Annotated in this window: 47 protein-coding genes (2 of these 47 running past the window's edge); 20 read left to right on the plus strand and 27 right to left on the minus strand. The window is 68.5% G+C overall.

From position 1 onward, the window contains the following. Together G1H10_RS12000 and G1H10_RS12005 are read left to right on the plus strand one after the other, a co-directional pair. Positions 1-446, plus strand: partial view of a YesL family protein gene (locus tag G1H10_RS12000; RefSeq protein WP_163737480.1) — the 3' portion only. The gene continues 268 nt to the left of window position 1, outside the view; the window shows 446 of its 714 coding nt (coding positions 269-714); the start codon falls outside the window, past its left edge; it ends in the stop codon at positions 444-446. A gap of 57 nt (positions 447-503) precedes the next feature. Beyond that, positions 504-2,651: a glycoside hydrolase family 31 protein gene (locus G1H10_RS12005; RefSeq protein WP_163737483.1), complete on the plus strand. Its 2,148-nt coding sequence runs from the start codon at positions 504-506 to the stop codon at positions 2,649-2,651. Between the two features lie 210 nt (positions 2,652-2,861). On the opposite strand, the gene G1H10_RS12010 is transcribed toward G1H10_RS12005, so the two are convergent. After that, on the minus strand, positions 2,862-6,092 hold the full coding sequence (locus G1H10_RS12010) for a glycosyl hydrolase family 95 catalytic domain-containing protein (protein ID WP_163737486.1): 3,231 nt from the start codon (positions 6,090-6,092) through the stop codon (positions 2,862-2,864). A gap of 305 nt (positions 6,093-6,397) precedes the next feature. Here G1H10_RS12010 and G1H10_RS12015 point away from each other — a divergent pair, with 305 nt between their 5' ends. The 3 genes from G1H10_RS12015 (at position 6,398) to G1H10_RS12025 (ending at position 10,072) form a co-directional block, all read left to right on the plus strand. After that, the gene (locus tag G1H10_RS12015; RefSeq protein WP_312856571.1) at positions 6,398-7,918 is read left to right on the plus strand and encodes a sugar ABC transporter ATP-binding protein; all 1,521 of its coding nucleotides are present in this window, start codon (positions 6,398-6,400) and stop codon (positions 7,916-7,918) included. Continuing rightward, a complete protein-coding gene (locus tag G1H10_RS12020) occupies positions 7,915-8,961 on the plus strand; it encodes an ABC transporter permease (RefSeq protein ID WP_163737489.1) in 1,047 nt (348 codons plus the stop codon). The genes G1H10_RS12015 and G1H10_RS12020 overlap by 4 nt, the downstream gene beginning before the upstream one ends. 124 nt (positions 8,962-9,085) lie before the next feature. Further along, a complete protein-coding gene (locus tag G1H10_RS12025; RefSeq protein WP_163737914.1) occupies positions 9,086-10,072 on the plus strand; it encodes an ABC transporter substrate-binding protein in 987 nt (328 codons plus the stop codon). Between the two features lie 95 nt (positions 10,073-10,167). On the opposite strand, the gene G1H10_RS12030 is transcribed toward G1H10_RS12025, so the two are convergent. From G1H10_RS12030 to G1H10_RS12040, 3 genes are all read right to left on the minus strand, one after another. Beyond that, positions 10,168-10,917, minus strand: coding sequence for a TIGR03936 family radical SAM-associated protein (locus G1H10_RS12030; RefSeq protein WP_216853184.1), 750 nt, complete (start codon positions 10,915-10,917; stop codon positions 10,168-10,170). 130 nt (positions 10,918-11,047) lie between these two features. Continuing rightward, positions 11,048-12,565, minus strand: coding sequence for an MFS transporter (locus G1H10_RS12035; protein WP_163737492.1), 1,518 nt, complete (start codon positions 12,563-12,565; stop codon positions 11,048-11,050). 123 nt (positions 12,566-12,688) lie between these two features. Continuing rightward, positions 12,689-13,324, minus strand: coding sequence for a TetR/AcrR family transcriptional regulator (locus G1H10_RS12040; RefSeq protein ID WP_163737920.1), 636 nt, complete (start codon positions 13,322-13,324; stop codon positions 12,689-12,691). A gap of 341 nt (positions 13,325-13,665) precedes the next feature. Between G1H10_RS12040 and G1H10_RS12045 the strand changes: the two genes are divergently transcribed. Further along, positions 13,666-15,315: an FAD-dependent oxidoreductase gene (locus tag G1H10_RS12045; RefSeq protein WP_216853186.1), complete on the plus strand. Its 1,650-nt coding sequence runs from the start codon at positions 13,666-13,668 to the stop codon at positions 15,313-15,315. Positions 15,316-15,331: 16 nt separating this feature from the next. Further along, the gene (locus tag G1H10_RS12050; protein WP_163737497.1) at positions 15,332-16,003 is read left to right on the plus strand and encodes a Rid family hydrolase; all 672 of its coding nucleotides are present in this window, start codon (positions 15,332-15,334) and stop codon (positions 16,001-16,003) included. Between the two features lie 88 nt (positions 16,004-16,091). On the opposite strand, the gene G1H10_RS12055 is transcribed toward G1H10_RS12050, so the two are convergent. Next, positions 16,092-17,528 (minus strand): amidase, encoded by a 1,437-nt coding sequence (locus G1H10_RS12055; protein ID WP_163737500.1) that lies wholly within the window; start codon positions 17,526-17,528, stop codon positions 16,092-16,094. Positions 17,529-17,861: 333 nt separating this feature from the next. Between G1H10_RS12055 and G1H10_RS12060 the strand changes: the two genes are divergently transcribed. Then, positions 17,862-18,983: a 3-deoxy-7-phosphoheptulonate synthase gene (locus tag G1H10_RS12060; RefSeq protein WP_163737503.1), complete on the plus strand. Its 1,122-nt coding sequence runs from the start codon at positions 17,862-17,864 to the stop codon at positions 18,981-18,983. A gap of 55 nt (positions 18,984-19,038) precedes the next feature. Here G1H10_RS12060 and ggt read toward each other — a convergent pair whose 3' ends face one another. After that, complete coding sequence (ggt, locus tag G1H10_RS12065; protein ID WP_163737506.1) at positions 19,039-20,886, minus strand: gamma-glutamyltransferase; 1,848 nt, start codon at positions 20,884-20,886, stop codon at positions 19,039-19,041. An 82-nt stretch (positions 20,887-20,968) separates the two neighbouring features. Next, positions 20,969-21,592: a TetR/AcrR family transcriptional regulator gene (locus G1H10_RS12070; RefSeq protein ID WP_163737508.1), complete on the minus strand. Its 624-nt coding sequence runs from the start codon at positions 21,590-21,592 to the stop codon at positions 20,969-20,971. 97 nt (positions 21,593-21,689) lie between these two features. Here G1H10_RS12070 and G1H10_RS12075 point away from each other — a divergent pair, with 97 nt between their 5' ends. From G1H10_RS12075 to G1H10_RS12090, 4 genes are read left to right on the plus strand one after another with little or no spacing between them, the layout of a single operon-like run. Further along, positions 21,690-23,099, plus strand: a complete 1,410-nt coding sequence (locus G1H10_RS12075; RefSeq protein WP_163737511.1) for an MFS transporter — start codon at positions 21,690-21,692, stop codon at positions 23,097-23,099. A gap of 11 nt (positions 23,100-23,110) precedes the next feature. Then, a complete protein-coding gene (locus tag G1H10_RS12080; protein WP_163737514.1) occupies positions 23,111-23,779 on the plus strand; it encodes a hypothetical protein in 669 nt (222 codons plus the stop codon). Next, entirely contained in the window at positions 23,776-24,387 is a 612-nt protein-coding gene (locus G1H10_RS12085; protein ID WP_163737517.1) for a hypothetical protein, read from the plus strand. Before G1H10_RS12080 ends, G1H10_RS12085 begins: the two co-directional genes overlap by 4 nt. Before the next feature lie 7 nt (positions 24,388-24,394). Continuing rightward, positions 24,395-25,015 carry a hypothetical protein gene (locus G1H10_RS12090; protein ID WP_163737520.1) on the plus strand — a complete coding sequence of 207 codons (621 nt, stop codon included), beginning with the start codon at positions 24,395-24,397 and terminating at the stop codon, positions 25,013-25,015. On the opposite strand, the gene G1H10_RS12095 is transcribed toward G1H10_RS12090, so the two are convergent. Beyond that, a complete protein-coding gene (locus tag G1H10_RS12095; protein ID WP_163737523.1) occupies positions 24,988-26,307 on the minus strand; it encodes a hypothetical protein in 1,320 nt (439 codons plus the stop codon). The two genes, G1H10_RS12090 and G1H10_RS12095, sit on opposite strands and share 28 nt — an antisense overlap. 75 nt (positions 26,308-26,382) lie before the next feature. Here G1H10_RS12095 and G1H10_RS12100 point away from each other — a divergent pair, with 75 nt between their 5' ends. The 3 genes from G1H10_RS12100 to G1H10_RS12110 are packed head-to-tail and all read left to right on the plus strand — an operon-like array spanning position 26,383 to position 28,023. Next, on the plus strand, positions 26,383-27,309 hold the full coding sequence (locus tag G1H10_RS12100; RefSeq protein WP_163737526.1) for a zinc metalloprotease: 927 nt from the start codon (positions 26,383-26,385) through the stop codon (positions 27,307-27,309). A gap of 10 nt (positions 27,310-27,319) precedes the next feature. Beyond that, positions 27,320-27,640 carry a hypothetical protein gene (locus G1H10_RS12105; RefSeq protein ID WP_163737529.1) on the plus strand — a complete coding sequence of 107 codons (321 nt, stop codon included), beginning with the start codon at positions 27,320-27,322 and terminating at the stop codon, positions 27,638-27,640. An 11-nt stretch (positions 27,641-27,651) separates the two neighbouring features. Next, entirely contained in the window at positions 27,652-28,023 is a 372-nt protein-coding gene (locus G1H10_RS12110) for a rhodanese-like domain-containing protein (RefSeq protein WP_216853187.1), read from the plus strand. Positions 28,024-28,042: 19 nt separating this feature from the next. On the opposite strand, the gene G1H10_RS12115 is transcribed toward G1H10_RS12110, so the two are convergent. After that, positions 28,043-29,065, minus strand: coding sequence for an NAD(P)-dependent oxidoreductase (locus tag G1H10_RS12115; protein ID WP_163737531.1), 1,023 nt, complete (start codon positions 29,063-29,065; stop codon positions 28,043-28,045). Positions 29,066-29,193: 128 nt separating this feature from the next. Here G1H10_RS12115 and G1H10_RS12120 point away from each other — a divergent pair, with 128 nt between their 5' ends. Beyond that, positions 29,194-29,979 (plus strand): ThuA domain-containing protein, encoded by a 786-nt coding sequence (locus tag G1H10_RS12120; protein WP_163737533.1) that lies wholly within the window; start codon positions 29,194-29,196, stop codon positions 29,977-29,979. Positions 29,980-30,016: 37 nt separating this feature from the next. Here the strand turns inward: G1H10_RS12120 and G1H10_RS12125 are convergent, their stop codons facing one another. Both G1H10_RS12125 and G1H10_RS32140 read right to left on the minus strand, forming a co-directional pair. After that, entirely contained in the window at positions 30,017-31,096 is a 1,080-nt protein-coding gene (locus G1H10_RS12125) for a glycosyltransferase (protein WP_163737536.1), read from the minus strand. A 140-nt stretch (positions 31,097-31,236) separates the two neighbouring features. Then, a complete protein-coding gene (locus G1H10_RS32140; protein ID WP_174264278.1) occupies positions 31,237-33,528 on the minus strand; it encodes a M1 aminopeptidase family protein in 2,292 nt (763 codons plus the stop codon). Between the two features lie 24 nt (positions 33,529-33,552). Between G1H10_RS32140 and G1H10_RS12135 the strand changes: the two genes are divergently transcribed. Next, a complete protein-coding gene (locus G1H10_RS12135; protein WP_163737540.1) occupies positions 33,553-33,717 on the plus strand; it encodes a hypothetical protein in 165 nt (54 codons plus the stop codon). Here the strand turns inward: G1H10_RS12135 and G1H10_RS12140 are convergent. Both G1H10_RS12140 and G1H10_RS12145 read right to left on the minus strand, forming a co-directional pair. After that, positions 33,690-34,394 carry a response regulator transcription factor gene (locus tag G1H10_RS12140; RefSeq protein WP_163737542.1) on the minus strand — a complete coding sequence of 235 codons (705 nt, stop codon included), beginning with the start codon at positions 34,392-34,394 and terminating at the stop codon, positions 33,690-33,692. The genes G1H10_RS12135 and G1H10_RS12140 overlap by 28 nt on opposite strands. Further along, positions 34,391-35,596, minus strand: a complete 1,206-nt coding sequence (locus G1H10_RS12145; RefSeq protein WP_163737545.1) for a sensor histidine kinase — start codon at positions 35,594-35,596, stop codon at positions 34,391-34,393. The genes G1H10_RS12140 and G1H10_RS12145 overlap by 4 nt, the downstream gene beginning before the upstream one ends. Positions 35,597-35,821: 225 nt before the next feature. On the opposite strand from G1H10_RS12145, the gene G1H10_RS12150 reads away from it, so the two are divergent. Beyond that, entirely contained in the window at positions 35,822-38,122 is a 2,301-nt protein-coding gene (locus tag G1H10_RS12150) for an MMPL family transporter (RefSeq protein ID WP_163737548.1), read from the plus strand. A gap of 186 nt (positions 38,123-38,308) precedes the next feature. Here G1H10_RS12150 and G1H10_RS12155 read toward each other — a convergent pair whose 3' ends face one another. Beyond that, the gene (locus G1H10_RS12155; RefSeq protein WP_163737926.1) at positions 38,309-40,270 is read right to left on the minus strand and encodes an ABC transporter permease; all 1,962 of its coding nucleotides are present in this window, start codon (positions 40,268-40,270) and stop codon (positions 38,309-38,311) included. A gap of 5 nt (positions 40,271-40,275) precedes the next feature. Then, complete coding sequence (locus G1H10_RS12160) at positions 40,276-41,037, minus strand: ABC transporter ATP-binding protein (protein ID WP_163737928.1); 762 nt, start codon at positions 41,035-41,037, stop codon at positions 40,276-40,278. A 147-nt stretch (positions 41,038-41,184) separates the two neighbouring features. Between G1H10_RS12160 and G1H10_RS12165 the strand changes: the two genes are divergently transcribed. Then, positions 41,185-42,573 carry a sensor histidine kinase gene (locus G1H10_RS12165; RefSeq protein WP_163737551.1) on the plus strand — a complete coding sequence of 463 codons (1,389 nt, stop codon included), beginning with the start codon at positions 41,185-41,187 and terminating at the stop codon, positions 42,571-42,573. Then, a complete protein-coding gene (locus G1H10_RS12170) occupies positions 42,573-43,214 on the plus strand; it encodes a response regulator (RefSeq protein ID WP_163737930.1) in 642 nt (213 codons plus the stop codon). Before G1H10_RS12165 ends, G1H10_RS12170 begins: the two co-directional genes overlap by 1 nt. A 33-nt stretch (positions 43,215-43,247) precedes the next feature. On the opposite strand, the gene mnmA is transcribed toward G1H10_RS12170, so the two are convergent. From mnmA to G1H10_RS12230, 12 genes are all read right to left on the minus strand, one after another. Further along, the gene (gene mnmA, locus G1H10_RS12175) at positions 43,248-44,351 is read right to left on the minus strand and encodes a tRNA 2-thiouridine(34) synthase MnmA (RefSeq protein ID WP_163737555.1); all 1,104 of its coding nucleotides are present in this window, start codon (positions 44,349-44,351) and stop codon (positions 43,248-43,250) included. Between the two features lie 8 nt (positions 44,352-44,359). After that, on the minus strand, positions 44,360-45,559 hold the full coding sequence (locus G1H10_RS12180) for a cysteine desulfurase family protein (RefSeq protein WP_163737558.1): 1,200 nt from the start codon (positions 45,557-45,559) through the stop codon (positions 44,360-44,362). A gap of 150 nt (positions 45,560-45,709) precedes the next feature. Beyond that, positions 45,710-46,666, minus strand: a complete 957-nt coding sequence (locus tag G1H10_RS12185) for an electron transfer flavoprotein subunit alpha/FixB family protein (protein ID WP_163737560.1) — start codon at positions 46,664-46,666, stop codon at positions 45,710-45,712. 25 nt (positions 46,667-46,691) lie between these two features. Next, on the minus strand, positions 46,692-47,471 hold the full coding sequence (locus G1H10_RS12190; RefSeq protein WP_163737563.1) for an electron transfer flavoprotein subunit beta/FixA family protein: 780 nt from the start codon (positions 47,469-47,471) through the stop codon (positions 46,692-46,694). A gap of 135 nt (positions 47,472-47,606) precedes the next feature. Next, positions 47,607-48,698, minus strand: a complete 1,092-nt coding sequence (locus tag G1H10_RS12195) for an HTTM domain-containing protein (protein ID WP_163737566.1) — start codon at positions 48,696-48,698, stop codon at positions 47,607-47,609. Next, positions 48,695-49,465 (minus strand): DUF5819 family protein, encoded by a 771-nt coding sequence (locus tag G1H10_RS12200; RefSeq protein ID WP_163737569.1) that lies wholly within the window; start codon positions 49,463-49,465, stop codon positions 48,695-48,697. The genes G1H10_RS12195 and G1H10_RS12200 overlap by 4 nt, the downstream gene beginning before the upstream one ends. 148 nt (positions 49,466-49,613) lie before the next feature. Beyond that, the gene (locus G1H10_RS12205) at positions 49,614-51,431 is read right to left on the minus strand and encodes a choice-of-anchor G family protein (protein WP_163737572.1); all 1,818 of its coding nucleotides are present in this window, start codon (positions 51,429-51,431) and stop codon (positions 49,614-49,616) included. Positions 51,432-51,839: 408 nt separating this feature from the next. After that, positions 51,840-53,024 carry an HTTM domain-containing protein gene (locus G1H10_RS12210; RefSeq protein WP_163737575.1) on the minus strand — a complete coding sequence of 395 codons (1,185 nt, stop codon included), beginning with the start codon at positions 53,022-53,024 and terminating at the stop codon, positions 51,840-51,842. Beyond that, entirely contained in the window at positions 53,021-53,752 is a 732-nt protein-coding gene (locus G1H10_RS12215) for a DUF5819 family protein (protein WP_163737578.1), read from the minus strand. Before G1H10_RS12215 ends, G1H10_RS12210 begins: the two co-directional genes overlap by 4 nt. Before the next feature lie 215 nt (positions 53,753-53,967). Further along, complete coding sequence (locus tag G1H10_RS34515; protein ID WP_216853191.1) at positions 53,968-56,013, minus strand: LPXTG cell wall anchor domain-containing protein; 2,046 nt, start codon at positions 56,011-56,013, stop codon at positions 53,968-53,970. Between the two features lie 481 nt (positions 56,014-56,494). Further along, a complete protein-coding gene (locus G1H10_RS12225; protein ID WP_163737581.1) occupies positions 56,495-57,151 on the minus strand; it encodes an acyltransferase in 657 nt (218 codons plus the stop codon). Between the two features lie 26 nt (positions 57,152-57,177). After that, on the minus strand, positions 57,178-57,671 hold the end of the coding sequence (locus G1H10_RS12230; RefSeq protein WP_163737584.1) for a choice-of-anchor G family protein. Its footprint extends 1,222 nt past the window's final position; the window shows 494 of its 1,716 coding nt (coding positions 1,223-1,716); its start codon lies beyond the right edge, outside the window; it ends in the stop codon at positions 57,178-57,180.

The following is a 57,671-nucleotide window of genomic DNA, read 5'->3' on the forward strand; positions in this document are numbered from 1 at the left end:
ACTGTCTCGGGTATACCTTCGTGGCCATCTGGTCCTTGCTCCTCTTCGACCGCCACCTGCTGACCACGGTCGATCTGGGCGCGCTCGGCCCACTGCTGGCCGGGCTGCTGTGGCTGCTCACCGTGTTCGTGTTCGGCATGACGGCATGTGTCGGGACGTTGTCCGCGCATTTCTCCGAGAGCGTCCCCGCGCTGGTACGGCGCAGCGCCGTGTTCGTCCTCGCGCGGCCGGTCTACGCCGCGGTCAACGCCGTCGTGGTGGCGGTGGTGCTGTGCGTGTACTACCTGATCCCCGGCCTGGTACCGGTGTTCGGCCTGGTGGTGCCGGCGTACTTCTCCTTCGTCTACATCTTCAGCACCGGCATCCTGCCGAACGGCACACGGCACGCTCCCAGCACCACGTCGCGGACGATCACCCCGTCACCCGCCCGGAGCGGCGGCCGGTGACGTCCGCACACATCTCATCTCACGACTCGCAGACGGCGAAAGGCACGGTTAGCACACATGATCGAACAGACTCTGCCGGCGGACGGACCGTTCCAGGTCGACGGCCTGCGACTGACCTGGCGCGGTGGCGGGGAGACCGTCGTCGTCGAGCCGTGGGGAAAGGACAGCGTGCGGGTCCGATCCGCACTCGGCGCGGACGTCGCCGACACCGACTGGGCGTTACTGGTGCCCGAGCCCGGGACGCACGCCGCGGCCCGGCTCGAGCTCGACGGCGACACCGCTGTCCTGGTGAACGGCCGGATCCGGGTCGAGGCGAAGGCCCGGGAGTTCTTCGACGCCCAGCTCGGTTATCCGCGGTTCTCCTGCCGGCTCTCGTTCTACGACGTGGACGGACGGCTCCTGCTGCGCGAGACCGGCGACGGCGGGGCGCTGAAGATCCGGGCGCGCGACTACGACGCCCAGACCGGCGGCACCTGTCGTACGCGCGTGCTTCTCGACTCCGATCCCGCCGAGAAGCTGTACGGGATGGGCCAGTATCAGCAGGACATCCTCGACATCAAGGGCTGCACGTTCGAGCTGGCACACCGGAACTCCCAGGTCAGCGTGCCGTTCGTGCTCTCCAGCGCCGGATACGGGTTCCTCTGGCACAATCCGGCGATCGGTCGCGCGACGTTCGCCGCCAACCGGACGGAGTGGGAGGCCGAGTCCGCCCGCCAGATCGACTACTGGGTGACGGCGGGATCCAGCCCGGCGGAGATCACCCGCGCCTACGCCGCCGCCACCGGGCACGTCCCGATGATGCCCGAATACGGCCTCGGCCTGTGGCAGAGCAAGCTGCGGTACGTCGACCAGGAGCAATTGCTCGACGTCGCGCGCGAGTACAGGCGGCGTGACCTGCCCCTGGACGTGATCGTGGCCGACTTCTTCCACTGGCCGCGGATGGGCGATTTCCGGTTCGAGGAGGAGTTCTGGCCCGATCCGGCAGCCATGGTCGCCGAGCTGACGGAACTCGGCGTCGAACTGATGGTGTCGGTCTGGCCGCAGGTGTCGCACGAGTCGGAGAATTACGCGGAGATGTCCCGCCGCGGTCTGCTCGCCCTCACCAACCGCGGCGTCGACATCCAGATGCAGTTCGGCGGCCCGAGCCGGTTCGTCGACGTGACCAACCCCGCCGCACGTGCGTACGTGTGGGAGAAGTGCCGGGAGAACTACGCGCGCCACGGGATCCGCATGTTCTGGCTGGACGAGGCGGAGCCGGAATACGGCAGCTACGACTACGCCGCCTACCGGTACCACCTGGGGCAGGCGATCGAGGTCGGCAATCTCTACCCGCAGCTGTTCTCCCGCGCCTTCTACAACGGCATGACGGACGACGGCGCGCACGGCGAGGACAGCAGCGCGCACGACGAGGGCAGCGGCGCGCACGACGAGGGCAGCGGCGCGCGCGACGGGGGCGATGGCGGCTCCGACCGCACGGGCGTGGTGAACCTCGTCCGCTGTGCCTGGGCGGGCAGCCAACGTTACGGCGCGCTCGTCTGGTCGGGCGACATCCACTCGTCGTTCCCGTCCATGCGCCGCCAAGTGACCGCCGGAATCCACATGGGCGTGGCGGGCATCCCCTGGTTCACCACGGACATCGGCGGATTCGGCGGCGGCCACGTGGACGACCCGGCGTTTCGGGAGTTACTGGTGCGGTGGTTCCAGCTCGGCGCCTTCCTCCCCGTCATGCGGATGCACGGCGATCGCGCCCCGAGCGCGGAGGTGTACGCCGCCGACGGCTCGCCCCGTCGCCACACGGGCGCCGGCAACGAGCTGTGGAGCTACGGGCCGGACGTCTTCGAGATCCTCTCCCGCTACGCCCGCCTACGCGAGGCGATGCGGGACTACACCCGGGACCTCATGCGGCAGGCGCACGCCGACGGCCAGCCGGTGATGCGCGGTATGTTCCATGAGTTCCCGGACGACCCGGTCGCCTGGGAGCTGGCCGACCAATTCCTCTTCGGACCCGACCTGCTCGTCGCCCCGGTGATGGTCGAAGGCGCGACCTCCCGACGGGTCTATCTGCCCGCGGGGGCGTCGTGGACGGATCTGCGCTCCGGGAACGCCGCCGCCGGCAGCCAGTGGATCGATGCCGAGGCGCCGCTCGACGTCATCCCCGTCTTCGCCCGTAACGGCGCCCTGCCTGAACTGGCCGGAAAGGTCTGACCGCACCGGAAAGCCCCACATCAGCGGCCGCGCGGAGTCTCATCGCCGCTGGACACTGGGAGCGCCTCGGTTGCGCCGGCTCCCCGGTGCCGACGCAACCGCTGCGTGGCAAACTCGCATGCCTGCCATGATCATGTCCGGTTTGCGAAAGAGATAAACATCGACCGCTTTCGCCGCCACCGTTCCGTCGTCGGTCGCTGGCGGCGAGGCTCAATCGGCGCCGAAGACCTGGACCTCGGCGAGCGACAACGCGTTGTCGCTCGCCAGCTGCACCCGCACGTAGCGTCCCGACCGGTCCACGTCGACGATCGACGGCGTTCCGCCCTGTCCGGCATGGTGATAGGACCACACCGCATCGTCGGCCAGCGTGTCCTCCAGCGCCGCCGAGGCGAACGGCTCCTCGGATACGTGGACATAGAAGTCGGTCAGCCGATCCGAGCAGCAGTCGGTCCGGTTCCAGATCGCGATCTCCGAGATGTCCTGCGACTCGCCCAGGTCCACCTGCCACCATGACTCGGGCTGGAAGTCGGTATGCGTCACCGACCCGGCACCGTAGACGCCGCTGGTGTCGCCGTCCACCGCCCGCTGCGGCGCCCCGCCGTGCGCGGTGCTGGACTGGCTCGCCGACCGGCCGAGCGCGTGATTGAGCCGCCCCACCTGCAGGCGGCCGTCCGTCGACAGCGACCATTCGTCCGTCGCAACCGTTGCGGCCAGGCGGTACGTACCGTCGGCCGCGTCCGGTGGGATGCGCACCGTGAACTCCGCGGTCCGCGACACCCGGGGGCGTACCGGCGCCAGCCGGATCGACTCCGGCTGCGTCGACCATCCGTCCGGAACCTCCAGGGTCACCTGGGTGACGCCCAGCGTCCGCTCGTTGGCGGCCAGCGTGACGGTGATGGGGACGTCCGCCCCGCTCCGCTGGAGTTCCGCCGGCACATCCATGGTCAGGCGGGCCAGCGGCACGATCCGGTAGGTCTCACCGGCGAGAGCGTCGACCGTCACCACACCGTCGTCGAGCGAGAAGTCCTCCGGGCGATCGTTCGCTCGATAGACTCTGACCGGCCCGTCGAACTGGGCGTGGCGCACCGACAGCGCACCGTCGCGGTCGGCGGTGATCCGAGCCTCCACCAGCGCACCCGCGCTCCAGGTTGCGCCGACGGTCGCGGCACCGCGGGCGCGCAGCCCGTCGAACGCCCCGTCCGGCCAGCTGTCCGGCACCGCGGGGAGAATCTCGATCGCGTCCGTGTGGCTCTGCACGAGCATCTCCGCCACCCCCGCGGTGCCGCCGAAGTTGCCGTCGATCTGGAACGGCGGGTGGGTGTCCCACAGGTTCGGCAACGTCGAGTGCACCAGCTGCTCGCGCAGCATCTTGTGGGCGCGGTCGCCGTCGAGTAGCCGGGCCCAGAAGTTGACCTTCCATGCCTTGCTCCACCCGGTTCCGCCGTCGCCCCGGGCGTTCAATGACACCTCGGCGGCGGCGGTGTAGTCCGGCGTCGTCGCCGGGGAGATCTGGTTGCCCGGGTGCAGCGCATACAGGTGGGAGACGTGCCGGTGATCATTGTCCGGATCGTCGATGTCGGTCTTCCACTCCTGCAGCTGGCCCCAAGAGCCGATCCGCAGTCCGGGGTCGAGCGCATCGAGCGCCTTGTGCAGTTCAGCCCGGAACGCGTGATCCGCGTCGAGCGTCTCGGCGGCCTCGATGGTGCTGGTCAGCAGGTCCCAGACGATCTGCTGCGACATCGCGGCGCCGGCGGTGTAGGGCCCGTGCTCCGGCGAATAACTCGGCGAGACGACCAGCGACCCGTCGCGGCGGTCCTCGACCAGGAAGTCCAGCCAGAACTCGGCCGCTCCCTTCATGATCGGGTACGCCCGTTCGCGCAGGAACTCCTCATCCCGGGTGAACAGGTAGTGCTCCCACAGGTGACGGCACAACCAGCCGTTGGCCTCCGGGAACCAGAAGGCGGTCGGCCAGTCGTGCACGCCGGTGTAGCCGAACGGGTTGGTCTCGTTCTGCACCACCCAGCCGCGGGCATCGAACATCTCCTCGGCGCTGGCCGCACCGGGCGCGCGCAGGGCATCGATGAAGTCGTGCAGCGGCTCCGCCGTCTCGGCCAGGTTGGTCAGCTCGGCGGGCCAGTAGTTCATCTGCAGGTTGATGTTGACGTGGTAGTCCGCGCTCCACGGGTTGGACACTCCCTGTGCCCACACGCCTTGCAGGTTCGCCGGCAGCGTGCCCGGCCGCGACGACGAGATCAACAGGTAGCGTCCGTACTGCGCGTACAACACCTCGAGGTATCGCGCGCCGGCCGGATCGAGCTCTCCGGCGCCGTACGCGGCCAGCAGCTCGTCTGTCGTCAGCTCGGGAGCCTGCTGGCCGAGATCCAGCCGGAACCGGTCGAACAGCTCCCGGTAGTCCGCCACGTGGGCATCGCGCAACTCTGGGTAGGGCGTGCGGGCAGCGTCGTCGACGGTTCCCGTCACCCGATCGTGTGGGTCCTCGCCCCGGTAGTCCGGGTATGCGGGGGCGTAGTCGGTGCCGGCCGCCAGCAGGATGGTCACGGCGTCGGCGCCGGCGACCCGTACCGTCGTATCCGTCCCGCCGACGGTGCCGCCCTCGGCGACGACGCGCAGCTGGGATTCGAACCGCAGTTGATTGTCGTCGAGGTTTCCGGCGACGGTCAGGCGCGCGTCGCGCTCGCCGACCTCCTCCCGGCGTACCGTCGTATTACTCCGGCCCGGTGGAATCGTCTGCGAGAGATCGAACGTGAGCGAGGCCGGCTGGTCCGCCGTCAGCCGGACGACCAGTACGCCATCGGGATGGCTCGCCAGGTACTCGCGGGTGTAGCCGACGCCGCTGTCGGTGTAGCGGACCGAGGCGACGCTGTTGCGGATGTCGAGTTCGCGGGCGTAATCCACCGGCCCTTCCGGGTCGCCGAAATCGAGACGCAGCTCGCCGAAGGTCGAGTACGATCCGTAGCCCACCTTCGACTGACCCAGCAAGGATGCGATCCGCTCCGGCGCCACCTCGACGTCGTCCTCCACCAGCCGCCTGGCCTCACCGAGGGCGTCCGGGCGTTCAGACGTCCAGTTGCCATAGGTGTAGTCGTAGTCGTCGGACGGACCACCCGACCACAACGTCTTCTCGTTGAACTGGATCCGTTCGGTGCCGATCCCGCCGAAGATCACCGCGCCGAGGTGACCGTTGCCGATCGGCAGTCCGTGGCTCTCCCAGCTGGTGGCGGGCTCGTCGTACCGGAGGATCAGATCCGGCGGCTCGGAGGTCTCCCGGTCGGTGGCCGCCGGATGACCGGCGGCGACGGCGTGTCCCACACTCCAGCCGAACGGAGCAGCGACCACGCCGGCCGCTATCCCGGAGATGAAGCGGCGCCGGGACACCGCGCTCGGCGGCGCGCACACGTCTGCGGCCCATGGTGAGGGCATCGGATGAGTCGTAGAGTCCCAAGGTCGTCGTCTTGCTCGCTCGTCGTCCATGACGTCTCCCAGCAATCGACCTATACGTCGGATGTCTGGAAAGTTATGGTGTCACTCAGGCCTCGTCAAGGCCGGATCTGCGGCGAATCCCTCCGAGGATTTACAAGATCGCAGGTCACACGTTACGCCGATGATTTCGGTGCGGTTACAGCCATTGACATGACTTGTAACAAAGCTACGATCGGATTCATCCGACCTATAGCGGACGGCAGAGGCAGTACGGCCCCAGCTTACCGATCAGACAGGGAGCGGACGTGGACCAGCAGCTGCTCACGATCAACGGGGTCAGCAAGGCCTTCCCAGGCGTCCGGGCGCTGCACGAGGTGAACTTCGACCTGACGTCAGGTGAGGTGCACGCCCTGGTCGGCGAGAACGGAGCGGGCAAGTCCACCCTGATGAAGGTACTCGCCGGCATCCATCGACCAGACGCCGGCACCATCCGTGTCGACGGCCGCACGGTGGAGATCGACGGACCGCAGGCGGCGCAGGACCTCGGCATCAGCATCATCCACCAAGAGCTGTCGCTGATGCCGGATCTCACCATCGCCGAGAACATCTACATCGGCCGGGAACGGCGCCGGGGTCTCGGATTCTTCGTCGACGAGAAGGACCTCAACCGACGCGCCGGTGAGCTCTTCGAACGCCTCGGCATCGTCCTGGATCCCCGCAGCCGGGTGGGTGACCTGCTCGTCGCCCAACAGCAGGTGGTGGAGATCGCCAAGGCGCTCTCGTTCGACGCCCGGATCCTGATCATGGACGAGCCTACGGCCGCGCTCACCGAGTCCGAGACCGAGACACTGTTCCGGCTGATCCGTGACTTGAAGCAGCACGGCACCGGAATCATCTACATCTCACACCGGCTGGAGGAGCTCAAAGCCGTCGCCGACCGGATCACCGTGATGCGCGACGGCACCTACATCGACACGCTCCCCGCCGCCGAGACCGATCTGCGCCACGTCATCTCCCTCATGGTGGGCCGCCAGATCAGGGATGAGACGCGCCCGCGGCCGAAGACGTCGGCCACTGAGACCGTCCTCCAGGTGCGAGGCCTGTCCACGAAGAGGTTGCTGCGGGATGTCGGCTTCGATCTGCGCAAGGGTGAGATCCTCGGATTCGCCGGACTCATGGGGGCCGGACGCACCGAGGTGGCCCGGGCCGTCTGCGGAGCGGACAAGGCCGACGCCGGCGAGATCATCCTGCACGGCAAGCCGGTCGCCATCAACAGCCCGGCGGAAGCGGCACAGCTGGGCATCGGTTATCTCTCCGAGGACCGCAAACGGTTCGGGCTCATGCTGGACCAGGATGTCCATTTCAACATCCTGATCTCTTCGGTGCAGCAGTACGCCAACGCCACCGGGTTGGTGCGGGACGAACAGGCGCGGCTGGAGTCGCAGCGCTACGTCGACACCCTGAAGATCAAGACGCCGTCCATCCGGCAACGGACGAAGAACCTCTCCGGCGGCAACCAGCAGAAGGTCGTCATCGCCAAGTGGCTGCTGCGCGACTGCGAGATCCTCATCTTCGACGAGCCCACCCGTGGCATCGACGTCGGGGCCAAGGAGGAGATCTACGACCTCCTCAACTCCCTGGCCGAGCAGGGGAAGTCGATCATCATGATCTCCTCCGAGCTGCCGGAGGTCTTGCGCCTGGCGCACCGGATCGTCGTCATGTGTGAAGGACGCGTCACCGGAATCCTGGACAACGCCGACGCCGATCAGGAGGTGCTGATGGACTACGCCACCCGGTCCGGAGTACATGGAGGCATCGCCACATGAAGCCAGTCGACACCGCCGAACGTGCCTCCGGCGGCGACGCCTCCGGCGGCACACCGGGGGCACCGGCCGAAGCGGGCACGCGCTCGCCACTGGGCCTGCTGCGGCGGCAGCTGCAACAGATCCTCGCCTTCGCCAGCCTGATCGTTCTGGCCGGATTCTTCTCCATCGCCAGCAGCAACTTTCTGACCTGGTCGAACATCAGCGGCATTCTGCTGTCGACGGCCGTCATCGGGATCCTCGCGCTGGGCACCACATTCGTCATCATCACCGGCGGGATCGAGCTCTCGCTGGGCACCGGGATGACCCTGGCCGCCGTGATGACCGGTGTCTTCCTGGTCAACCTCGGATGGCCGCTGGCCGTCGGCGTCGCCGGCGGCGTCCTCGTCGGCGCGTTGATCGGTTTCATCAACGGCGTCAACATCGCGTTCCTGAAGATCCCGCCGTTCATCGCGACCCTGGCGATGATGCTCATCGCCGAGGGCCTGGCCCTGGTCATCTCGGACGCCGCGCCGATCTACTTCACCGACGTGCCGGGATTCAACGATATCTCCCGCGGCAACCTCGTCCCGGGCCTGGACCTGCCGAACGCCGTCCTCATCCTGTTCGCGCTCACAGTCGTCGGCGCGGTGATCCTCAACAAGTCCATCCTCGGCCGCTACACGTTCGCCATCGGCAGCAACGAAGAGGCAGCCGGCATCTCCGGAATCAGCATCCGGAAATGGAAGATCATCGTGTACACGCTCTCCGGCGCCTTCATGGGCATCGCCGGCGTGGTGCTTGCCGCTCGCCTGAACTCGGCGCAGCCCTCGCTCGGCGTCGGCTACGAACTGCAGGCCATCGCCGCGGTGGTCATCGGCGGCACGTCGCTACAGGGCGGGAAGGGCAGCATCGTCGGCACGTTGATCGGCGCGCTGATCGTCGGAACCGTCACCAACGGCCTGCGCATCATGTCCGTCCCGCAGGAGTGGCAGACCGTGATCATCGGCTTGGTGATCCTGGTCGCCGTCTACACCGACATCCTGCGCCGAGGAAAGGGCGGCTAGTTCGGCTGCGCACGCCGTCGTCGGACGTCGTCGGACGTCGTCGAACGTCGTCGAATGCCCGTCCGGCACACCCTTCGTCCAGCACAACCGCGAGAAACCGGAGCACATCATGACAGAGCGAGCGATGAGAAGGCGGATCCTCGGGATCGTCGGCACCTTGGCGTTGGGATTCGCGCTCGCCGCGTGTTCCGACGATGACGCCGGTACCGCCTCCGGCGGCGACGGCGGCGGAGACGGCGGCCAGCGGCACATCGCCCTGGTCTCCAAGGGCTTCCAGCACCAGTTCTGGCAGGCCGTCCGGGACGGGGCTGAGCAGGCCGCGGACGAGTTCGGCGTCGACGTCAGCTTCGAGGGACCCGACTCGGAAGCGGAGGTCGCCCAGCAGATCGACCAACTGCAGACCGCCATCGACCGTAATCCGGACGCGCTCGGGTTCGCCGCGTTGGACAGCCAGGCCGCGGCACCCCTGATGGAGGAAGCCGCCAGCCGGGACATTCCGGTGGTCGCGTTCGACTCGGGTGTGGAGAGCGACGTCCCCGTCACCACGGCCGCGACGGACAACACGGCAGCCGCGGCGCTCGCGGCGGAACGCATGGTGGAGCTGATCGGTGGCGAGGGCCAGGTCGGGTTGGTGGTCCACGACCAGACCAGCGTCACCGGCGTCGAACGTCGTGACGGTTTCGTCGAGTACATCGAGGAGAACGCGCCGGACGTCGAGATCGTCGACATCCAGTACGGCGGCGGTGACCATCTGGAGTCGACCAACGTCGCCACGGCGATGATCCAGGCGTACCCGGACCTCAAGGGCATCTACGGCGCCAACGAGGGCTCCGCGATCGGTGTGGTCAACGCCGTCAAGGAACTGGGCATCGAAGGGGAGATCACGATCGTCGGCTTCGATTCCGGCCAGGCGCAGATCGACGCGATCAACGACGGCATCATGGCCGGAGCGATCACGCAGAACCCGGTCGGGATCGGCTACGAGACCGTCAAGGCCGCCGTCATGGCGCTGGACGGCGAAGACGTTCCGGAGACGATCGACACCGGCTTCTTCTGGTACGACACGTCCAACATCGACGACGACGAGATCCAAGCCGTCCTCTACGAGTGACCCGCCGGCGCCTAAACGATCATGTGAAGTGGGTTTTCTCGTGCCGTAACAGGTCTGCAGGCATGGGGGTGCGCGAGAAAACCCACTTCACATGATCATTTAGGTGGGGTCAGGTGTTGGTGGGCGGGGTTCCAGGTGCCTTGGGCCAGGCGGGTGACGCGGGGTGGTGTCGGCGGCTCGAAGTCGGCCACCTCGCGGAGCGCGCCGAGGATCTCCTCGGGCCGGACGGTGGGCGTCTGGTGTTCGATGACCAGGCGCAGCGCGGGCTCGTCGGCCGGCCGATCATCCTCGTCGACGACGACGCGCGCATGCAGTACCGCCGCACGGGCGTCGAGCGTGCGCGTGCCCTTCTTGGTCAACCGCTGCACCTCGACCGAATCCGCCGCCATCAGCGCGTCGACGGCACCACGGACGTCGTCCACCGCCGCGCCCGGCAGCTCGATCAGCCACGACGACGCCTGCAACTGGTCGGCGAGACTCCCCCGGCCTTCCAGCTCCACCTCGCTGACGCTCAGGATGTCCAGACCCGGTGGGAGAGCCGAATCGAGGGACGCGCGGACCTGCTCGGGGTCGCGCCGAGCGGTGAGGGAGATCTCCAGGTACTCGGCCTCGCTGGCGGCTCCGGTCGGCGCCGCCCCGACGAACGAGATCTTCGGATGCGGGGTGAAGCCGTGTGAGTACGCCATCGGCACGTCGGCGCGCCGCAGGGCACGTTCGAACGCTCGCTGGAAATCGCGGTGACTGGTGAACCGCAACCGGCCACGCTTGGCGAACTGGACTCTCATCTTCTGCACGGCCGGCAACTGGTTGCGCTCCGGGGCCGCTCGGTGCGACGACGAACTCACGCCACCACAGTAGACGGTCACGACGACGCCGGGGGCCGCGGCACAGACGGTGCCACGGCCCCGGCGCTTCGTCGGTCCGCCCCTCTCCGGTGCTCGGCCGGCTTCGCAGCCGATGCGCCGGCAGCCCCGCTCAGTGCACCATCGCCGGCGCCAGCTCCTCGTCGCCCTCGGCCACGGTCTGTCCACCCAGCTTCCCGGCGTTGATCAGGACAAAGGCCACCAGCGAGGAGAGCGCGACGATCGCCGTCGCCCACCAAATGGCGGTGGAGTAGCCGTGCACTTGACCCTCGATCTGCACCAGCTCCGGCGAGGACGCACCGGCGATGTTCGAGGTGATGTACGTCGTCGCCGCACTGGCCGCGATCGTGTTCAGCAAGGCCGTACCGATCGCCCCACCGATCTGCTGCGATGTGTTGATCATCGCAGAGGCGATGCCGGCGTCGCGTGGTTCCACACCGTGGGTCGACAGGCTCATGGCCGGCATGAAGGTGGTGCCCAGGCCGAGGCCGAGAAGGATCTCCGCAGGCAGGATCAGGCCGACGTACGAGCTGTCGATACCTAGCTGGGTCAGGATCAACATGCCCACCGCAGCCACCAGAAGGCCCGGCCCCATCAGGTATCGCGGCTGAATCCGGACCATGAGCCGGGCGCCGATCTGAGTGGACCCGATCACCATGCCGGCCACCATCGGAAGGAACGCCACACCGGTCCTGATCGGGCTGTAGCCCTTCACCAGCTGCATGTAGTAGGTCAGGAACAGGAACAGCCCGAACATGGCGATGATGGCCAGTCCCAGCGCCAGGTACGAGCCTCCGCGGTTACGGTCGAGCACCACTCGCAGGGGCAGCAGCGGCGCGGCTGTCCGCCGCTCGACCGCGATGAAGGCAGCGAGCAGAACGGCGGTCACCACGAACATCGAGAGTGTGACACCGTCACCCCAGCCTTCGGACTCCGCCCGGGTGAAGCCGTATACCAGCGCGACGAGCCCGAGCGTGCCGAGCAGCGTCCCCGGAATATCGAGCGGCGAGCGGTTACGGGTGCCCTTGGGCTCGACGACGAAGGCCGTGGCTCCCACGAACGCGACGGCCGCGATCGGGATGTTGACGAAGAACACCCAGCGCCAGTCCATGTACTCGGTCAGCAGGCCGCCGAGGACCAGGCCGACACCGGCGCCGCCACCGGCGATGGCGCCGAAGATACCGAACGCCTTGGCGCGTTCCTTGCCGTCGATGAACATCACCGTCAGCAGCGACAGCGCGGCCGGCGCGAGGAGTGCGCCGAAGACGCCCTGGAGCGCGCGGGAGGCGAACATCATGCCTTCGTTCACAGCGGCGCCACCGATCGCGGACGCACCTGCGAAGCCGATGAGGCCCGTGAGGAAGGTGTTCTTCCGGCCCCACATGTCGGCTATACGACCACCCAGGAGCAGGAGGCTACCGAAGGCGAGCGCGTACGCAGTGATGACCCATTGCCGGTTGCCATCGGAGATCCCGAGGTCTGCCTGGGCCGACGGGAGAGCGATATTCACGATGGTCGCGTCGAGCACGACCATGAGCTGGGCGATGGAGATGATCGCCAACGCCCGCCAACGCCGTGGATCGGGTTGCTGAGCAACCTGATCCTGCGCAGGCTGGGATGTTTCGGACATGCGTGATCACCAATCTGCTTGAGAAGTGAGAGATGAGGACAGAACCGCCCCGCGGGACGCGCCGCGCGAACGCCTCCCGTGAGGGTGAACTACGGATGATGAGGGGTGCGGTGGTGTTCTAAATCAGGTGTTGCGCCGCTCCAGGTCTTCCATGGTGACGGGAACCCCGGGCAGCACTGACCGGGCGGGATTGTGCAGGCCGTCCACGAATAGCTGCAGGTGGCGACGGGCGTATCGCTCAACGAAATCGCAGCCGGTCCCGGCCAGTGGCCTGCTCAGCTGAGCGATCGCCACCATCAGATCACCGAGGGCGACGTCGGGTCGCAGCTGGCCGGACCGTCGCGCCCGTTCCATCAGTGCGTTGATGGCGTCTTCCACGCGACGACGGATCGCCACGAAGTCGGGGGCGCTCTTGTCGAAGTCTTCCATGATCATCGAACACAGTGCGCTGGGCCCTTCCTCAGCCGCGTCGTAGATGAACGCCCGCAACGCCTCGAACGGATCGCCGTCGGCATCCAGGGCGACCTCCGCCCGCTCGGCGACCCGCGTCATCGTGTGCAGGACAACCTGCCGCAGGAGCTCCGCTCGGTTGTCGAAGTGGCGGTAGACCGTCGCGTTCCCGACGCCGGCGCGATGCGCGATGGTGTCGAGCGGCACGTCCGGGCCGAACTCGCCGATCACCTCGCGCGCCGCCTCGACGATCCGCTCCCGATTGCGAGAGGCATCTGCCCGCATGCCCGCCTTGCGTGGCGCGGTCATCGTCCCGGTCACGGCGTCTCCCTTCGGTGGATGTGCGAACCGGGGACTTACTCCCCGCTTCGATCGCGACATTGAGCTAAACGGGGAGAGACTCCCCGCTATTTCACCGTGACGGTGTGACGTGAGTCACATCTACGACGAGTGTCATGCGCGAGCGCCCCAGACGCTACTGATATCTCGTTACCCACCGCTTACGCCAACGAAATTATTCGGGCAATCCGGATAGATGAGGATCGGCCTACCGAATTCCGCACGTCAGGCGAAACCGCCGGATGACGAGTGTCGCCGACGTCACGTCGTCGCCCCGGCGCGCCAGCACGTGCATACCTACGGGAGGCCGAGTGAGCACAGCCCCGGGAACATCCTCGCCAGTACGGTCCACACCGGGAACGCCGGATGGATTGAGCCGGCGGACCTTCCTGACCCGCGTCGGGATCGCCGGTGGTGCCAGCGCCCTGTACGGATCGATGGCCGCGCTGGGCCTGGTCGCCACGCCCGCGAACGCTCAGCCGGTGGACTTCCGTCCACCCCGCCAGGGCGACCTCTCGCCGAGCGCGCGTAAGCGCACCAAGGTCGTCATCCTCGGCGCCGGTATCGCGGGATTGACCGCTGCGTACGAACTGCAGAAGGCCGGTTACGAGTGCCACATCCTCGAGGCGCGCGACCGTCCCGGCGGCCGCGCCCGCACCATCCGGGGCGGCGACTCGCTGACCGACACCGACGGCGTCACTCAAACCGCCGAGTTCGCCGACGGCCACTACTTCAACGCCGGCCCGGCCCGGATCCCGAACCACCATGTCACCCTGGACTACTGCCGGGAGCTGGGCGTCGAGATCCAGGCCCTGGTCAACGCCAACGCGGAGAGCTTCTTCTACCACGAGAACACCGGCTCCACGGACTACGGGCCGCTTGCCGGCACCCCGGTGACACATCGCCAGGCCAAGGCGGACTACTACGGCTACATCTCCGAACTGCTCCTGCAAGCTCTGGATCAGGGCGCTCTCGACGACACGCTCAGCGCCGACGACGCCGAACGGCTCGCGTCCTTCGCCCAGAGCTTCGGCGGGCTGCAGGGCGGCAGGTACGTCGGCAACGACCGGCGCGGTTACACCGAGAGCCCGGGTGCGGGGCACAACGCCGGCGTGGTGGACGGGCCGCCACCGGATCTCTCCACCGTCCTGCAGAGCCAGATGGGAAACCGCTTCTCCTTCGAGTTCGGGTTCAGCCAGGCGATGATGATGTGGCAGCCCGTGGGCGGCATGGACCGCATCTCGTTCGCGTTCGCCGACGCCGTCGGCAAACAGAACATCACCTACAACGCGCCGGTCACCGAGATCCGCGACACCGCCGACGGCGTCACCGTCGCCTACACCACCGGACGTCCGGGCCGCACCAGGGTCATCCAGGCCGACCACTGCATCTGCACGATCCCGCCGATGGTGCTGCGGGGCATCCCGTCGAACCTGTCCACCGAGACGAAGGCCGCTCTCGAGGTACCGGTCGGCGTCAACACCGGAAAGATCGGCCTGCAGTACAAGCGCCGGTTCTGGGAGGAAGACTCGAACATCTTCGGCGGCATCACCGCCACCAACATGGACATCTCCGGGATCTGGTACCCCTCCTACGGCTACCTCGGTGAGCGGGGCGTCGTCGTCGGCTATTACTCGGGCGCCTACACGGATCTCACCGTCGCCGAGCGCGAGGAGCGCGCCGTCGCCCAGGGCGTGAAGATTCACGGCCCGGCCTATCGAGATGAGCTGGAGACCTCCTTCTCGGTCGCCTGGCCCAAGGTTCCGGAAGCGCTCGGCGGCTGGGTCAGCTGGCCCGGCGGCCGCGGCGACGCCTACGACCACCTGCTGAAGCCGGACGGGAACGTCTACTTCGCCGGTGACCACCTCAGCCACTACATCGCCTGGCAGGCCGGAGCGATCGAGTCCGCCCGGATGACTGTCATGAACCTGCACGAACGCCTCGCCGCCACCGCCGAATGAAAGGATGCCGACCCACATGCGCACCTACCTGAAATCCGGCCGCGCCCGGCTGCTCGTCGTCGCGCTGCTCTCCAGCCTGGTCACGCTCGGCATCGCCGGCGCCGTCTCGGCCGACCTGCGGTTCAAGCCGGTCAACCCCACCGAGGTCCGGTTCAACCTGCCCGAGCCGGAGGCGGCGCCCGACCCGTTCCTTGCCGGCGGCGTCTCCATCGGCAGCGGCGTACCGATCTACTTCTCCAGCGGCGTCGGGCCCGGTGGCCTCAATACCGACGCACCGGCCGGAACACCAGAACGGTATATCGACCCGGAGCAGTATCCCGGCGGCGAACTGCCCGACGGTGTGACCCTCACCGAAGCCCAAGGTATGAACGCCATGGCCCGGATCTCCGACAACCTCGCCTCGCAGGGGTTGACCCTCGCCGACGTCACCAGCATGCGGATCTACCTGCAGGCGCCGCCCGGCGCGGACCGGGCCGACTACAACGGCTGGAACCGCGCCTATCGCAAGTGGATGGCCAACGTGGACCGGGTCACCGGCGAGGTGATCGAGGCGTATGAGCCGGTCGAGTTCGCCAACGAGGTCCGGCCGTCCCGGACCAACCTGGAGGTGGCGACGTTGCCGGTGTCCGGCTGGCTGGTGGAGATCGAGGTGGTCGCCACCTATCCGCAGGGCCGGAGCAAGCGCTAGTACAACGGGATCACCGGGTACTGGCACACCGGGATCGCCGCGCACTGGCACACCGGGATCGCCGGGAACTGGGCCGGCATCCGTCCGCTCACCACAGCGGCGGACGACGGTGCCGCCACGGGCGGGCGTGCTCCAGCTGGGCGGCCAGCGCCAGCAGCGTCTCCTCGCCGCTGTGCCGGCCGCCCAGCATCACCCCGATCGGCAACGTCACGCCGTCGACGTCGGCCCAGTGCAACGGAAGGTTGATGGCGGGCCACCCGGTGAGGTTCCAGGCGCTCGTCCACGGGGTGTAGGCCGCCTGAGCGGCGAAATCCGCGGCCGGATCGTCGTCGTCGCGCAGCTCACCGATCGCCGCCGGCGGCCGGGCCAGCGTCGGCGTGACGATCACGTCGTACGGCGCCCAGGTGGCGGCCGCCTCGCGGGTGGTCACCTGTACCGCGGCCTCCGCGCGGGCATACTCCAGGCCGGTCACCGACCGCCCCCGGTCCCTCAGCCAGCGAGTCAGCGGTACCAGGCGGTCCTCCACCTCGTCGGCGACGGGCGCGCTGAGCGCCATCACCGCCCACAACGCCTCGAAGGACGACCAGCGCTCCGCCTCGAACGGCACCGGCGCCTCCTCGACATCATGGCCCAGCTCGATGAGCAGCGCAGACGTCTGCCGGACCGCCTCGACCGCGACCGGATCGACCGGCGCGTCGTCGACGATGATCGGACGGGTCAGCACGCCGATCCGCAGCCGGCCCGGTGGCCGGTCACACGCCGAGAGGAAGGTGTCCTCCGGCCCGGGCAGGGTGTAGAGGTCGCCGGGCCACGGCCGGGCGAGCAGATCCAGCGCGGCGGCGGTGTCCCGGACGTCCCGGGTGAGCACCCCGTTGATGGCCAGCCCGGCGCCGTCGATGCCGTACGGTCCCGGACTGATCCGTCCCCGCGTCGGCTTGAGTCCCACCAGTCCGCAGGCGCTGGCCGGGATGCGGATCGAACCGCCGCCGTCGCTGGCGTGGGCCAGCGGAACCATTCCGGACGCGACGGCGGCCGCTGCTCCGCCGCTGGACCCGCCGGCGGAGCGCCGCGGATCCCACGGTGTGCGGGCCGGTGGTGCGACGTCCGGTTCGGTGTAGGCCGGCAGTCCGAACTCGGGGGTGTTGGTCTTGCCGACCATCATGGTTCCGGCGTTGCGCAGCAGGGTGACGACGCCGTCGTCGAGCGGGGCGACGACCTCGTCGAACGCCGCGCTGCCCGCTCGCATCGGGACACCCGCGACGCTGTTGAGGTCCTTGATCGGGCAGGGCACGCCGAGCAGCGGCGGAAGATCGCCGCCGGCGCCGCGTCGCTCCGCCAGCGTCCGTTCCGCCGCCGCGGCCTGCTCCCGCGCCAGCTCCGGGGTCACCGTGACGAAGGCGCCGACCCGCGCGTCCAGCCGCTCGATGCGCTTCAGCGTGTGCTCGACGACGTCGGACGGCGATGTCTCACCACTGTGTACCGCCGCGGCCAGCTCGAGCGCGGTCAGCTCGTGAATCTCGGTCACGTCTTCCGACCCTACGACGCTTCGCCACCCGGCTCAGCTCGTTCCGGCCGTTCCGCGTTCGTTGTGTCCGGCATGCCCCAGCGCTCCCAGCCGGCCGCGTGTTGCCGGCTGCTCGGGGTGCTACACTCCACGGCGTGGTGAGAGTTCGTTGGTATCGGCGCTTTACGCCGGCTCCGGGTGGAGCCGGTGGCGGCGCAGGCTGACCAACCACTCACCCGGAGCCAGAAGGCAGAGACCTCGCGTCTCTGCCTTTCGTCATTTCAGGCGGACGGCCTGGGTGAGCTTCGCGGACGTTCCGTCTGATCCCATCAGAGAAGGAACGGAACCCGCGACATGTCCCAGCCAACGCAGCAGTCCTCCGCCGAGTCACGCGACGACGCCGCACACTCCCACGGTGCCGGCAGCACCGGCGACCTGCGCGTCACCGGCTTCCAGCCGCTCACGCCGCCGCGCGACCTGCTGACCGAGCTGCCGCTCGACGACACCCACGCCGAATTGGTCCGCCGTACCCGCGCCGAGGTCCGCGACATCGTCACCGGCGCGGACGACCGGCTGCTCGTCGTGGTCGGCCCGTGCTCCGTGCACGACCGCGACGCCGCGCTCGACTACGCCCGCCTGCTCGCGCCGGTAGCCGACCGGCTCGGCAGCGATCTGCGGATCGTCATGCGGGTGTACTTCGAGAAGCCGCGAACGACGGTGGGCTGGAAGGGCCTGATCAACGACCCCGGCCTGGACGGCTCCTACGACGTCCAGCGCGGCCTGCGGATCGCCCGCGAGCTGCTGTTCGACGTGCTCGGCACCGGCCTGCCGGTGGGCTGCGAATTCCTGGAGCCGATCAGCCCGCAGTACATCGCCGACACGGTCTCCTGGGGCGCGATCGGCGCCCGCACGCCGGAGAGCCAGGTCCATCGCCAGCTGGCGTCCGGCCTGTCGATGCCGGTCGGGTTCAAGAACGCCACCAGCGGCGACGTCCAGGCCGCCATCGACGGGTGCGTCGCCGCCGCGCATTCGCACGTCTTCTTCGGCGTCGACCACGACGGGCGGGCCGCCGCCGTCTCCACCGTCGGCAACCCGGACTGTCACGTCATCCTCCGGGGCGGGCAGACCGGCCCCAACTACGGGCCGGACGACGTCCGCGACGCGCTCTCCCTGCTGCAGAAGGCGGAGCTGCCGGAACGGTTGGTGATCGACGCCAGCCACGGCAACAGCGGCAAGGACCATGTCCGGCAGGCAGCCGTCACCCGGGAGATCGCCGGCCAGATCGCCGCCGGTGAGAACGGCATCGCCGGCGTCATGCTGGAGAGCTTCCTGGTGGAGGGCAGGCAGGACATCGGCGGCGAGCTGACCTACGGTCAGAGCGTCACCGACGCCTGCATGAGCTGGCAGACCACCGAGGAGCTGCTCGACGTGCTGGCCGCCGCGGTCCGGTCCCGACGCGCGACCCGAGTCTCCTGACATCGTCGATGCCATGACCTGGACAAGGTCGATAGACCGGGTACGTTCGACCACGTCACGGTTCACCCGAGGGCGGATTGAGCGGGAACAACACGTCTGCGCTGCCGCCGCCGCGTCGCTCCGGCTCGGCGACCGCCTGCAGCCGACCGTCGCCGAGGAACTCGATGCCCGTGGCCGCGCCGATCTCGCCGGTCTCGCTGAGCACGTGCCCGAGCGCCTCCAGCTCGGCGGCGAGCGGCGAGCCGATCACCGCCGGTTCGGCGAAGGTGGCCGGATTGTTCAGCTGCGACATCCGCGGCGCGGCGACGGCCTCCGGGAGGTCCATGCCGAGCTCCAGCCGGTTGAGCAGCGTCTGCAGCACGGTGGTGATGATGGTCGCACCGCCGGGGGTGCCCAGGGCCAGGAACGGCTCGCCGTCGTCGAGGACGACCGTCGGCGACATCGACGAACGCGGGCGCTTGCCGGGGCCGGGCAGGTTCGGATCGGGTGCGTCGCCCTGCGTCGGAGCGAAGTTGAAGTCGGTCAGCTCGTTGTTGAGCAGGAAGCCGCGGTCCGGGACGGCGATGCCGCTACCGCCGGTCTGCTCGATGGTCAATGTGTAGGACACCACGTTGCCCCACCGGTCCGCCGTCGTCAGATGCGTGGTTGATCCGTCCGGCGACGTCGCCGTCCCGGCCGTCCCGGCCTCGCCGCACGCGGCGTAGTCGCCGTCCGGACTGCCGGGGGCCACCGGCTTCGCGGCCGCCCGTTCCGGATCCAGCTCGCAGGCGCGCTCGTCGGCGAAGCCCTGGGAGAGCAGCTCGGCGAGCGGGACGTCGACCACGTCCGGATCGCCGACGTAGCGGTTGCGGTCGGCGAAGGCCAGCGCGCTCGCCTCCAGGTAATGGTGCAGGGCCGAGGCCTCGTCGTCGGCGGAGAGGTCGACGTTCTCCAAGATGTTCAGCGCCTCGCCCACCGTGGAACCACCCGACGACGGCGGCCCCATCCCGAAGACCTGCAACCCCCGGTAGTCCACCAGGGTGGGTTCCCGCTCGATGACCCGGTACCCGGCCAGGTCGTCGACGCTCAGCGCCCCCGGCCGCACGGTGCGGTCCGCGTCGTCGTCCACCGGCGGACTCTGCACCGTCGCGGCGATGTCCGCGGCGATCTCTCCAGAGTAGAAGACCTCCGTTCCGTGCTTGGCGATGAGCCCATACGTCTCGGCCAGAGCGGGGTTCTTCAGCTTCGTTCCGACCTCCGGGGGCGCACCATCCGGGAGGAACAGCTCGGCGGACGCCGGGAAGTCGGCGAAGATGTCGGCATTGCCCTCGACCTGGGCGCGGAACGTCTCGTCGACGACGAAGCCACCGCGCGCGAGCCGAATGGCCGGCCGGAGCGCGAAGCGGAGCGGGTAACGGCCCCACCGGTCCAGCGCCTCCTGCCAGGTCTGCAGGGTGCCCGGCGTCCCCACCGAGAGCCCGCTGACCCTCGCCTCCTGGAACGGCAGCGGTTCACCGGTCGCCTGGTCGATGAACAGCTGGTCGGTGGCGGCCGCGGGGGCTGTCTCGCGGCCGTCCAGTGTGGAGACCTCGCCGGTGGCCGCGTCGTAATGGACGAAGAACCCGCCGCCGCCTATTCCGGCGGAGAACGGCTCGGTGACGCCGAGCGCGGCGGCCGCGGCTATGGCCGCGTCGGCGGCGGTCCCGCCTCGGCGCAGCATCCGCATCCCGGCGGCGGTCGCCTCGGCGTCGACCGTGGACACGGCACCGCCGTATCCGACGGCGACCGGCTCCTTGGCCGGCTCCTTCGGCCCGCGGCCGGACGCGTCGTCGATATTGCCGTGCGCCGGGCCCAGCAGACTCGCGCCCAGCGCACCGGCCGCCACCAGGACGGCGCCTACCCGAGACGTCCGTTTCCAGGTCATCGCATGCTCCCTTGAGGCCGTCCGACACTGTGTGGCCCTAGCCTGCCTGCTTTCCGCCGGGACGTGAACCCCCAGGGCACCGTCAAACGCCGCCGTCCTGATCCCGAACGAGGACGGCCCGGCAGATGGCCCACAGATTCCGGTCGAGGTCGCCGGTCGACCACTCGCGCGTCTCCAGCCATCGGCCGAAGAGCTCGGTGCAGATCAGTCCGAACAGGACGTCGGCGGCTTCCTCGACCGTCCACGGGTGGGCGAGCCGGTTCTCGCGGTGCAGCCACTCCGCCAGCCGGCGACAGTTGCCGAGCTGTGCCTCGTTGACCGTGTCCCGGTGTCGGCGGGCATCCGCATCGTCGGCCCTCACCTGCTCGATGGCGCGGTCGACGGCCATGAGCTTGGGATGGTAACGCGCCAGGTGCCGTACCCACTCACGCAGCGCCTCGACCGAGTCGGCGGCGGCCCAGACCCGGTTCGTTGACTCCGCCAGGCCCTCCTGCTGCGCGATGTACGGGAACAGTGCGCTCACCAGGTCGGAGCGCGAGGTGAAGTGCAGGTAGACCGCGCGCCGGGTGACCCCGGCACGCTCGGCCACCGCCGCCATGCTCAGCGCGGCGAACCCATCGTGCTCCAGGATCTCCCGGGTCGCCGCAAGAAGCGCGTCCCGGGTGCGCTGGCTGCGCGCGTTCCGTGGCGAGTCTATGGATCTCATGATGCCCCAGGTGCTGATCGCGATTGACGGAACTTCTCTTAGTGTGTACTTTAACAAATACACACACTGTGTAGTTCTTGGTCTGGGAGGTGCCTTCATGAACGACGACGACGACGGCGGCGCAACGCCACGCAACCGTTGGTGGCTGGTCATCGCGGCCGGTCTTGCCGTATTCATGGCACAGGTCGACGTGACGGTGGTGCACGTGGCGCTGCCGACCATCGGGCAGGAGTTCGGCATCAGCGCGGCCCTGACCCAGTGGGTGGTGCTCGGCTACGTGTTGCCCATGGTCGCGCTCAGCCTGCCCGCCGGCCGCTGGCTGGATCGGATGGGCCGGCGGGAGGCGTTCGTCGGCGCGCTCGCCGGATTCGCGATCGCCAGCGTGGCGGCGGGTATGGCACCGAACATCTGGTGGCTGATCACCGCGCGGCTCATTCAGGGCGCATTCGGGGCGGCGTTGTTCGCCCTGCTCCCGGTGCTGGCGACCACCGCCGTGCGGCCACAGGCACGCGGACGGGCGATGTCGATCGTGATGACTCTCGGCCCGCTCGGCGCGGTCAGCGGACCGGCCCTGGGCGGCGTCGTGATCGACGCCATCGGATGGCCGTGGATCTTCTACCTGAACGTTCCGGTCAGTCTGCTGGTCATCGGAATCGCCGTCGCCCAGCTACCGGCCGGTGCGGCGCCCCGGCTGCCCGGACGAGAGTGGGTGACCGAGGCCGCTGTCCTCACCGGGGCGGCGGTCGCCGTGCTGCTGGCGCTCTCGCTGACCGCCGACGTCGGTCCGTCCTGGCTGTTCCTGGCCCTCGCTGCGGTGCCGTTCCTGCTGGTATGGCTCCGTCTGCCCAGCAGCACGCAGGTGCGGCAGCTGGTGCGCGCCCCCGGGATGCTGACACCGCACCTGGCGCTGCTGGCCGAGATGACCGCCGTGATGGCGGTCCAGTTCCTGGCACCGTTCTACCTGCACCAGGTCGGCGACCTCTCCCCCACCACCATCGGCCTGACCGTCTTGGCGTTCCCGGCCGGAGTCATGCTCTTCGGGCTGATCGGCGGGGCACTCGCCGATCGGTGGAGCCCGGCGCCGGTCGCGGTGGCCGGCACGTTGGGGGTGACCGCCGGCATCGTGCTGCTGATCCCGCTGGGCGCGGGTTGGGAACCGGTGGAGCTGGCGTGGCGCCTGGCCATCGCGGGCGCGGGCGCCGGACTGTTCGCCGGCCAGAACCAGAACATGGCCATGTCCAGGGCACCGAGGCATCTGCTGGCCACCACCGGCGCCACCACCAGCCTGGTGCGGCAGCTGGGCATCGCCCTGGGCCCCGCCCTCACGACCGTGATGTGGAGCATCGCCGGTGACGGCATCGACGGAATGCGCCTGGCGCTCGTGCTGGCAGCGGTCCTCGCAGCCGTGAGCGTCCTGGTACTCGTCCGCCGCCATGCCGACGACGAGCCGGGCACCGAGCCTCGCGACTCCGCGCAGCCCGCGGGCGCGGTCGGCCCACGCCGCTAGACTCCAGTGCCGTGACGAGAGATGGGGGTTTCCGGCGATTCGTCCGGGCGAGCGCGCACCTGCCGGTGACGGTATGGGGCGGCCTCCTCCTCGTCGCCGCGCTCTCCGCGGGCGTCGCAGCCGGTGAACTCGCACCGGGCATGTCAGCCGGGGTCGAATCGGAGCTGGCGGTCGGCGAGCAGATCGACACCGGCCCCTACCGGGTCACCATCGACCGCGCACGGGTGCTCGACGAGCTGCCGGGCATCTCCGAAGGCGACGAGTCCACCCGGGTCATCGCCGTGGTGGCCGTCGTCTCCGGCAACGGCTCGACGACGCTCGGCGGTGCCATGCTCGCCGACACTGCGCATCTGCGCGGTGTGCCAGGTGTGGGCGACGGTCCGGGCGACGGTCTCGACCACGGCGGCGACCTGGGTGTGGCCGCACAGGGGGTCTTCGTGATCGCCGACGGATCGCGGCTGGACGCGCTGCAGCCCGGCATCGAGTACGAGGTGGCCATGGCCTGGGAGCAGTCGGCCGAGGCCGCTCCGCCCACGGAGCTCGAGGTGGCCCTCGTCGGCCGGACGCTACGGGAGAGCAGCATCGACCGATCGAAGGCCTGGCTGGATCGCTCCACCATGGCCGTCGGCCGGATCCCGGTCACGCCTCCGGACGGCAACGCCGACGGTGCGTCCGGATGAAGCACCGTCGGCGACCGGCGCGACGTTCAGCGGCGCGCGCCGTCGGCGTCGTGGCGCTGCTGGTGGCGACGCTGATGACCGGTCGTGCGCTGGATCGGGTCCTGCCCGCCGCCGACGACGCGGCGCGAGGGTTCGAGCGCTCGGGCGTGGTCGGTGAGCAGCTCCGGCTGCGGTACGGAACGGTCGAGGCCGGCCGGCCGGAGGGTTCGACCCAGATCGTCACCGCCGGCGGCACGTATCTGAGCACGGGTGTCTACGTGGTGGTTCCGGTCACCTTCACCGCCGCGCACGAGCCCCAGTCCCTCTCCTACGCAGCCATCCGCGATGCGACCGGCCGGGTCTTCGAGGCGGGGACGCAACGTAATCCGTTCTCCATGGACGGCCCGGCGCAACCCGGCGTGCCGCGGCACACCCAGGTGGCCGTAGAGCTGCCCGTCGATGCCGTGGCCGGCGCCCAGCTGGTCCTGGCCCTGCAACCGGACGACGACAATCACCGGCGGGACGACGTGGCCGTGATCGATCTGGGCCTGACCGGGGCGGACGCACAGCGGTGGGCGGCCGAGGAGGAGGGCATCCGGGTGCGGCCGGCCACCGAGGGGCGGGGGTGAGTAGCCGGTGACCGCGGCAGGGTGGTGGCGCCGTAACCGGTGGGGTCTGCTGGCGCTGCCGTTCGTCCTGGCCGCGGCGCTGCTCACCGCCTCATACCGGGTCGAGGAGTGGTGGTGGCTGGCACGCCCACGCGAGGCCGTGGATGCCGGCGTCGGCGCCTGGGTCGAGTTCACCGACACGCTGTATGACCGCAGCGGCGAGGTGCCGATCGAGGTGAGCGTGCGGCTGGCCGGCGTGGAGGATGCCGCCGTGCCGTTCGGCCGGCCCGGCGACGACCTTCAGCTCCCGGCCGGGACGCGAGGCGCCGCGGTCATGCTGGATCTGAGGGCCGATGCCGACGCGCCCCTCACGGGCTGCCGCCTCAGCGTGGTCTCCGCCGACGGCACGGAGTACGCCTACCAAGCGACGTCGCCGTCGATGGTCCAGGCCGGATCGCCGTGTGTCCCGCCCGAGACGCCGGGACCGAGCCTGGATCTGATCGACGGCCTCGGCACCGGCGACGGGGAACCTCGCCCGGCGCGCTGGAGCGCTGCCCCCGTCGTCGTCGTTCCGGCGGACGCCGAGATCGTCGAGGTCCGCTTGACCTGGGGTGCCCCTCGCTACCTGGCGTTTCGCACGTCGCCGTGAGCCGGGCCGCCCGCCCCGGGGGTCTCCCGCCGAGCCGGAGTGGCGTCGTGCTCGAGGACGTGGTCGACCGCCGCCGCCAGCAGGCAGACCACGACCGTGGTCGCGACGGCATGGGAGATCATCGAGGTGTGCGGCGAGAAGGCCAGCATCGTCCCGAGCGGCATCGGCCCTAGAATCTCCCGCCAGGCCAGATCCAGCACGTACTCCAGCCGCTGCGCCGCCATGAACGCGAGGGCGAACATGGCGATCACCGCCGGCCCGGTGCGCGCCAGCCGGCGAAGGGCGGCGCCCACGTCACCGAACGGCTCGGTGACGGTCGTCGCGAGTTCCCGCCCGGCGGCCCGCACCGGCGCGGGCAGTCCCACGGCCAACGGGTCGGCCCTCGCTCCACGGTGCGCGCCGGGTGGCCGCACCGGCTCGCCCAGTCCGCGACCGTAGACCACGGCGCCGACGGCCAGCCAGGCCAGCGGCGCGACGATCACGGCGTCCACCGAACCCATGAGTGCCGGCACCCCGCGCACACCCCGATGGATCACGTCGCCGACCGGCCCGGCGGCCGCGACCAGGTCCAGCCAGCCGTCCACGATCGTCCGCACCGCAGGGCTCTGCCGAAGCCGCACGGCCGCGGCGTCGACATGGGCGATGAGGATGCGCGCCAAGGTCACCAGCCACAACGCCTCCAGATAGGCGATCGCCCACATCAGGCCGGTGCCGCGACGCCGGCGGGCGAGCACGCCTAGGCCGAACCGGAGCACGAGTGCGGTCGCCACCACCAGCAGCGCCATCCACCCCGTCGCCAGGGCGGTGCGGTCGGTGTCGATCGTCTCCGTGCCCAGGAACGCGTCGACGCCGAACAGCTCGTCGGCCACCGCGGAGTTCACGAACCGGAAGATGTCCTCGCTCAGATAACCGTACGACTCGTAGATCACCAGGAACGGCACCAGCACGCCGGCGATCACGCGCGCCGTGCCGCGGCCGCCGGTGCCGGGCGTCACCGCGTCGAACGGTGTGCGCAGCCGGGCGCACCGCAGCGAATGCCGTAACGCGTACAGTGCCGCGATCAAGGCTGACACGGCGCTCAGCGGAGCCAGCACGAGGACCAGCACGCCCAGAGTTCCGCTGATGTCGCTGAGCTCGACCGCCGCCCACAGCGCGGCGTGCCGGGCGGCTTCCCCGGCCAGCAGGATCGCCAGCACCACCGGCCAGTGCCGCCAGAGCAGCCTGGCGGCACGCCCGAGCACCGTGCCGACGTCGGCGACGGACGTCTGGACGGTGGCGGCGATGCTGGTCACGACGGAAGCCTAGATGATGAGCGATCAATGCGCGCAGAGCGGACATGTCACGCCGGGCCGGTAGAGTCGAGACCGATGACGGAGTCGGCTGTCCCGGATGCGGTGCGGCGGTGCGCGACGATGCAGGTGCACCACCGGCTGTTGGATGTCGTCCCGGCGTACGCGGACGCGTGCGCGGCGTTCGAGAACCGCACCTTCTTCCGCCAGGTGCCGGCGCGCGTGGACGTGGTGCGGATTCCGGTGGTGGTGCACGTGGTCTGGGCGTCGGCGGAGCAGAACATCGACGACGAGCAGGTGCACAGCCAGATCGACGTGCTCAACGCCGATTTCCGGGCCGCCAACGCCGACCTCGACCGGGTGCCGGACGTGTGGAAGCCACTCATCGGCGACGCACGGGTCGAGTTCGCCCTCGCCACCCGCGATCCCGACGGACGCCCCACCGACGGGATCACCCGCACGCACAGCTCGGTGCCGGCCTTCGGCGCCGACGACGCGGTGAAGTCCGCGCTCACCGGCGGCTCGGACGCCTGGCCCGCGCAGACGTATCTCAATATCTGGGTATGCCAGCTGACCGGCGGCATCGCCGGCTACGCGCAGTTCCCGGGCGGACCGTCCGGTACCGACGGCATCGTGGTCACGCATACGTCTTTCGGCACCACCGGCACGGCCACGGCGCCGTTCGACCTGGGCCGCACGGCCACGCACGAGGTCGGGCACTGGTTCAATCTCCGCCATATCTGGGGCGACGACGGCGAGGGCTGCCACGGCAGCGACTTCGTGGATGACACGCCGAACCAGGCCGGTCCCAGCCGCGGCTGTCCCACGTTCCCGGCTGTGAGCTGCGACAACGGCCCGAACGGAGATATGTTCGTGAACTTCATGGACTATACGGACGACGCGTGCACGGCCATGTTCACCCAGGGACAGGTCGAACGGATCGACGCCACCCTCACCGGACCGCGGGCGAGTCTGCTGGCAGCGGCGACACCCGGCGGAATCTAGGCCGACCGTCATGGCCGATCTGCCGGCTGCGCTGTTCCAGCGGTGGGCTCACGTCGACGAGGAGGACACCCCGGGCGTGCGGGTCTACCGCCCGGCGGATCGACCGTTGCCGCCGGCCCGCGGCCGCGACGGCATCGAGTTCCGCACCGACGGGACCTACATCGCCTGGGAGCCGGGCGCTGCCGATGCGCCATACCCGTCGGAACCGCGTCAGTGGAGTCTCGCGGGCCCGGACCGCCTCCGCCTGCATGGGCAGGACGGGCCGATCATCGAGGTGGTCGTCGCCGTCAGCGACGAGGTCCTTCTGCTGCGCGAGGCTTCGGACGGGTAAAGGAGGTAACGATGTTCGACGACGCGACCGCCGAGGAGATCGACGTGCCGACGGCGCACGCGATGTGGCAGGCGGGTGACCTCATGGTGGACGTGCGGCTTCCCGAGGAGTACGCGGCCGGTCACATCGCCGGTGCCGTCAACATCCCGATCCGCGACCTCCCGGTGCGCCAGTCCGAGTTGCCGGGCGGCCAGATCATCACGGTCTGCTCCACCGGTAACCGGTCACGGCGGGCGGCGACGACGCTGGCCGCCCTGGGCCGCACGTCCTGTTCGCTGCGCGGCGGCACCAAGGCGTGGGCCGCCGCCGGGCATCCCGTCGTCGCCGGCCCGGAACCCGGCGAGCGCCGACGGCGGCCGTTCTGGCGCCGGCTCACAGGCTGATCGCCGCGTGAACGCCGGGTCATCCCGGCCGTACCGTGAGACGGTCGATCAGCTCCGGTACCGCATTCTGCAGCCGTTGCGGAGGCAGGCCCTCGATGATCGCCTCGAGGTCGTCGACGACCAGTTCGCCCAGCTCCCACAGGCCTTCCCGGACCGAACCCGCTCGATGCGCCGACAGCACCGCATGCCGAGCGTCGCGGATCGGGTGGTCGGGCGCCAGCGGCTCATCCGGGAACACGTCGATCGCCGCTTTGAAGCGGCCTTCGAGGACGAACTCGGTCAGCGCATCGAAGTCGACGACGTGCGCACGACTGATCAGCACGACCACAGCGTCCGGGCGTACCTGCGCCAGCAGCTCTCGCCCGAGCAACGCCTTGTTCTCCGAACTGGGCGCGGCCAGAACGAAGATCACCGCGGATGTCCGGATCAGCTCATCCAGGTCGGCCGGGCGCACGGAGTTGCTGCGCAGGTAACCGTCGCTCAGCCAGGGATCGTACGCTGACACCGGACAGCCGAAGGGCGCGAGCAGCGGCTGCAGCGACCGGGCGATGCTTCCGTAGCCGATGAAGCCGACGGGTTTGTCGAAGAGCAGCGACGTCGTCTCATTACCGGCATGGAGCCATCTCTCCCGTCCCGCCCGCATCTCCGCGTCACCCGCGACGATCTCGCGTGTCGCGCTGAGCGCCAAGCCCAGCGCCATCTCGGCCACCTGGCGCGCGAATCCCGGCGCCGCGGACAGCACCCGGATGTTCCGGGAGAAGCACTCCCGGTAGTCCAGCTCGGCGGGGAAATGGCCCGAGACGTCGATGATCGCGCGCAACCGCGGTGCGGCCGGGATGACCTCGCCGTATCGCCAACCCGTACACACGATGGCGGTAGCCGACCCGAGCGCCGCCCGCGCCGCCGCCACCGGCATCGGCTCGTCTCGGCCCCACACCACATCGACCAGGTCGTGCAGGCGCTCCCGATCGCTCGGGGAGAAGATCTCGTCCATGCGCCGGAAACTCGGATCGAGGATGACCTTCTGCTTGTCGTTCCTCATGCGCTCTCCCATCGCGCGGCCACGCGCGTGGACGTGTCGTGCGTGTGTCCGCCAACGCTAGCCTGTGAGCGAGCCGGACACGACGCCGCGCTCAACAGACGCCGCGTGGAGATTGGACTGAGGCATCGATGACGACCGCACCGCTTCGAGTGACCGTCTGGGGCGAAGGGCGACACGAACGACTCGACCCGCAGGTTGCGGAGATCTATCCCGACGGCATGCACAGCACGATCGCCCAGGCCATCCGCGATGACTCCGAGCGCCGGACCGAGGTTCGCACGGCTACCCTGGACGAGCCGGAGCATGGCCTGACCGCGGCCGTGCTGGATGACACCGACGTCCTGACCTGGTGGGGGCATATCGCGCACGGCGAGGTCGACGACGAGATCGTGGAGCGGGTACATCGGCGGGTTCTGGCCGGGATGGGCCTGCTCGTCCTCCACTCCGGGCACAACTCCAAGATCTTCACCAGCCTGATGGGGACGTCATGCTCGCTACGCTGGCGTCGCGGCGACGACCGCGAGCTGGTGTGGACCGTCGCACCGGACCATCCGATCACGGCGGGAATCCCGAGCCCGATCGTCATCGACCAGCAGGAGATGTACGGCGAGTACTTCGACATACCGCAGCCCGACGAGCTCGTCTTCATCAGTTCGTTCTCCGGTGGCGAAGTGTTCCGCAGCGGCTGCACGTTCCGCCGCGGCAAAGGGAAGATCTTCTACTTCAGCCCCGGGGACCAGGACTTCGGCGTCTATCACCATCCGCATGTCCGCCAGGTGATCGCGAACGGCGTCGCATGGGCGGCGCCATCCGAACGGTCAGACCGCCAGGCTCCGGCCAGCCATCAGTCCGAGGTCGGATGGTTCCTCGAGGCGGGCCGATCTCACCGCGCGACGTCTCCGCACAGTTCGTGATCCGCACCGGGACAGACACCGCCCAACACGCCGGATCTCACGCGATGCTGCGCAGCCGCCGTGCCGCCCGTCGTCGCGGAACGTGCTTGACGCCGGTCACACGGCGATAGAGAGCGAGGTAGGTCGCGACCATCCGGTCGGCGGAGAATCTGACCTCGACACTGGCTCGGCACAGTGCACGGTTGATCTCGCCGATCCGGTGCAGCCGGTTCGTGAACTCCGACCGATCCACGCAGAGGAAACCGGTCCGGCCGGACTCCACGATCTCCAACGCGACGCCGTCTCGCAGCGCCACCACAGGCGTCCCGCACGCCAGCGCCTCGATCATCGACAGCCCGCCCGGGTCGGTATCCCTGGACGGGTAGATCAGGGCTTCGGCACCGGCCAGCAAGGCGTTCCTGCGGTCTCCGCCGATGTCACCGACGTAGACGACGTCGCGGCCGAGCCCGGGCATGACGCGTTCGGCGAAGTATCGGCGATCCGCCACGTCCGCCATCCCTCCCGCCACGACGATCCGTTTGCCGGCCCGCCGCGCGGCCGCAATGGCCAGATGAGCCCCGCTCTGCCAGGTCAAGCGCCCGGAGAACATGACGTACCGGCCGTCGCCGAGCCCCGACGGATAATCCGCGGTATCCACCCCGTAATGCACCACCGCGGTGACCGGTGTGTCGGGCACGTCGCGACGCTGTGCCCACGAGCTCGCCACCACGGCGACGTGCCGGGAGGCCTCGCTGTACAGCTGGTGCCGTTCCGGCGTGACCTTCCCGTGGATCGTGGTGATCACCGGCCCGTGTCCGCTGCGCCAGCCTGCCCGTTGCAGTCCGGCGAGGGTGTGATCGTGGATCACGTCCATCTGCGCGAGCTCGCGATACGCGTGCTCGACGTGCACCAACTCGGCACGCCGATCCGCCCGACCGGTTCCGAGCGCCGTCGGAAAGTACGACCGGACGTCCACCGGGCATTTCGCGTCACCGGTCGTAAAAAGAGTCACCTGGTAGCCCGCCTCGGTCAGCCCACGTGCAAGCTGGTCCACGGCCGTCTCCGCCTCGCTGTGCAAAGGTGGCGGCACCGGCAGCCACGGCGGTGCGATGATCCCGATCCGCAGCGGCATCGTCATCGCCTGCCCATCTCTTCGCGCATGAGTTCCCCTTCCCTCGCATATCCACGTTCGCGGGAAGGAGGGTGAACACGGCAGAGGCAAAGGTCCTCAACTCCGCGTTCGCCGTCGTCAACTCCAAGCGCAGGCCATCGGCGTTCTCAACGTGGCGGCTCCGGCGGAGGCGGCTCCGGCGGAGGCGGCTCCGGCGGAGGCGGCGCTTGCGGAGGCGGTCCCGGCGGAGGCGGCGCTTGCGGAGGTGGTGCCTGCTGCGCCGGCGGGGGCGGGGGCGGCTGCGGAGCCGGTAGCGGTGATCCGTACTCGAACGCCTGCGGAGGCGGTGGCGCGGAAGCGGGCGACGCGATCGCCGCGCCCGTCGTCACCGTGGCCATCGCCACCCGCCGGTGGTGCCGGCGACTCAGCGGCCACGCCAGCGCCAGACCGAGCAGCACCTCGCCGATCAGCACGCCTCCGATGACGCTCGCCTCGTCGACCTCCTCTTCGATCGCGGTCACGGCGTCGAGTGCACGGTCAAGGTCGCCGCGGCCGATCTCCGCCGCCGCTTCCTCCACATCATCGTCGACGCCGCTACCCAGCATGCCCAGCGCGGCGAGGGCGCCCGCCACACCGTCGGGCGCCTCCCGTGCCGCCGCCAGCGCCTGGGCTGCCTCGACGTACTCGTCGGCTTCGGCCGCCACCGTCTCGACCTCCTCCGCCTGCTCATATGCGTCCCGAAGCGCAGGCAGCTCATCGACACCGAGATCGCGGGTCACGTCGAGCACCTCATCGCGCCGCTCCAGAACCTCGCGAGACTCCTCCACCAGCGCATCGACATTGCCGAACCCCCACCTCGCCATGGTCCGGCGCAGTTCGAACGGCGGCGCCCACGTACCGCTGTCCGAGGCGAAGGCGGCGTACGTCGCACGTGCCTCCGCCCGATCGTCCAGCAGCTCAGCCTCTTCAGCGGTCACCACGTAGTCCGCGTAGACCTCCACCGCCCGCTCCGAACCGCCGACCTCCTGGAGCAGGTCCAGCAGTTCGTGCCAGCCGGCCTCGCCTTCGAACAGCTCCGGTTCCGTCCCGGCGCGGTAGGCGATCTCACGGGCCTGGAACGCCGCGACCACCTCGGCCATCGCCTCGGTGCCGATCTCATCGTAGATCTGGTCGAGCACCCACCAGGACATGGCGTACGCGTACGGGTCCTCCTCGGCACGGCTCTCGGCGGTCTGCACCCAGGAGTTCAGCGGCTGAGCGCCCGCGCTGTCGTCCGGGAGCTGCTCCGGATCGGGTGCGTCTCCTTCGAGCTGCGCCAGCGCCTCGTGCGAGTACAGCTCCGCCAGACCCTCGAGGATCCACAGGTCTGTGGCGAGTTCGCGGTTGAACCAGACGTGCGAGAGCTCGTGCAGGACGAGTTGCGCGTCCAGTTGGTCGCCGATCTGGATGGTGTGTGCATCGGCGTCGTACCACCCCCCGAATCCCAGCGCGTGCGGCGTGGCCGACTCGATGATCTGCAGCTCGCCCTCCGACGGCCAGGACAGGCCGGTGAGCTCTTCCAGCACGGGCACCCCGCCGTCCAACACGTCCTCGGCGAAGCCGGCCCACTCGTCGTCACCGGGCCAGTACCGCAGCAGCCCGGACGCCGTACCGATCTCGACCTGACGCTCCTCCAGCAGGCCGTCGTTCCGGGCGGCGACCGTCCGCCAGTAGGTCCACGGGTCCGCGATCTGGGTCTCGGTGTAGATGACGTTGCCGTCTTCGTAGTCGTATCCGGTCACCGCGTCGCCCACGGTGATCTCGTCATACGTGTCCGGCACGACGACGGTCACCGAGCTACGGTCGGGGTCGCCGAACGGAAAGATCGGAAACGACACGTACGCGCCGCTCACGCGGGTCAGACCGTCCGAGCGGGGCGGCTGGTTCGGCAGGTCATAGGTGAGGTCGACGCGCTGCGTCTGCCCGTACAGAAGCTGCGACGGCAGGTCGACGGAGATGACGGTCAGCCCGGATCCGTCGGCGGGCTCCGCCACGTCGACAGGGAGGGAACCGCCGCCGGGAACCTGCGCGGCGGCGCCCTGCGCCTCGACCAGTGCGGGAACGCTGACCTGGTCGAAGTAGTAGTAGGTGTTTCCCTGGCTCGGGCGCTCGTTGGTCAGCGTCATCTCGACCGTCACCTGAACCCGTTCGTTCTCCGGATCCAGGCGGTAGATCGTGTTGGACTCGAACCGCAACCCTTCGGCCACCGGCCGTGATGGCACGGTCGGCACCGCCACGGCAGTGGCGGACACGGTCACGGTTGCGAGGAGCACAGCGCAGATGGCCGAGACGGCCAGGACCGCCGACATGAGCGCTCGGTTGTATCTCCGGACGGGACGACGGCGGGTTGCGAACATCAACCAGGTTCCCTTCTGCGCTGCCGTCTGCGGACCGGGCACCCTCAGCGGTGGCTGTGGCATCCGCGTCGATACTAGGTGTCTGCGGTGACGGACCACTCGTCTGGTCGGCTGCCACCCGACGAGTTCACACTCATGCTGGCACCGATACCGATCCACGCCCCCACCCGCACCCGGCAAGCGACGCCGCGCCAGGAGAAGGAACCGTGCACGCGGGTGGTCTCCTACGGACTGACCAGTCCGGTCTGGTAGGCGATGACCACCAGTTGCGCTCGGTCGCGCGCACCGAGCTTCACCATCGCGTTGCTGACATGCGTCCGTGCGGTGGCCGGGCTGAGGAACAACCGCGCGCCGATCTCGGGGTTGCTGAGCCCTTCACCTACCAGGGCGACCACCTCCCGCTCACGCTGCGTCAACACGGACAGCCGGTCCTCGGCCAGCCGCTGTGCTGTACGCGTGGCGGTGACCTGTGCGATCAGCCGACGAGTGACCTTCGGCGCCAGTAGTGCGTCACCGGCTGCGACCACCCGGATCGCCTGCAGCAACTCGGCCGGGCCGGCGTCCTTGAGCAGAAACCCGCTGGCGCCGGCCTGCAACGCGTCGAACACGTACGCGTCGGTGTCATAGGTGGTCAGGATCAAGACCTTCACCTGCTCGAGGCCGCGTATCGCGGCGATCTGAGCGGTCGCCTTGATCCCGTCGAGCTCCGGCATCCTGATATCCATCAGGACGACGTCGGGTTTGGTGGCACGCGCCCACTCGACCGCCTCCCGGCCGTTGGTCGCCTCACCGACGACGGCGATGTCGTCTTCCACGTCGAGCAGGACCTTGAACCCGGCCCGCACCAGAACCTGATCGTCTGCGAGCAGGACGCGGATGGGATCGCCGGACGTGCCGTTCGCGTCACGCACGCCGTCCTGTGGGCTCATCGCACCATGGTCCCTGCTGCGTGCACGGGCAGGCGTGCGTGCACCTCGAAACCGCCTTCCGGCCGCGGTCCCGCGGTCAGTTCGCCGCCCAGCAGCTCGCACCGTTCCCGCATCCCGGCCAGTCCCTGCCCGGTGCCGGTCGGTCGCTCGGCGAGCGTGTAGCCGTCGGGACCAGGACCGTCGTCGACCACGCGGATCTCCAACGCGTCTGGGCAACGCTCCAACACCAGCGTGACCCGGGCGCCGGGTGCATGCCGGATCACATTTGTGATCGACTCCTGCAGGATCCGGTATGCCGCACGGTCCACCGCGACGGGCAGCTCGGACAACCCGATGACCTCGACCTTGAGATCGAGCCCCGCTTCGCGCGCCATCGTCAGCAGGTCGTCCAGCTGGCCCAGCCCCTGCCCGGGTGATCGGCCGTCGTCGTTGGCGCGCAACACGCCCAGAATGGCACGCATCTCGTGCAGCGCCTGGGCGCTGGTCTGCTCGATCGTGACCAGGGTCTCCCGCGCCCGTTCCGGCCGCTTGTCGAGCACGTGTGCGGTGACCCCGGCCTGCACATTGATGATCGAGATGGCGTGCGCGACCGTGTCGTGCACCTCCCGGGCGATACGCAGCCGTTCGGCGTCTACCCGGCGCCGTGCCTCTTCCTCGCGCGTCTGCTCGGCCCATTCGGCCCGCTCCTGTGCCTCCGCAGCGATGACCCGGCGAGATCGGGCCGACTCCCCGAGTGCGGCGGCCATGATGGCCGCGCCGATCCGGAAGAACACCCAACCGATGGCTTCCTGTGGCTCGACATCGGCGCCCGCCGCCAACCAGCACGTGGCGAGAAGTGCGATACCGATCGTCGCGATGCGCACTGATCGACGACCGTCGCCGTACGCGGTGAGCGTGTACAACGCCATGAAGAGCCCGAGCCAGCCGGGACCGTCGGGAAAGTCCGCCCAGAAGTAGCCCACACTGATCAAGGCTGTGACGGCGAACACCGCCGTCGGCCAGCGGCGCCGGACAACCAGGACCGCGCCGCTGACGAACAGCATGGCGTAGCCGAGATGACCGAAGTCGGAGAGGGACCGGAAGTCGGTGGTCGCGTTGGCCGCCGACGTGAGCGTGCCCTGGATCTGCATGAACGCGATGAACGCCGCGAGCAGCACATCTTGGACCAGGGCAGGCAGACGCGGGAGTCCCGGGCGGGTCATGACGTGATGATAGTCGCGGGTCGGACCGCTGCGGATCCGTCAGCAGGAGTAATCGCCTACGCCGACGGACGTAGTCGCCCCCGCACGCGCCGCGCGCCATCACGTAGCCGAAGCCGCCTCCGGCCCGAAGACGCGACAGCGCTCGAGGCAGGAACGTGGTCCATGACCACGGGTCGCAGAAGTCCCTTGGCAGAAATCGCGCACGCAGAACCGATGGAGGTACCGATGACCGACACCGTACCCGTCACCGACGGATCGCGGGCGGATCCGCCGCGACCTGGGCTGTTGGGCAGACTCGGCGGGCTGGCGTTCCGCCGGCGCGGGCGGACCGTCCTGGCCTGGGCCGCGGCGGCCGTCGTCGCGGTCGGTCTGTCGTCCACGCTCGGAGGCGACTTCGCCACCGACTACTCGGCACCCGGCTCGGACTCGAAACAGGCGCAGGACCTGCTTCAGGACCGGTTCCCGAGCCAATCCGGCGACCCCGTGGACGTCGTCGCACACACCGATGGCGAGGCGACCGACCCGGAGGCGCAAACGGACATCACGGCCCTGCTCGACGAGCTGCGCAGTCTGCCGCACGTGGCAGCGGTCGAGAATCCGTATGAGACTCCGGGCAGCATCTCCGAAGACGGCCGGACCGTCGTCGCACGCCTCTACCTCGATGTCACCAACCCCGCTGACATGCCGATCGAGGACACCGAGCAATTGATCGCGGCCGCGGAGTCCGCCGAGCGGGACGGCCTGGAGGTCGCCCTCGGCGGCCAGGCCATCCAGCTCGCCGAGGAGTCCGAGGTGGGCTCGGAGATGATCGGCCTGGTGGCAGCCGCGGTGATCCTGCTGCTGGTGTTCGGCTCCGTCGTCGCGGCCGGCTTGCCGCTGGCGATGGCTATCGGTGGTCTGGCGGTCAGCGCCAGCCTGGTGGGGTTGCTCGCCGCCCTGGTCGACGTCCCGGAGTGGGCGCCCGTGCTGGGCATGATGCTCGGTATCGCGTTGGGCATCGACTACGCCCTGCTGATGGTCACGCGCTTCCGCGAGTGGCGGGCGGCGGGACTGGAGCCCGAGGCGGCGACGGCGGCCACGCTGGACACCGCCGGACGCGCCGTCCTGGTGGCCGGCTGCACCGTGATGGTCAGCATGCTCGGCCTGTTCGCCATGGGACTGTCCTTCATGAGCGGCGCGGCCGTCGTCGCCATGGTCGCGGTGCTGATCGTCATGGCGGCGGCGGTCACCCTGTTCCCGGCGCTGCTGGGCTACCTCGGCCCGCGCATCGACCGGCTCCGGCTGCCGATCGGCAAGCGCGGACCGGCGCAGGTCACCGAAGACGGCCACATGGTGCCGCCGAAGGGGTGGGTGCGGTGGAGCGGCGTCGTGCGCAGGCACCGGATCCCGGCCGCCATCGTCAGCGTCGCCGGGATGCTCCTGCTCGCCGTCCCATTCCTCGGCACCTATATGGGCCTTCCCGACGCCGGCAACAACCCGGAGGACTCCTCGACCCGCCAGGCGTACGACATGCTGGCCGAAGGCTTCGGCGACGGCGCGAACGCACCGTTGCTCGTGGTCGCCGACCTGTCCCAGGCGTCGAGCGCGCAGACCGGCAGTGGCGGCGCGGCCGTCGAGCAACTGCACGCGGGAATGCAGGCGACCGAAGGGGTCGCCGTCGTGTCGCCGCCGCGCCTGGACGAGACCGGAGAGACCGCGATGATGACCGTCGTGCCCACCACCGGCCCGCAGGACCCGGCCACGGAAGACGTGGTGCACGCGATCCGGGACGAGGTGGCTCCGGCTGCCGTCGGCGGCAGCGGCGCCGAGGTCCACGTCGGCGGCGTCACCGCCTCCGTGATCGACATGAACGCGTCCATCGCCGATCGGCTCGGGTTCCTCATCGGGGGCGTCGTCCTAGTGTCGGTGCTGCTGTTGCTGGTGGCGTTCCGCAGCGTCGTCATCGCGGTGACCGCCGCCGTCATGAACCTGCTCTCGGTGGCCGCCACCTACGGCGTCGTGGCGTACTTCCTGGAAGGTGGATGGGCCGGCGAGCTGATCGGCATCGACACCGAGACACCGATGGCCGCCTTCCTGCCGGTGATCATGTTCGCCCTGCTGTTCGGGCTGTCCATGGACTACGAGGTGTTCCTGATCAGCCGGGTGCGCGAGGCCTGGGTGCGGCACCGCGACAACGGGCGTGCTATCACCGAGGGCCTCGCCGGCACGGCACGCGTCATCACGGCCGCGGCGGCGATCATGATCGTGGTGTTCGCCGCGTTCATCCCGGACGACCAGGTCTTCATCAAGGTCTTCGGGGTAGGCATGGCCACCGCGATCCTCATCGACGCGACGGTCGTACGGATGCTGCTGGTCCCGGCCGTCATGCACATCCTCGGCCGCAGCAACTGGTGGCTGCCCGGCGCGCTGGAGCGACGCCTGCCACAGCTGCACGTCGAGGGCAACGCCGACGCCTACCTGAAGCCACGCACGGAGCGGCCGCTGGCAGGAGCGGTACTGCAGCCGCAGTCGCAGCCGCTGCCCTGACGTCGCGCGGTAGCGCCACTGCCCTGACGCCACGGCCGCAGTGGGTCACCTCATCGTTGCCCCAGCGACAGCGAGGTGACCCACTGTCGTGACCGGAAAGGGCCGGGCACAGGCGCGTGGCGGTTCCGTCATCCGCGCGACATCTGAGAGGCGCATCCGATGTTCGTATTGCTGTGCCACGCGTCCCTATTCGCGGGCGGACACCAGGGCGATCGGTGCGATCCGGGTCGCTGCCCGCACGGACGCCCACGTAGCGACCGTGATCACGACGAACGCACCGCCGGCGACAGCACCGGCAAGTTCCCACGGGACATCGACGACGGCGGCACCGAGCGTCCTCTCGATCCCGCCCGCGATCCCGGTCATCGTCCCGGCGACGATCACACCGCCCAGGCATACACCGATGGCGGTGACCGCCCACGCCTCGATCAGTGCTGAACGGACCACCTGCTGCCTGGTCAGGCCCGTCACCCGTGCGGTGGCGAACTCGCGCTTCCGCTCGGCACTGGAGATGACCACGGCGTTGACGACGGCCATGGCCGCGTAGAGACCCGACAGGCCCATCAGCACCACGAGCACCCCGACGTTCTCGTCCTGTTGCTCGGCGGTCTGGGCGGACGCCCACTCCTCTACCGACCGCGTGACACCCAGATCAGCGGACCGGATCGCCTCCACAACCTGATCGGGATCAGCGTGAGGTTCCAGCTGAACCACCGCATGCGCCGGCCAGTTCGCCCGTTCCTCCGGCGTGAACAGGTCCATCGGGACGAGAATCCCGTCGCTGCCCGACAGCGTCTCCGGAAGGACGGCGACGACGGTCGGGGAGAACTCCCGCTCTGATACCTGCTCGAGTACCCGTGCCGTCACCGTCGTACCGAGGTCCACCCGGTAGCCAGGGCTCGTGGTCACGGCGATGGCCGAGCCGCTCAGCTCGTCCAACGAGCCGGCCAGCGCTTCCTGCCGGTGGGTCCGCCGGTAGGCATCCGGCTCGACCGCGACGATGCCGGAACTGAAGACCTCCTCCTCTAACTCTTCGGGATCGCCGATGTCCACCGTTATCGTCACGATCATCGGCACGCTGATCTGCGATGACACCACGGCGACGCCATCGAGGGAAGCGAGCTTCTCAGTCCGCGCGCCGGTCGACTCCACGATCAGGTCGCCGTCGATCATCTGCTGTTGTTCCTCGCCCGCCGCGACGGCCAGCGAGCCGAGGCTGCCGGCGAGGCCCAGCAGCAACGCGACCAGCACGATCAGCGGCGCCGCCGTCGCGGCGCTGCGTCGCACGCCGTCCCGCAGGTTCGCCTCGGCCAGGCGCCCGACGGCGCTCACCGCACCCAGCAGACCCAAGACCCTGCCCGCCAGCGGGACGACGAGTGGGCTCAGCATGCTCAGCGCCAGCCCACCGGTGATCGCGAGCCCCATCGACGTCGCCACCGCCACGTCCGTGTCCGCACCTTCCGACCGCGCGGCCGTGAACAGCCCCACCGAGGATGCCAGCATCAACAGCCCGAAGATCCACCGCGGCAGCGTCATCATTCGGCCGGCGCGCCCGGTGTCAAGCAGTGCCTCGAGCGGGCGCACCTTCGCCGCCCGGCGCGACGCCGCGAGGACGCCGAGCAGGGCGACGACGAGACCCGTGCCGGCCGCGACGGCGGTGTGCCAGCCGGCCCATGGAGTGGCGAAACCGTCCGGCAGGAATTCCAGCTCGGTCAGCAACCACCGCTGGATCCGCACCGCGGCGAAGCCGACCGGAAAGCCGAGCGCGGCGCCACACAGGCCGAGCAGCACCCCTTCGCACAGCAGCAGCCTGCGCAGCTGGCGCCGCCGCGCACCGAGCACCCGCAACAGCGCGAGGTCACGGCGCCGCTGGGCGACGGCGAAGGCAAACGTGGAACTCACGATGAAGATCGCGAGGAACGCGGCGATGACCATCGCGATCCCCATGAGGGTGGCGGCGCCGTCGTAGTTGTCGCGGATCTGCGCCTCTTCCAGAGGATCGAGGCCCTCGGGAATGGGCGGATCGCCCGCCGCGGCCATGATCTGCAGGGACGCCTGGACCAGCGCCACGCCCACGGCGACGCTCAGGATCGCACCGACGAACAGCTGCCAGCGTTCACGGAAACCGCTCCACGACAGCCGGACCATACCCGTCACGCCTCCCTGCCATGCCGCTCGCCGTCCTCCAGGCCGGCGAGCATGTCGGCCACATCCTTCGCGGACGGGCGCGCAGCGCGGTCGACGATCCGTCCGTCGGACAGGAACAGCACCGAGTCGGCGGACGACGCGGCGAGCGGATCGTGCGTCACCATCACGATCGTCTGGCCCGTGTCGGTCACCATCTCACGGAGCAGATCGAGGACGACGCGCGCCGACGACGAGTCCAGGGCACCGGTCGGCTCGTCGGCGAAGAGAACGGGCGGGCGGGCCACCATGGCTCGGGCGATCGCCACTCGCTGCTGCTGGCCGCCGGAGAGTTCGCGCGGGCGGTGCCGGGCCCGGTCGCCGAGGCCGACCGAGGTCAGGGTCGCCCGTATCTCCCGCTTCGACACGCGCACTCCCGCAAGCCTCAGCGGCAGCGCGACGTTCTGTTCGGCGGTGAGCGAGCCGATCAGGTTGAAATTCTGGAAGACGAAGCCGATGTCCGCCCGCCTGAGTTCGGTGAGTGCGGCGTCCGGTGCTCGCGTGATCTCCGTGCCGCGGAGGACCACCTGCCCGGTGTCCGCGCGTTCCAGCCCGGCCGCGCAGTGCAGCAGTGTCGACTTGCCGGACCCGGACGGGCCCATCACCGCCGTCCAGGATCCGGTGGGGAAATCGACGTCCACGCCGTCCAACGCCCGGACCCGCGCCTGTCCCCTGCCGTAGTCTTTCGTCACGCCGCGCAGCTCAACGGCGGCGTGGTCGGTTGCCAGCATCGTCACCGTTCCAGGACAGCCGACAACCCGCTCCGCGGTCACTACGTATGATCGGTGAAACCGAGGTAGGGCTAGGCCTACCCGCCTTCTCCGGCCAACCGGCTGGTCATCGAGGCTGCGGCGGCTAGCGTGGTGCAGGTGCACGACATGGATCCGCGGACCGCACTGGAGTCCGTCACCCGTCGCCGGTTTCTGCTGACCCGCTGGCCGTGGCGGTCACTGGGCTACCTGGTGACGACCGGGCTGGTCGCCCTCGGGGCGGCGCCGCTCGTGCTGGCGGGCCTGCCGTGGATCGTGCTGCTCTCGCTGATCTCCGAGCCCGGCAACCGGCCCGGCCTGGGTACGTCTGTCCTGCTCATGTTCACCGGCCTGGTGCTCATGGTGGCTCTCGGCCCGCTGGTGTCGATACCGCTGGCGGAACTGGAACGGCGGCGGCTGCGGATGGTCGACGACCGCACGGTGCTGTCCGCGCACCGGGAACCTCCCGGCGCCGATCTGTGGTCCTGGCTGCGCACCCGCTACTCCGAGGCGGCGACGTGGCGGGAGCTCGGGTACGCGCTGTTACTGGTCACGGTCGCGCCGCTGGCCTATTTCGTCGTGCTGGTCGCCTTGGTGTTCGTCATGTTCCTGGTCGGTAGCCCCCTGCTGATCGCGCTGGAGGAAGGCCCGGTCAGCCTGGGGCTCGGCGAGATCGACTCTCCGGCTCAGGCGATACCCTATGCGCTCGCCGGCCTCGTCCTGCTCCCCGCGGTCCCGTACCTGTTCGCGGTGCTCGCCGGTGGGCACGGTGTCGTCGCGAGAGCGCTGCTGCACGGAGAAGACCGGGAAGAACTGCGAGCTCGGTTGGTCGACGTATCGCGCTCCCGGGCTCGGCTGGTGGACGCGTTCGAGGCCGAACGACGCCGGATCGAACGCGACCTGCACGACGGCGCGCAGCGGCGGTTGGTCAGCCTCACCCTTCAGCTCGGCATGGCCCGCCTGGACCTGCCGCCGCAGTCGCCTGCCGCGGCGGCCGTCTCGGACGCGCACGAGCAGGCCAAGCAGGTCATGGCCGAGCTGAGAGAACTGATCCGGGGTATCCATCCGCAGGTCCTGACCGACCGCGGCCTGGGCGCGGCACTGCGTCACCTGGCCGACGAGGCCTCGATCCCGGTGACGGTCGACGTCGACGTACCCGAGCGACCGTCGGAGCACGTGGAGGGGACGGCGTATTTCGTCGTATCCGAGGCGCTGACGAACGTGGCGAAGCACAGCGGGGCGAGCGAGGCGCGGGTCACTGTCCAACGGCGCCGGGATGCGCCCGACGGCGATCTGCTCATCGTCCAGGTGTGGGACGACGGCCGGGGCGGAGCCGATCCGGAACGCGGCACCGGACTGATCGGGCTGGCTGACCGGGCCGCCGTCGTGGACGGCAGAATGTTTCTGTCCAGCCCGACCGGCGGGCCGACCGTCCTACGCGTGGAGCTTCCGTGCAGCCCGAACCACCAGCACAGCCCGACCCAGTGGCGCAGCCGGAACAATCGGTCACCCGGGTAGTGCTCGCCGAGGACGGCGTGCTGCTCCGTGAAGGTCTGGCCGGGCTGCTGGATCGCTTCGGCTTCCGGGTGGTCGCCGCCGTCGGCGACGCCGACGCCCTCAGAGCCGCCGTCGATGAACACTCCCCGGACCTGGTGGTGACCGACATCCGGATGCCTCCGGGTTTCGCCGACGAGGGCCTGCGGGCCGCAGTCGAGCTTCGGCGTCGCCACCCTGACCTGGCTGTCGTCGCCCTGAGCCAGTACGTCGAGCAGAGCTACGCTTCCGAGCTGATCGACTCGGCCGACGGCCACGGCGTCGGTTACCTGCTCAAGGATCGCATCGTCGACGTGGAAGAGTTCGTCGGCACGCTGCGGCAGGTGGTGAACGGCGGCACCGTCGTCGATCCGCAGGTGGTCCGCCAGCTGCTACGTCGCCGCCGAGACCCGCTGGCGCGGCTGTCCCCACGCGAGCACGAGGTGCTGGCACAGATCGCCGAAGGTCACTCCAACGCCGCGATCGCACGGAACCTGGTCATCACCGAGGCAGCCGTCGGCAAGCACATCAGCAGCATCTTCACCAAACTGGACCTGCCGCCGACCGAGGAGACCAACCGCCGAGTATCCGCCGTCCTGGCCTACCTGAGACACGACTCCCCATAGACACGACTCCCCATGATCATGAACACTTACCGTTCATATGGCACGGGAACTGTTCATGATCATGGGGCTGTGAGCGCGGTCGATGGTGGCGGAGCCGATGACGCGGTCGCCGTCGTAGAGGACGATCGCCTGGCCCGGCGCCACGCCCTCCTGCGCCACGTCGAACCAGACGGTGAGGACGTCATCCACCAGCTCGGCCCGGGCCGGCACCGGCTCACCGTGCGCCCGGAACTGCGCCGCGCATTCGACGACGCCGACGGGAGCCGGGCCGCACCACCGCGGCGCCGAGCCGACGACCTCGCCGACAGCGAGCTCCTCTCGCGAACCGACCGTGACACGGCGGTCCACCGGGGAGATGTCCAGCACGTACCGCGGTTTGCCGTCCGGCGCCGGGCGGCCGATCCGCAACCCCTTGCGCTGGCCGATGGTGAATCCGAACGTGCCGTCGTGCTCGCCGATTACCTCGCCGGATGTGTCCACCACCTCGCCGGGCGCCTCGCCCAGCTGGTCGCGGAGGAACCCCGCCGTGTCGCCGTCGGCGATGAAGCAGATGTCGTGGCTGTCCGGCTTGCGCGCCACCGCCAGCCCGCGACGCTCCGCCTCGTCCCGGATGTCGGTCTTCACCGTGTCGCCCAGTGGGAAAATCGCGTGTGCCAGCTGCTCCGAGGTCAACACGCCCAGCACGTAGGACTGGTCCTTCTCCGGGTCGACGGCTCGATGCAGCTCGCGGCCCTGGGGTCCGTCCAGGATGCGCGCGTAGTGTCCGGTGCAGACCGCGTCGAAGCCCAGCGCGAGCGCACGCTCGAGAACGGCGGAGAACTTGATCTTCTCGTTGCAGCGCAGGCACGGGTTCGGGGTGCGGCCGGCGGCATACTCGGCGACGAAGTCCTCCACCACGTCCGCCCGGAACCGCTCCGCGAGGTCCCAGATGTAGAACGGGATGCCCATGACGTCCGCGGCCCGGCGCGCGTCCCGCGAGTCCTCAAGCGTGCAGCACCCGCGCGCCCCCGACCGGAACGACTGCGGGTTGGACGACAGCGCCAGGTGCACGCCGGTTACGTCGTGCCCGGCATCGACCATCCGCGCGGCCGCCACCGCCGAGTCGACGCCTCCGGACATCGCTGCCAGTACTCGCATTCTCGTCCTCACCGGTTGTTCTTCCAGGTAGCGTCCACGAGGCCCGCCGCACGTGCCCGTTCCACCGCCGGACCGATCGCCTCGATCACGGCATCCACGTCCTCCGGGGTGGAGGTGCGGCCCAATGAGAAGCGCAGCGACGCTTGCGCCACGTCGTCGGCGATCCCCATCGCAAGCAGCACGTGCGACGGACGGGACACCCCGACCGAGCATGCGCTGCCGGTCGAGCAATAGACGCCGGCGGCGTCCAGCAACAACAGTAGCGAGTCGCCCGTGCAGCCGGGAAACGAGAAATGCGCGATCCCGGGCAGAGTCCGCGCCCCGGCAGCGTTGCGGATCGCGTCCGGCACGGCCGCGGTCACACCGTCCGCGAGCCGGTCACGCAACCGGCTCAATCTCCGCATGTGCGGCTCCACGTCTCGGGTGGCGGCTCGGGCCGCGGTCGCGAAGCCCGCGAACGACGGCGCGTCGAGCGTGCCGGAGCGCACATCCCGTTCCTGCCCGCCGCCGTGCTGAACCGGCGTCAGCGTGACGTCGCGACGGACGAGGAGAGCACCCACACCGATCGGCCCGCCGAGCTTGTGCGCCGAGATCGTCACCGTGTCCAGGCCGCTGGCGGAGAAGTCGATCGGCACCTGCCCCGCCGCCTGCACGGCGTCCGAATGCACCGGGATCCCGTGTTCGTGCGCGACGGCGGTGATCTCTCCCATCGGCTGCACGGTGCCGACCTCGTTGTTCGCCCACATGACGGCGACCAGCGCGACCGACTCCGGATCCCGCCGCACGGCGGCACTGTACGCGTCCAAGTCGAGCCGGCCGTTGCGGTCGACCGGCAACCACTCGACCTCGGCACCTTGTGCGTCGCCCAACCATTGCACCGTGTCCATGACGGCGTGATGCTCGACGGCGGAGGCCAGAATCCGCACCCGCCGCGGGTCTGCGGCCCGCCGGGACCAGTACAAGCCCTTCACGGCGAGGTTGTCGGCTTCGGTGCCGCCGGAGGTGAACACGACCTCACTCGGCCCGGCCCCGAATGCGGCCGCCACGGTCTCGCGCGACTCCTCGACGAGCTTGCGGGCCTGCCGCCCGGCGGCGTGCAGCGACGACGGGTTGCCGAGGGTAGCCATCGTCTCCGCGACGACCTCGATCACCTCGGGCAAGATGGGGCTCGTCGCGGCGTGGTCCACGTAAACGCGCCGCTCCGACATACGTCGTCCAGAATACCGTGCCGGCCGTCTGGCTTCAGATTTCAACGTCGCCATCGGTGGGCATCGGCGATGGGATGCGGGTTTGGTGCGCTATAACCCACCAAACCCGCATCCCATAATCGCGACACCAGCGCCAGGATGGTCGCAGCTTCACGCCTTGCGCTTGGTGATCTCCTCAGTCGCCTGCGGCAGGACCGTGTGCAGATCACCGACGACGCCGAAGTCCGCCATCGAGAAGATCGGCGCCTCCGCGTCCTTGTTGACCACCACCACGGTCTTCGAGGTCTGCATTCCCGCCCGGTGCTGAATGGCTCCGGAGATGCCGGCGGCGACGTACAGCTGCGGCGAGACGGTCTTTCCGGTCTGGCCGACCTGATGGGCGTGGGGGTACCAGCCGGAGTCCACCGCCGCACGGGATGCGCCGACCGCGGCACCGAGTGCGTCGGCGAGCGCCTCCACCGGACCGAAGTCACCGCCGGTTCCTCGACCGCCGGAGACCACGATCGCGGCCTCGGTCAACTCCGGCCGCCCGCTCTCCCCGCGAGCGGCGCGTTCCACGATCCTGGCACGTTTGGCCGTGTCGGAGATCGACACCGCCACCTTCTCCTCCACCGGTGTGCTCTGTGCCGGCTCCGGCGTGGCGGCATTGGGCTTGACCGTGACGATCGGCGTGCCGTGGGTGACCCGGGCGGTCACCGTGTACCCACCGGCGAAGACGGACTGCGTCGTCGTGATGCCGGCGTCCGCGGCCACGACATCGACCGCGTCGGTGATGAGGCCCGATTCGAGCTTGATCGCCAGCCGTGCGGCGATCTCCTTACCGTCCGGGTTGGAGGCGAGCAGGATAGCCGCGGGCTGTGCCGTCGCCGCGACCTGCGCCAGCACTTCGGCCTGTGGCGCCACGAGGTGGTCCACGAGCTCCGGGTTCTCCGCCACATACACCTTGGCCGCACCGAACTGCGCCAGTGTGTCGCGAGCGGCGTCGTAACCGGAGCCGATGAAGACCGCCGAAGGCTCACCGAGGCGGCGGGCGATGGTCAGCAGCTCGGTTGTCGTCTTGCGTACCGCGCCGTCCGCATGGTCGACGAGGACGAGGATCTCAGCCATATCTGTGTGCTCTCCCTCGAACGCTTCAGATGAACTTCTGGTCGGCCAGATAGGCGGCGAGCTTGGCGCCACCGTCGCCCTCATCCGTGACGACCTCGCCTTGGGTGCGCGGCGGACGGGCCGTCACCGACGCCACGACGGACCAGGCGGCCGACAACCCGACGGAGCCGGCGTCGATGCCCAGGTCGGCCAGCGACCACGTCTGAACCGGCTTCTTCTTGGCCGCCATGATGCCCTTGAAGGACGGATAGCGGGGCTCGTTGATCTGGTCGGTGACGGAGACGATGGCCGGCAGCGCGGCCTCGACTGTCTCGGTGACGTCGGCGTCCCGGCGCGCCCGCACGGTGCCGCCGTCGAGCGTCAGTTCGCCGACGAAGCCGACGTGAGCAAGCTGGAGCCGCTCAGCCAGCATGGCGGGGACGACGCTCATCCCGCCGTCGGTGGACGCCATGCCGGTGAACACGAGGTCGACCTCGCCCACCTTCTCGATCGCGGCCGCCAGCACCTGGGACGTCGCCAGCGCGTCCGACCCGTGGAGCGCCTCGTCGAGCACATGCACGCCGGAGTCCGCTCCCATCTGAAGCGCTCGCTTGATGGCGTCCTGCGCCTGCTCCGGCCCCATGGTGACGGCGATGACCTCGGCGTCGCCGGCGTCGGAGATCTTGAGCGCCTCCTCCACTGCGTACTCGTCGAGCTCGGACAGGATGCTGTCTACGCTGACCCGATCGGTCGTGTAGTCCGCTTCATCGAATTTCCGGTCCGCCGCGGCGTCCGGGACGTGCTTCACTAGAACGACGATCTTCATGGCCGACAGACAACCTCCTCAGCTTGCCTTCCAAAGCCTTGAGGACGTGCGGCGCAGGGCGTCGCAGTCTCGAAACGAATGACCCGATCGTACCCATGGTTACTCGCGAGTAACAAATCGTGTGTGGTTTTTCACCTAGCTCTTCGTCACCGTCGTCTCCGGCCTGTCGGCCAGCTGCTCGTCGCCCTCGGTCCGTTCGAGGTCAGCGGGGGCATCGTCATCCGCGACCACGCGCCCTCGACCACGACGTCGGGCCCGACGACGGGCCACCCACGCGATGGCGGACCGGTACGTCTCGTCCCGGATGAAGATGGCGTCCGCGGCAAGGATCGCCAGCGAGAACCAGGGCAGCGCCATGGTCACCGCGATCCCCACATGCATGAAGAACACCAGCACCAGGGCGACCACACGAGTGCCGCGACGCATCAACAGCAGGGGAAAGAAGACCTGGACGAAGACCGTGATGTAACTACCGATCGTCACCAGGATGCCGCTGGCGTAGACGATCTCGTTCAAGGCCGGCCAGGCAGCGTACTGGTCGATCCGCAGCGGGTAGTACAGCCCGACGCCCTCCTGCCACATCGACCCCTGGACCTTCGACATGCCCGAGACCACATAGACCACGAACACCTGGCCCGCGATGCCGAGCAACGCGACGTTGTGGAAGAGCACGCCCGGCCAGGCCGGCCACGTCCAGCGGGGGCGCTCGCCCGGGCTCGCGCCTCCTGTCTCCTCGAGGGGCGCGGGCCCGCTCCCGCGGCGCCGACGACGCGCGTCCAGCGACCAGTGCATGGAGACATCGGCGAGGCAGAAGAACAGCAGCGAGATACGGATCAGATTGTCGCCCGCGTCCGTGGCGAGCGGGTTGAGCCGCATCAAGCTCGTCAGCATGAGTAGCAGTACGGGGGTGATGAAGCGGGTACGCCATCCGAGCGTGAACAGCACCGCTACCACCGTCAACGCCAGGTACTTCAACGTGAAGACGGCCGACGAGTCCTCCACGCCGAAGATGACCGTGAACGGAAATCCCCAGTAGTCCACCGTGAGCCAGGGATCGAGCCACCGGGCTCCCGGACCCCAGACATAATGCCGATCGGCAAAGTTCACGATCAGCGAACCCAGAATGGCCACACCCAAGCAGATCCGCATCGCCGACAGCCCGTAGGCAGCACGTTTGCGGCCGAACAGCCATTGTTCACCCTCGTCCAGCAGCCGGAAAACCGTCATTGCAGCCCCCGCATGGTGTTGGCGAAGGCCTCGTCGTCCTGGCCCTCGTTCACCAGCACCGGCCGCCAGCCGAAGTCGTGGTAGGACCGTGACGGTTCCTCCGGCTCCGGTTCGTTGCGCACATCCCACCGCGGCACCGGCGTCCGTCTGAGCTGGAACTGCACGGCGACGATCTCGCCGCCCCACAGCGCTCGCGCTACCTGCGTCGCGTATCCCGTGGCCACCCGGTCAGCACGCACCATGTTCGCCACCCGCGATGACGTCTCGCCGCCCTGCGCCGAGATCAGATCGTCCGCCAGCGGCTTCCAGTTCTCCATATCCGTGTAGTCACTGGTCATGATCTCTTGCTGTTCGTTGGACAGGTCATCCCACGCCGAATCCAACCGCCGGTGCAGGTTGGAGGAGAGCCGGCTGGCTCGTGACGGTGCCGGATTGTGCGTGACCAAGGTCCATTCCGCCTCCGTCGCCGAGATCCACTCGGTCGTTCTCTCACCGCCCGTCGAGGGGTCGTTATACCGGGCCCGCACCAACAACTCGTCCTCAGCGTTCACCGGATTGGGAGCGAAGAGACTCCAGTTCTGTATGAACATCGGACGCATATAGCCACGCATCTCGTCCCCGACCGCGTCCTTGATCGGGTTCGACGGTGCGTTCCACAGGAATGTCAAGGCGAAGTGCATACACAACAGGCCCACGAGGAAGAACGCGACCCCGCGGGCTATCGGCGGCACTGATACAACGCGCTGCCGCTCGTCGTCGTCAGACACGCCCGCCAGATTAGACGACGTAGGTACAGCAGCACAGGCGGGATCGGAAATGGACACCGTAGGCATAGAACGGCCCCGGCCCGCGGGCACGTCGCCGAAACGACGCACCTCGCGGGCCAGGGCCCTTAGTTGAGAAGGAGTGCTGAGATCAGCCCTGCGTCGTCATCCGACGGTTCCGGCTGCTGACGAACAGCGTGTAGCCACCCACAGCCAGCAGTCCAACCACCAGCAGCAGCCACATGATGTTCGAACCGGTGTCCGGAAGGTCACCGTTGCCGTCAGCATCCGCGTCAGCATCAGCATCGGCCTCGGCGTCTGCATCCGCATCGGCCTCGGCGTCTGCATCCGCATCGGCCTCGGCGTCTGCATCCGCATCGGCGTCAGCGTCGGCATCCGCGTCAGCATCCGCATCGGCGTCAGCATCCGCATCGGCGTCAGCATCCGCATCCGCGTCAGCGTCGGCATCCGCGTCAGCATCCGCATCGGCGTCAGCGTCGGCATCCGCGTCAGCATCCGCATCCGCATCCGCATCCGCATCAGCATCCGCATCAGCGTCCTGTTCCTGGACCACGTTCGGTCCGACCTGCGAGCGAGCCAGATCGATCGTCGCCAGGCTGTTCTCGCCCGGGAGGACGTCGATGTAGAGCGCGGACACGCTGTACGGACCGCCCGACTCGACTGCCGCCGGCGACACGTTCTCACTGCTCAACGCCTGAGTGTGCCCGCTATCCATCGGCTGGTCCGGCTGGTAGTTCAACTTGATCGACAGCACGTCGGTCAGCACGTCAAGCAGACCGTCGGTCAGCTCGTCGAGCCCCAAAGCGTCCAGCAGTCCGTCCAGGATGTCGCCGAGCTCGTCAAGCAGCCCGGCCGGCTCCACTCCCAGCTCATCGGCCGCCGCGGAATCCAGCGCGCCACTCACACCGTTGAGGACGTCGTCGAGCAGGCCGGACAGCAGGTCGCCGAGGTTGCCCAGCAATCCGCCGAGCACCTCCGAGCTCAGCAGCTCGGTGTTCGGCGCCTGGCCGTTGAGCCCGCCGTCGAGGAGTGCGTTCAGGTCGATCGTCAACGTCCCCGTCGACAGGTCGAGCTCGAGGCCGTCGCCGCCAATGGCGCTGCCCAGAACCTTGTCGACCGCGGCCTGGACGTCGCCGGCCACCTCGGACTCAGACTCGGACCCCAGAGCGTCCAGGCTCAGGCCCGCGTCCTCGGCGAGCCCGCTGACGTCCGCCGTGGCGGACGCGATGTCGGACCCCAGGCCCGCCAGCAACGGGATCGTCACCTTGAGGTAGCCGCCGGCGATCTCGTAGTCCCGGGTCAGCTCGAACTCGTCTTCGGCCGACTCCGGACCGGTGAGGAACGCCTCGGACGAGATGGCGCCGAGCTCCAGCTCGATATCGGCGATCAGGTCCGTGAGCTCTTCGCCCAGGAGGTTCGTCAGGTCGAAGGTCGCGTTGGCCGGGAACCCGGCATCCACGCCTGTTCCGATGCCACCGTTGTCGGCCACGGCGCCGGTAGCGGCGCTCGACGTGCCTTCATCCTCCGCGGTGGCCCATTGGTTCACCGCGCCGAGCTCGATGATGTCCTTGAGTGGCAGCTGCACACCGCCCTCGACATTGAGCTCGATCGCGTTGAGCACCTCGACCTCGAGCGGGTTGGCCTCGGTGACCGGCTCCGGCGTGCCGTCGTTCTGCACCTCGACACCGGCCAGCTCGGCGATGTCGTCGAGGTCGGCGCCAAGAACCTCGCCGGACAGGAAGCGCGCTTCGGCGCGCGAGATGTCTCCTTCGGCCGCCGACGCTGGCATCGCCAGATTCGTCGTGGCCAGGGCGGTGATCGCCCCTGCGGCGACGGTGCTCGCGAGCAGCCGTCGACGCCCCTTACTTGCAAACGTCATGCCTTCTCCCCTAGGCAGTACCCAAATTGGCTGTCGCGGAACATTCAGCACAGACTCATACCGCGACATGACCTAGACACTATCGGTATGAAGCGCGCTTGTCGCAGGGCGGATGATCATACGTTTGGCTGAACTTTATGTCCGGTTAGGGACTACCCAGGTGACGAATATCGTAAGTCTCTACATGGCACATATAGACGACTATTTCGGACATTACCGCACATGATGGATACCGATACGGCACCATTCCGCATCGCATTGTTGAGGCCGTCACGTCACCACATTGACGGCGGGCCTACGGCCTCGCCGACGCACCGCTGGAGTCGACTTCACGGCCGGCCATACGGCTCACGATCTGGCATCCGTCGAGTACGACGAGACGCTGTTCGAGCGCCGCCACACGCACCACCGACGACGCAGCGCGGCAGACGTCCACAGGTCCACAGGACGTGGTAAGACGCGGTAAAGCTGAGTCAGTCACGCGGTCGAGCGCGGACCATCGCCACGCGCGGCACCGACCACTTCTCTGACCCCGTCCGCCGGCACGATGGACGTCGCACGTCGATTATCCGTCGATGGGCCCACCGGATTTTCCGCTCCGCCCGCCTTGCGACCCTGTGACCGATTCTTCCATGTGCCGCGAACCCAGCGCTGAAGACCTTCGTATGTCGAATCACGAATGAATATGGCGTCGGCGGCCATGATGAACAAAGAGAAGAACGGCAATCCCATGAATACGGCGATCCCCACATGCATCGCGCTGACGCTCAGCAACGCGAGCACCCGGGTTGTCCGCCGCAGTAACAACAGCGGGAAGAACAACTGGATGAACACCGAAAAATACGTCGCTACCAACACACCCAGCGCGCTCATGGTCAGCATGTCGCTCAACGCCGGCCACGGCGCATACAGGTCAACCTGCAGCGGATAGTAGATACCGGTGCCGTCCTGCCAGGCCGAGCCCTGAATCTTGTACATCGCCGACGCGACGTAGATGATGAAGACTTGGCCCGCTATCGCCAGCACAGCCATGTTGTGCAGCAGCGTCGCGACCTTCGAGCCGTTCTCTCGCAACTCTGGCCAGATGGGCAACCGAATCGGGCTCCGCCACTCGCCCGCCGCTTGTTTCGCTCGACGCCGGGCGTCCAGTGACCAGCGCCCGGAGATATCGGCGAAGCACATGTAGAACAGCACGATCCGGAAGATGTTGTCACTCTGATCGCCGTAGATCGGCTGCGATTCTATGAGGCTGACCCAGAGAACGAGGGCCATGGGCGCGATGAATCTGGTTCGCCAGCCGATGACTAACAAGACGAGGACGGCCGCTACCAGGCCAAGCTTGAGGTCAAGCTCGACGGTGCCGCTGCCTCCGTGAAACATCGTGAACGGCCAACCGAAGTCCCCGTTGTCATCGATGAGCTCCAGCCACCGGGAGGCGTCGCCCCACAGGTAGTGGCGGTTGAGCCAGTTCGCCGCCAAAAAGCCCAGCGCGGTCAAGCCGAAGACGATCCGCACGACGGCCAGCCCGTACGAGGCGCGCCGACCGCCGAAGAGCCACTCCTCCGCGAAGCGAACCTTGCGTCCGATGTGCTTGTCCCAGAGGTCGGCACGCTCGTCGGCCGGCCTCGACGTATCGGTTGTCCCAGATCGCATGTCGCTCACGACGCGAACCTTTCGATGGCAGCGGCAAAGGACTCCCGGTCTTGCCCGTCGAACTCCACAAACGGACGCCGGCCGAACTCGCGGACGCGCGTCGGCCGGTCGGAGTCATCCTTCCGTCTGGCGAAGGGCGCTGCATCTTGCTCGACGATCTTGAACTGCACATATTGCAAGCCAGCATCTTCGCCCCACCATGCGTATGCGAACTGCGTCGCGTACGCGGTGATCGTTTCGTCGTACCGCAGCACATAAGAGATGCGGCCCGACGGGCTGTGATCGCCCTCCAGCATCCGCGCCTCCAGGCGATCCCAGGCGTCGTCGTGGTAGTGGGCCTCGAGTGCCTTTTGCTCTTCATTCGTCAGCTTGGCGCGTTGTCGACCGATGCGCGACGCGAGCTTTGTCGTCACCTTACCGGCGCGTGACGGCGTCAGGTTATGCGTGATCGCGTCTTGAATCTCCAACTCGGTGACGTCGACCCATTCGGTCGGGCGTTCGGCGTCGTACCACCCGCGTACGTAGAGGTGATGCTCCGTGTCGATCGGGTTCGGGGCGAAGAGACTCCAGTTCTGCTGAAAGAACGGCTCCATGTAGGAATCAAGGGGTTCATCCCACGCGTCCTTCGCTACGTTGTCCGGTCCGACGAAGATCGCGGTCGCAGCTAGATGTGCCGTCACAGCCGCCCCCAGAACCGCCGCCAAGGCTTTCAGCCATGCTGGCCGCGTCTGCTGCATCAACAGCCCCTTCATCTCTCTCACGGATTACCCGTCGTCCGTGCCCGGAGCGCCCTATCCACCCCGCGTGTACCGATCTTCCGCCCTTGCCCCAAGTACTCGTATCACGAACGCCGGTGGGTCCACACCAACCGTTCGGCGTGGACCCACCGTCCATTCGTCGGATGCGAACGCCATCAGGCCTGATCAGGCCATCAGGCGGTCCGCAAGATCCGCTACTGCTGAGCCACACTCCGGCGACGGTTCACCACGTAGAACGCCGCACCGCCAGCCGCCATGAGGGCAGCTCCGAGCGTGATCAGCAGCGCACTGTCAGAACCGGTGTCAGGGAGGTCACCTGCTTCGACGACCTTGAACCCGGCGGTGGCGTACTCGACGCCTTCGCCCGCGCCTTCGTACTGCTCATCGGTGCTGATGACGAAACCAGTGTGGTTCCCCAGCTCGAAGTCGGTCGGGATGCGGAACTCGAAGACAACCGTGCCTTCGTCGTCCGCGGTCTCCGTGTTGCTGACCTCCCAGACCTCCGAGTGCACCTCGGCCCGGACCTCTTCGCCCGGCTCGAAGCCGGTTCCGGTCAGGGTCTGAACGCCGCCACGCTCGACGACCTCCTCGGCGTCGGCCTCAAGGGACCGGTCACCGAACTCACCCGGGTCGCCACCGTCAGCATCCGCATCCGCATCGGCGTCCGCGTCCGCGTCCGCGTCAGCGTCAGCGTCCGCGTCGGCATCCGCGTCGACATCCGCATCGGCATCCGCGTCGACATCCGCATCCGCATCCGCATCAGCATCCGCATCCGCATCCGCGTCGACATCCGCATCCGCATCCGCATCCGCATCCGCATCCGCATCCGCATCCGCATCCGCATCCGCATCCGCGTCAGCATCGGCATCGGCATCGGCGTCAGCATCCGCATCCGCGTCGACATCCGCATCCGCATCCGCGTCGACATCAGCATCGGCATCGGCATCGGCATCGGCATCGGCGTCAGCATCCGCATCCGCGTCAGCGTCAGCATCCGCATCCGCGTCAGCATCGGCATCCTGCTCGTTGTCCGGCCAGATGCCGCCCTCCGGGACCTCTGCCCAGACGTTCGGGAAGCTCATGATGTGGATCTCGCCGTCCAGGGCGCCGAGAACCTCACCCTGCAGAGCAAGCCCGCCGAAGTTGAACGCGGCACGCGTTCCGTCCTCGGCGATTTCCTGGTCATTGGTCAGCTCCACGAACGTGAGGTCCGCCTCGATGAGCCCTGGCGCATCAAGAGGAATGCTGACGCCAGGCTGCAGCTCAGCGATCGCGCAGATCTCCGGGTCCTCCTCGGTCGGCTCCCCTTCGCCCTCAAGGTCGAACGGGCCACCGCATTCGGCGTAGACACCGAAGGCGGGCAGCTGGGGCTCGGTGCCCGGCTCGCCGCCGTCGATGCTCGCGCCGCCTTCCTTACCGTTCGCGAAGGCGCGAATCAGCACCGGGTTCGAGGTGCCCGAGCCCGGGGCAGCACCAATCGAGATACCGCCGCCATCGGCACCACCGAGGATGTCGACGCCGCCGAACGAACCCGAGATCTGCGAGTAGGCCGCCGACGTACCGTCACCGTTCGGAATCGTGCCCTGCTCGGTCTGCATCTCCAAGCCGTCGACGCCGAACAGCGGCGAGCCGGGCAGGCCGATGTTCACTTCCCCGGCCGAGTCGTCGACGATCGCAAGCGGTCCGCCCATCTCCGGGGTCAGACCGCCTGGCGTCTCGGGGTAGGACGACGTCTCGGGAACGACGAATTCTTCGTCCCAGTTGGCCTTGGCCCGGCCGCTGAAGACTCGAGCGTCGAAGATGTCCGAGCCGTCGATCTCGAGCGGCGTAGTGTCCCACTCGTCTTGCTGCGGAGGAGCCGTCTGCTCCGCGCCGTATGGCAGATCCAGCTCTGTTCCAAGGACGGAGACTGCTGCCAGATTGGTGTAGGCCCGGCTGTAGACGCCCGCATCGGCGCCCTCGACGCCCTGCGAGTTCACCTGAGAGTCGATGGCGCCCACGTCGGCCTGGACACCGAGGTCCAGGTCGAGGTCCGGGAGCAGGTCACCAAGCAGATCGTCCGGGAGCAGGTCCTCAAGGACATCGCCCCCGCCCGGAACCACCTCGAGAGCAACGCGCCCATAGCTGCCATCGGCGCCGGCGTTCCACGGCCCCATCGCTTCGGTGTCCGGGGCTGCTGCGGGCTGCGGCTCGGCGGCCACGTGCGCCAGCGATACGCCGAACGCACTTGCGGAGGCCACACCGACGGACACCAGTGCCCGCGCTGCTCGCCTCCGTGGCATTGTTCCAGCCATTTCTATATCTCCCCTAGAGAATTCATGATCCACGTGACTTACAAGATCACCGCAAGATGACCGTCATAGGAAGCTCGTGGATCCGTTGACGAATGCCGAGGCCTGAAGTTACCGGTTCACCCGGCGCTCGTCATGGAGTTACGCGGTTTCGGGGAATGGGAATTTCTACGCGTCGCCTCGCATTAGCGAACGAGCAATCGCCTTTAACACGTATGGGACATCGAGCACCAAACTGGGTCACAAGAAGCGCTGTGAACGCGGACAGATCCGGACGAATTGCCCGCCACCAAGCGCGGCAGCAGCAACCACGACGCGCAAGATTGTTACTTCACCGTGACTGATCATGTCGAGACACGTGAAGCCGACGAGTCAACGACGTCCTCGCACCAAGGGTTCCCGAAGCCTGACGGCGGCCGAGGCACTCGCGTCAACGCATTGGAGTCGGCCTGCGGCGACTACGCTGACCAGCCAACCGCGATTTGATCACGCGGGCCGGCACGCCGCCCGCGATGCTGAAGTCATCCAGCACGCTACGGACGACGGCGTGCGCCGCGATGACACAGCCTCTCCCCACGTCCGCCCCGCGCAGGACAGAACTCTTGACGCCCAGCCAGCAGTCCGGACCGATCCGGACGGGCGACTTGACGATGCCCTGGTCTTTGATCGGTGTATCAAGATCGTCGAAGCGGTGATCGAAGTCAGTGATGTGGACCCAGTCCGCAACGAGCGTTCGTGCACCGATCTCGATGTCCAAGTAACAGTTCACGGTTGTGTGCCGTCCGAACACCGTCTTGTCGCCCACTCGCAGGGTGCCCTCATGGGCGCGTAGGTGCGTCTCGTCACCGATGTGCACCCAACGGCCAAGGACGACGCGGCCGAAGCCACGCCGTCCATAGACCTTCGTCCGACGTCCGAGGAACACCATTCCCTCGGTGACCACCTCAGGATGGAACAGCCGGAGCCGAAGCAATCGTGCGTACCGGATCAGGTAGAAGGGAGTCCACGCTCGGTTGCGATGGACCCAGCGGAGGTTCGCCAGTGTCAGATAGCGGACCTGCCGGGGATCGCGTCGCCGATGGAGCATCCCTCGACCGTAGAGCGACGGTCAGGTCAACTCAACCGCGCATCCTCGGTGCCTTCCTCGTCACCGTCCTCGGTGCCTTCCTCGTCACCGTCCTCGGTGCCCTCTTCGTCACCGTCCTCGGTGCCTTCCTCGTCACCGTCCTCGGTGCCTTCCTCGTCACCGTCCTCGGTGCCCTCTTCGTCACCGTCCTCGGTGCCTTCCTCGTCACCGTCCTCGGTGCCCTCTTCGTCACCGTCCTCGGTGCCTTCCTCGTCACCGTCCTCGCCGGTCTCGTTCGGCCCGACCTCCGATTTGGCGAGCGTGAACGATCCGTCCGCCTCAGCCGGCAACAGGCCGATGGTCAACGCCGCGACGCTGTACGCGCCGTCAGCCTCGGTCTGAGAGTTGACCTGTATCGAGATCAACTGCCCGAGTTGTTCGCCCACGGGAGCCAGCGCCTCAGCCAGCGTGTCGACCAGCGGTGCCACGGTCTCACCCAGAGTGCCGGTCACACCGGTCTCGCCGAACAGGGTCTCCTCGA

This window comes from Phytoactinopolyspora halotolerans (genome assembly GCF_010550675.1).
GTDB lineage: Bacteria > Actinomycetota > Actinomycetes > Jiangellales > Jiangellaceae > Phytoactinopolyspora > Phytoactinopolyspora halotolerans.

Bases quoted from the DNA above. Each gene is read 5' to 3' on its own strand.
- G1H10_RS12005 (WP_163737483.1), top strand. From the start codon at position 504: ATGATCGAACAGACTCTGCCGGCGGACGGACCGTTCCAGGTCGACGGC.
- G1H10_RS12010 (WP_163737486.1), bottom strand. From the start codon at position 6,092: ATGCCCTCACCATGGGCCGCAGACGTGTGCGCGCCGCCGAGCGCGGTG.
- G1H10_RS12020 (WP_163737489.1), top strand. From the start codon at position 7,915: ATGAAGCCAGTCGACACCGCCGAACGTGCCTCCGGCGGCGACGCCTCC.
- G1H10_RS12025 (WP_163737914.1), top strand. From the start codon at position 9,086: ATGAGAAGGCGGATCCTCGGGATCGTCGGCACCTTGGCGTTGGGATTC.
- G1H10_RS12035 (WP_163737492.1), bottom strand. From the start codon at position 12,565: ATGTCCGAAACATCCCAGCCTGCGCAGGATCAGGTTGCTCAGCAACCC.
- G1H10_RS12040 (WP_163737920.1), bottom strand. From the start codon at position 13,324: ATGACCGCGCCACGCAAGGCGGGCATGCGGGCAGATGCCTCTCGCAAT.
- G1H10_RS12050 (WP_163737497.1), top strand. From the start codon at position 15,332: ATGCGCACCTACCTGAAATCCGGCCGCGCCCGGCTGCTCGTCGTCGCG.
- G1H10_RS12060 (WP_163737503.1), top strand. From the start codon at position 17,862: ATGTCCCAGCCAACGCAGCAGTCCTCCGCCGAGTCACGCGACGACGCC.
- ggt (WP_163737506.1), bottom strand. From the start codon at position 20,886: ATGACCTGGAAACGGACGTCTCGGGTAGGCGCCGTCCTGGTGGCGGCC.
- G1H10_RS12070 (WP_163737508.1), bottom strand. From the start codon at position 21,592: ATGAGATCCATAGACTCGCCACGGAACGCGCGCAGCCAGCGCACCCGG.
- G1H10_RS12075 (WP_163737511.1), top strand. From the start codon at position 21,690: ATGAACGACGACGACGACGGCGGCGCAACGCCACGCAACCGTTGGTGG.
- G1H10_RS12085 (WP_163737517.1), top strand. From the start codon at position 23,776: ATGAAGCACCGTCGGCGACCGGCGCGACGTTCAGCGGCGCGCGCCGTC.
- G1H10_RS12100 (WP_163737526.1), top strand. From the start codon at position 26,383: ATGACGGAGTCGGCTGTCCCGGATGCGGTGCGGCGGTGCGCGACGATG.
- G1H10_RS12105 (WP_163737529.1), top strand. From the start codon at position 27,320: ATGGCCGATCTGCCGGCTGCGCTGTTCCAGCGGTGGGCTCACGTCGAC.
- G1H10_RS12110 (WP_216853187.1), top strand. From the start codon at position 27,652: ATGTTCGACGACGCGACCGCCGAGGAGATCGACGTGCCGACGGCGCAC.
- G1H10_RS12115 (WP_163737531.1), bottom strand. From the start codon at position 29,065: ATGAGGAACGACAAGCAGAAGGTCATCCTCGATCCGAGTTTCCGGCGC.
- G1H10_RS12120 (WP_163737533.1), top strand. From the start codon at position 29,194: ATGACGACCGCACCGCTTCGAGTGACCGTCTGGGGCGAAGGGCGACAC.
- G1H10_RS12125 (WP_163737536.1), bottom strand. From the start codon at position 31,096: ATGACGATGCCGCTGCGGATCGGGATCATCGCACCGCCGTGGCTGCCG.
- G1H10_RS32140 (WP_174264278.1), bottom strand. From the start codon at position 33,528: ATGCCACAGCCACCGCTGAGGGTGCCCGGTCCGCAGACGGCAGCGCAG.
- G1H10_RS12140 (WP_163737542.1), bottom strand. From the start codon at position 34,394: ATGAGCCCACAGGACGGCGTGCGTGACGCGAACGGCACGTCCGGCGAT.
- G1H10_RS12145 (WP_163737545.1), bottom strand. From the start codon at position 35,596: ATGACCCGCCCGGGACTCCCGCGTCTGCCTGCCCTGGTCCAAGATGTG.
- G1H10_RS12150 (WP_163737548.1), top strand. From the start codon at position 35,822: ATGACCGACACCGTACCCGTCACCGACGGATCGCGGGCGGATCCGCCG.
- G1H10_RS12155 (WP_163737926.1), bottom strand. From the start codon at position 40,270: ATGGTCCGGCTGTCGTGGAGCGGTTTCCGTGAACGCTGGCAGCTGTTC.
- G1H10_RS12160 (WP_163737928.1), bottom strand. From the start codon at position 41,037: ATGCTGGCAACCGACCACGCCGCCGTTGAGCTGCGCGGCGTGACGAAA.
- G1H10_RS12165 (WP_163737551.1), top strand. From the start codon at position 41,185: ATGGATCCGCGGACCGCACTGGAGTCCGTCACCCGTCGCCGGTTTCTG.
- mnmA (WP_163737555.1), bottom strand. From the start codon at position 44,351: ATGCGAGTACTGGCAGCGATGTCCGGAGGCGTCGACTCGGCGGTGGCG.
- G1H10_RS12180 (WP_163737558.1), bottom strand. From the start codon at position 45,559: ATGTCGGAGCGGCGCGTTTACGTGGACCACGCCGCGACGAGCCCCATC.
- G1H10_RS12185 (WP_163737560.1), bottom strand. From the start codon at position 46,666: ATGGCTGAGATCCTCGTCCTCGTCGACCATGCGGACGGCGCGGTACGC.
- G1H10_RS12190 (WP_163737563.1), bottom strand. From the start codon at position 47,471: ATGAAGATCGTCGTTCTAGTGAAGCACGTCCCGGACGCCGCGGCGGAC.
- G1H10_RS12195 (WP_163737566.1), bottom strand. From the start codon at position 48,698: ATGACGGTTTTCCGGCTGCTGGACGAGGGTGAACAATGGCTGTTCGGC.
- G1H10_RS12205 (WP_163737572.1), bottom strand. From the start codon at position 51,431: ATGTCGCGGTATGAGTCTGTGCTGAATGTTCCGCGACAGCCAATTTGG.
- G1H10_RS12215 (WP_163737578.1), bottom strand. From the start codon at position 53,752: ATGCAGCAGACGCGGCCAGCATGGCTGAAAGCCTTGGCGGCGGTTCTG.
- G1H10_RS12225 (WP_163737581.1), bottom strand. From the start codon at position 57,151: ATGCTCCATCGGCGACGCGATCCCCGGCAGGTCCGCTATCTGACACTG.